This window comes from Pseudanabaenaceae cyanobacterium SKYG29, assembly GCA_025055675.1.
Lineage (GTDB): Bacteria > Cyanobacteriota > Cyanobacteriia > Pseudanabaenales > Pseudanabaenaceae > M5B4.
In genome coordinates this window covers 344,636-400,754 of record JANWWT010000001.1, presented here as the reverse complement: position 1 = coordinate 400,754, position 56,119 = coordinate 344,636, and the positions used below count along the sequence as shown (strand labels likewise).

General features: G+C 49.4%; 60 protein-coding genes and 1 tRNA gene (2 of these 61 cut by a window edge). 29 read left to right on the top strand and 32 right to left on the bottom strand.

Translation table 11 applies throughout. The annotated features are described in order from the left end of the window. A protein-coding gene (mtnP, locus tag NZM01_01930) for an S-methyl-5'-thioadenosine phosphorylase (protein ID MCS6958793.1) crosses the window boundary here: on the top strand, positions 1-252 show its final stretch. 621 nt of this gene lie to the left of the window's left edge; only the last 252 of its 873 coding nucleotides appear in the window; its start codon lies beyond the left edge, outside the window; its stop codon occupies positions 250-252. Here mtnP and lpxA read toward each other — a convergent pair. Both lpxA and fabZ read right to left on the bottom strand, forming a co-directional pair. Then, positions 231-1,016 carry an acyl-ACP--UDP-N-acetylglucosamine O-acyltransferase gene (lpxA, locus tag NZM01_01925; GenBank protein ID MCS6958792.1) on the bottom strand — a complete coding sequence of 262 codons (786 nt, stop codon included), beginning with the start codon at positions 1,014-1,016 and terminating at the stop codon, positions 231-233. The genes mtnP and lpxA overlap by 22 nt on opposite strands. 8 nt (positions 1,017-1,024) lie before the next feature. Continuing rightward, positions 1,025-1,468 (bottom strand): 3-hydroxyacyl-ACP dehydratase FabZ, encoded by a 444-nt coding sequence (fabZ, locus tag NZM01_01920; GenBank protein ID MCS6958791.1) that lies wholly within the window; start codon positions 1,466-1,468, stop codon positions 1,025-1,027. A 209-nt stretch (positions 1,469-1,677) separates the two neighbouring features. Between fabZ and NZM01_01915 the strand changes: the two genes are divergently transcribed. Further along, the gene (locus NZM01_01915; GenBank protein MCS6958790.1) at positions 1,678-2,307 is read left to right on the top strand and encodes an alpha/beta fold hydrolase; all 630 of its coding nucleotides are present in this window, start codon (positions 1,678-1,680) and stop codon (positions 2,305-2,307) included. A gap of 1 nt (position 2,308) precedes the next feature. On the opposite strand, the gene cobA is transcribed toward NZM01_01915, so the two are convergent. The 3 genes from cobA to NZM01_01900 are packed head-to-tail and all read right to left on the bottom strand — an operon-like array spanning position 2,309 to position 6,448. Further along, the gene (gene cobA / locus NZM01_01910) at positions 2,309-3,805 is read right to left on the bottom strand and encodes a uroporphyrinogen-III C-methyltransferase (GenBank protein MCS6958789.1); all 1,497 of its coding nucleotides are present in this window, start codon (positions 3,803-3,805) and stop codon (positions 2,309-2,311) included. Continuing rightward, positions 3,802-5,856: a polyphosphate kinase 1 gene (gene ppk1 / locus NZM01_01905; GenBank protein ID MCS6958788.1), complete on the bottom strand. Its 2,055-nt coding sequence runs from the start codon at positions 5,854-5,856 to the stop codon at positions 3,802-3,804. The genes cobA and ppk1 overlap by 4 nt, the downstream gene beginning before the upstream one ends. Before the next feature lie 49 nt (positions 5,857-5,905). Next, positions 5,906-6,448, bottom strand: a complete 543-nt coding sequence (locus NZM01_01900; protein ID MCS6958787.1) for a DUF2854 domain-containing protein — start codon at positions 6,446-6,448, stop codon at positions 5,906-5,908. A gap of 85 nt (positions 6,449-6,533) precedes the next feature. Between NZM01_01900 and NZM01_01895 the strand changes: the two genes are divergently transcribed. From NZM01_01895 to NZM01_01875, 5 genes are all read left to right on the top strand, one after another. Further along, positions 6,534-7,829 (top strand): ABC transporter substrate-binding protein, encoded by a 1,296-nt coding sequence (locus NZM01_01895; protein MCS6958786.1) that lies wholly within the window; start codon positions 6,534-6,536, stop codon positions 7,827-7,829. Positions 7,830-7,859: 30 nt separating this feature from the next. Next, entirely contained in the window at positions 7,860-8,246 is a 387-nt protein-coding gene (locus NZM01_01890; GenBank protein ID MCS6958785.1) for a hypothetical protein, read from the top strand. Further along, on the top strand, positions 8,224-9,111 hold the full coding sequence (rsmH, locus tag NZM01_01885) for a 16S rRNA (cytosine(1402)-N(4))-methyltransferase RsmH (GenBank protein ID MCS6958784.1): 888 nt from the start codon (positions 8,224-8,226) through the stop codon (positions 9,109-9,111). The genes NZM01_01890 and rsmH overlap by 23 nt, the downstream gene beginning before the upstream one ends. Further along, positions 9,108-9,545 (top strand): transcriptional repressor, encoded by a 438-nt coding sequence (locus NZM01_01880; GenBank protein MCS6958783.1) that lies wholly within the window; start codon positions 9,108-9,110, stop codon positions 9,543-9,545. Before rsmH ends, NZM01_01880 begins: the two co-directional genes overlap by 4 nt. A 158-nt stretch (positions 9,546-9,703) precedes the next feature. Beyond that, a complete protein-coding gene (locus NZM01_01875) occupies positions 9,704-10,501 on the top strand; it encodes a SpoIID/LytB domain-containing protein (protein ID MCS6958782.1) in 798 nt (265 codons plus the stop codon). On the opposite strand, the gene NZM01_01870 is transcribed toward NZM01_01875, so the two are convergent. Beyond that, complete coding sequence (locus tag NZM01_01870) at positions 10,491-10,742, bottom strand: hypothetical protein (protein ID MCS6958781.1); 252 nt, start codon at positions 10,740-10,742, stop codon at positions 10,491-10,493. The genes NZM01_01875 and NZM01_01870 overlap by 11 nt on opposite strands. 176 nt (positions 10,743-10,918) lie before the next feature. Here NZM01_01870 and NZM01_01865 point away from each other — a divergent pair, with 176 nt between their 5' ends. The 6 genes from NZM01_01865 to NZM01_01840 all read left to right on the top strand — a co-directional run bounded on the left by NZM01_01865 (position 10,919) and on the right by NZM01_01840 (position 18,145). Beyond that, complete coding sequence (locus NZM01_01865; GenBank protein MCS6958780.1) at positions 10,919-12,139, top strand: hypothetical protein; 1,221 nt, start codon at positions 10,919-10,921, stop codon at positions 12,137-12,139. A gap of 36 nt (positions 12,140-12,175) precedes the next feature. Then, entirely contained in the window at positions 12,176-13,978 is a 1,803-nt protein-coding gene (locus tag NZM01_01860; GenBank protein ID MCS6958779.1) for a DUF2779 domain-containing protein, read from the top strand. A 65-nt stretch (positions 13,979-14,043) separates the two neighbouring features. Beyond that, a complete protein-coding gene (locus NZM01_01855; GenBank protein ID MCS6958778.1) occupies positions 14,044-14,751 on the top strand; it encodes a phosphoribosylaminoimidazolesuccinocarboxamide synthase in 708 nt (235 codons plus the stop codon). Between the two features lie 11 nt (positions 14,752-14,762). Then, positions 14,763-16,664, top strand: coding sequence for a BamA/TamA family outer membrane protein (locus tag NZM01_01850; protein ID MCS6958777.1), 1,902 nt, complete (start codon positions 14,763-14,765; stop codon positions 16,662-16,664). A gap of 43 nt (positions 16,665-16,707) precedes the next feature. Next, entirely contained in the window at positions 16,708-17,640 is a 933-nt protein-coding gene (locus NZM01_01845) for an aldo/keto reductase (protein MCS6958776.1), read from the top strand. Continuing rightward, positions 17,594-18,145 carry a YbjN domain-containing protein gene (locus NZM01_01840; GenBank protein ID MCS6958775.1) on the top strand — a complete coding sequence of 184 codons (552 nt, stop codon included), beginning with the start codon at positions 17,594-17,596 and terminating at the stop codon, positions 18,143-18,145. The genes NZM01_01845 and NZM01_01840 overlap by 47 nt, the downstream gene beginning before the upstream one ends. On the opposite strand, the gene NZM01_01835 is transcribed toward NZM01_01840, so the two are convergent. After that, on the bottom strand, positions 18,128-18,793 hold the full coding sequence (locus tag NZM01_01835; GenBank protein ID MCS6958774.1) for a hypothetical protein: 666 nt from the start codon (positions 18,791-18,793) through the stop codon (positions 18,128-18,130). The genes NZM01_01840 and NZM01_01835 overlap by 18 nt on opposite strands. Before the next feature lie 22 nt (positions 18,794-18,815). Between NZM01_01835 and NZM01_01830 the strand changes: the two genes are divergently transcribed. Next, complete coding sequence (locus NZM01_01830; GenBank protein MCS6958773.1) at positions 18,816-20,924, top strand: ATP-dependent helicase; 2,109 nt, start codon at positions 18,816-18,818, stop codon at positions 20,922-20,924. Here NZM01_01830 and NZM01_01825 read toward each other — a convergent pair. The 4 genes from NZM01_01825 to NZM01_01810 form a co-directional block, all read right to left on the bottom strand. Next, positions 20,868-23,075 carry a PAS domain S-box protein gene (locus NZM01_01825; protein ID MCS6958772.1) on the bottom strand — a complete coding sequence of 736 codons (2,208 nt, stop codon included), beginning with the start codon at positions 23,073-23,075 and terminating at the stop codon, positions 20,868-20,870. The genes NZM01_01830 and NZM01_01825 overlap by 57 nt on opposite strands. 77 nt (positions 23,076-23,152) lie before the next feature. After that, positions 23,153-23,683, bottom strand: a complete 531-nt coding sequence (locus NZM01_01820) for a hypothetical protein (GenBank protein MCS6958771.1) — start codon at positions 23,681-23,683, stop codon at positions 23,153-23,155. Between the two features lie 83 nt (positions 23,684-23,766). After that, positions 23,767-24,423: a YdcF family protein gene (locus NZM01_01815; protein ID MCS6958770.1), complete on the bottom strand. Its 657-nt coding sequence runs from the start codon at positions 24,421-24,423 to the stop codon at positions 23,767-23,769. Positions 24,424-24,434: 11 nt separating this feature from the next. Further along, a complete protein-coding gene (locus tag NZM01_01810; GenBank protein MCS6958769.1) occupies positions 24,435-25,076 on the bottom strand; it encodes an L-threonylcarbamoyladenylate synthase in 642 nt (213 codons plus the stop codon). A 149-nt stretch (positions 25,077-25,225) separates the two neighbouring features. Here NZM01_01810 and NZM01_01805 point away from each other — a divergent pair, with 149 nt between their 5' ends. Next, complete coding sequence (locus tag NZM01_01805) at positions 25,226-26,569, top strand: DUF697 domain-containing protein (protein MCS6958768.1); 1,344 nt, start codon at positions 25,226-25,228, stop codon at positions 26,567-26,569. Here NZM01_01805 and NZM01_01800 read toward each other — a convergent pair. From NZM01_01800 to NZM01_01780, 5 genes are read right to left on the bottom strand one after another with little or no spacing between them, the layout of a single operon-like run. Continuing rightward, positions 26,543-26,683 carry a photosystem II reaction center protein Ycf12 gene (locus tag NZM01_01800; GenBank protein ID MCS6958767.1) on the bottom strand — a complete coding sequence of 47 codons (141 nt, stop codon included), beginning with the start codon at positions 26,681-26,683 and terminating at the stop codon, positions 26,543-26,545. The two genes, NZM01_01805 and NZM01_01800, sit on opposite strands and share 27 nt — an antisense overlap. Positions 26,684-26,725: 42 nt before the next feature. Next, positions 26,726-27,157, bottom strand: coding sequence for an SH3 domain-containing protein (locus NZM01_01795; GenBank protein ID MCS6958766.1), 432 nt, complete (start codon positions 27,155-27,157; stop codon positions 26,726-26,728). 33 nt (positions 27,158-27,190) lie between these two features. Beyond that, complete coding sequence (locus NZM01_01790; protein ID MCS6958765.1) at positions 27,191-27,973, bottom strand: MBL fold metallo-hydrolase; 783 nt, start codon at positions 27,971-27,973, stop codon at positions 27,191-27,193. A 5-nt stretch (positions 27,974-27,978) separates the two neighbouring features. Beyond that, entirely contained in the window at positions 27,979-28,482 is a 504-nt protein-coding gene (locus NZM01_01785; protein MCS6958764.1) for a DNA recombination-mediator protein A, read from the bottom strand. 28 nt (positions 28,483-28,510) lie between these two features. Continuing rightward, positions 28,511-29,347, bottom strand: a complete 837-nt coding sequence (locus NZM01_01780; GenBank protein ID MCS6958763.1) for a diguanylate cyclase — start codon at positions 29,345-29,347, stop codon at positions 28,511-28,513. A gap of 154 nt (positions 29,348-29,501) precedes the next feature. Between NZM01_01780 and NZM01_01775 the strand changes: the two genes are divergently transcribed. Then, a tRNA-Leu gene (locus NZM01_01775) sits at positions 29,502-29,581 on the top strand. A gap of 30 nt (positions 29,582-29,611) precedes the next feature. Here the strand turns inward: NZM01_01775 and NZM01_01770 are convergent. From NZM01_01770 to NZM01_01760, 3 genes are read right to left on the bottom strand one after another with little or no spacing between them, the layout of a single operon-like run. Then, positions 29,612-30,559: a slipin family protein gene (locus NZM01_01770; GenBank protein ID MCS6958762.1), complete on the bottom strand. Its 948-nt coding sequence runs from the start codon at positions 30,557-30,559 to the stop codon at positions 29,612-29,614. A 38-nt stretch (positions 30,560-30,597) separates the two neighbouring features. Next, positions 30,598-30,885 (bottom strand): hypothetical protein, encoded by a 288-nt coding sequence (locus tag NZM01_01765; protein MCS6958761.1) that lies wholly within the window; start codon positions 30,883-30,885, stop codon positions 30,598-30,600. A gap of 35 nt (positions 30,886-30,920) precedes the next feature. After that, positions 30,921-31,220: a 30S ribosomal protein PSRP-3 gene (locus tag NZM01_01760; protein ID MCS6958760.1), complete on the bottom strand. Its 300-nt coding sequence runs from the start codon at positions 31,218-31,220 to the stop codon at positions 30,921-30,923. Positions 31,221-31,260: 40 nt separating this feature from the next. Here NZM01_01760 and NZM01_01755 point away from each other — a divergent pair, with 40 nt between their 5' ends. Continuing rightward, positions 31,261-31,959 carry a TIGR01548 family HAD-type hydrolase gene (locus NZM01_01755; protein MCS6958759.1) on the top strand — a complete coding sequence of 233 codons (699 nt, stop codon included), beginning with the start codon at positions 31,261-31,263 and terminating at the stop codon, positions 31,957-31,959. Here the strand turns inward: NZM01_01755 and NZM01_01750 are convergent. The 4 genes from NZM01_01750 to NZM01_01735 form a co-directional block, all read right to left on the bottom strand. Beyond that, positions 31,948-32,385, bottom strand: coding sequence for a tetratricopeptide repeat protein (locus NZM01_01750; GenBank protein ID MCS6958758.1), 438 nt, complete (start codon positions 32,383-32,385; stop codon positions 31,948-31,950). The genes NZM01_01755 and NZM01_01750 overlap by 12 nt on opposite strands. Beyond that, positions 32,382-33,401 (bottom strand): UDP-3-O-(3-hydroxymyristoyl)glucosamine N-acyltransferase, encoded by a 1,020-nt coding sequence (gene lpxD, locus NZM01_01745; GenBank protein MCS6958757.1) that lies wholly within the window; start codon positions 33,399-33,401, stop codon positions 32,382-32,384. The genes NZM01_01750 and lpxD overlap by 4 nt, the downstream gene beginning before the upstream one ends. 101 nt (positions 33,402-33,502) lie before the next feature. Beyond that, positions 33,503-34,027, bottom strand: coding sequence for a DUF4330 domain-containing protein (locus tag NZM01_01740; protein MCS6958756.1), 525 nt, complete (start codon positions 34,025-34,027; stop codon positions 33,503-33,505). After that, on the bottom strand, positions 34,024-37,194 hold the full coding sequence (locus NZM01_01735; protein ID MCS6958755.1) for a SpoIIE family protein phosphatase: 3,171 nt from the start codon (positions 37,192-37,194) through the stop codon (positions 34,024-34,026). The genes NZM01_01740 and NZM01_01735 overlap by 4 nt, the downstream gene beginning before the upstream one ends. 89 nt (positions 37,195-37,283) lie before the next feature. Here NZM01_01735 and rpsN point away from each other — a divergent pair, with 89 nt between their 5' ends. Beyond that, a complete protein-coding gene (gene rpsN, locus NZM01_01730) occupies positions 37,284-37,589 on the top strand; it encodes a 30S ribosomal protein S14 (GenBank protein ID MCS6958754.1) in 306 nt (101 codons plus the stop codon). Here the strand turns inward: rpsN and NZM01_01725 are convergent. Next, the gene (locus NZM01_01725) at positions 37,573-38,670 is read right to left on the bottom strand and encodes a glycosyl transferase (GenBank protein MCS6958753.1); all 1,098 of its coding nucleotides are present in this window, start codon (positions 38,668-38,670) and stop codon (positions 37,573-37,575) included. The two genes, rpsN and NZM01_01725, sit on opposite strands and share 17 nt — an antisense overlap. Before the next feature lie 81 nt (positions 38,671-38,751). Between NZM01_01725 and NZM01_01720 the strand changes: the two genes are divergently transcribed. The 4 genes from NZM01_01720 to pheA are packed head-to-tail and all read left to right on the top strand — an operon-like array spanning position 38,752 to position 42,786. Continuing rightward, positions 38,752-39,858, top strand: coding sequence for an exonuclease SbcCD subunit D (locus NZM01_01720; protein ID MCS6958752.1), 1,107 nt, complete (start codon positions 38,752-38,754; stop codon positions 39,856-39,858). A gap of 44 nt (positions 39,859-39,902) precedes the next feature. After that, complete coding sequence (locus NZM01_01715) at positions 39,903-40,682, top strand: DUF1350 family protein (protein MCS6958751.1); 780 nt, start codon at positions 39,903-39,905, stop codon at positions 40,680-40,682. Between the two features lie 6 nt (positions 40,683-40,688). After that, positions 40,689-41,963, top strand: a complete 1,275-nt coding sequence (locus tag NZM01_01710; GenBank protein MCS6958750.1) for a hypothetical protein — start codon at positions 40,689-40,691, stop codon at positions 41,961-41,963. Then, the gene (gene pheA, locus NZM01_01705) at positions 41,956-42,786 is read left to right on the top strand and encodes a prephenate dehydratase (protein MCS6958749.1); all 831 of its coding nucleotides are present in this window, start codon (positions 41,956-41,958) and stop codon (positions 42,784-42,786) included. The genes NZM01_01710 and pheA overlap by 8 nt, the downstream gene beginning before the upstream one ends. 56 nt (positions 42,787-42,842) lie before the next feature. On the opposite strand, the gene NZM01_01700 is transcribed toward pheA, so the two are convergent. Then, a complete protein-coding gene (locus tag NZM01_01700; protein MCS6958748.1) occupies positions 42,843-43,016 on the bottom strand; it encodes a hypothetical protein in 174 nt (57 codons plus the stop codon). 160 nt (positions 43,017-43,176) lie between these two features. Here NZM01_01700 and NZM01_01695 point away from each other — a divergent pair, with 160 nt between their 5' ends. The 3 genes from NZM01_01695 to NZM01_01685 are packed head-to-tail and all read left to right on the top strand — an operon-like array spanning position 43,177 to position 45,700. Beyond that, positions 43,177-44,628, top strand: a complete 1,452-nt coding sequence (locus NZM01_01695) for a UDP-N-acetylmuramoyl-L-alanyl-D-glutamate--2,6-diaminopimelate ligase (protein MCS6958747.1) — start codon at positions 43,177-43,179, stop codon at positions 44,626-44,628. Beyond that, the gene (locus NZM01_01690; protein ID MCS6958746.1) at positions 44,625-45,260 is read left to right on the top strand and encodes a CbiX/SirB N-terminal domain-containing protein; all 636 of its coding nucleotides are present in this window, start codon (positions 44,625-44,627) and stop codon (positions 45,258-45,260) included. The genes NZM01_01695 and NZM01_01690 overlap by 4 nt, the downstream gene beginning before the upstream one ends. A 17-nt stretch (positions 45,261-45,277) precedes the next feature. Next, positions 45,278-45,700 carry a SufE family protein gene (locus tag NZM01_01685; GenBank protein MCS6958745.1) on the top strand — a complete coding sequence of 141 codons (423 nt, stop codon included), beginning with the start codon at positions 45,278-45,280 and terminating at the stop codon, positions 45,698-45,700. Positions 45,701-45,713: 13 nt separating this feature from the next. Here NZM01_01685 and NZM01_01680 read toward each other — a convergent pair whose 3' ends face one another. Genes NZM01_01680 through NZM01_01670 form a run of 3 tightly spaced genes read right to left on the bottom strand, consistent with a single transcriptional unit; the run spans position 45,714 to position 49,601 of the window. After that, positions 45,714-47,513, bottom strand: coding sequence for a penicillin-binding protein 2 (locus tag NZM01_01680; protein ID MCS6958744.1), 1,800 nt, complete (start codon positions 47,511-47,513; stop codon positions 45,714-45,716). After that, entirely contained in the window at positions 47,506-48,864 is a 1,359-nt protein-coding gene (gene murD / locus NZM01_01675) for a UDP-N-acetylmuramoyl-L-alanine--D-glutamate ligase (GenBank protein ID MCS6958743.1), read from the bottom strand. Before murD ends, NZM01_01680 begins: the two co-directional genes overlap by 8 nt. Before the next feature lie 2 nt (positions 48,865-48,866). Beyond that, complete coding sequence (locus NZM01_01670; protein MCS6958742.1) at positions 48,867-49,601, bottom strand: SIMPL domain-containing protein; 735 nt, start codon at positions 49,599-49,601, stop codon at positions 48,867-48,869. Positions 49,602-49,660: 59 nt separating this feature from the next. On the opposite strand from NZM01_01670, the gene glmU reads away from it, so the two are divergent. Together glmU and NZM01_01660 are read left to right on the top strand one after the other, a co-directional pair. Then, positions 49,661-51,037, top strand: coding sequence for a bifunctional UDP-N-acetylglucosamine diphosphorylase/glucosamine-1-phosphate N-acetyltransferase GlmU (glmU, locus tag NZM01_01665; protein MCS6958741.1), 1,377 nt, complete (start codon positions 49,661-49,663; stop codon positions 51,035-51,037). A gap of 38 nt (positions 51,038-51,075) precedes the next feature. Continuing rightward, positions 51,076-51,891 (top strand): pentapeptide repeat-containing protein, encoded by an 816-nt coding sequence (locus tag NZM01_01660; GenBank protein ID MCS6958740.1) that lies wholly within the window; start codon positions 51,076-51,078, stop codon positions 51,889-51,891. Here NZM01_01660 and NZM01_01655 read toward each other — a convergent pair whose 3' ends face one another. After that, entirely contained in the window at positions 51,892-52,224 is a 333-nt protein-coding gene (locus NZM01_01655; protein ID MCS6958739.1) for a hypothetical protein, read from the bottom strand. It lies immediately after the preceding gene. 83 nt (positions 52,225-52,307) lie between these two features. Here NZM01_01655 and ruvC point away from each other — a divergent pair, with 83 nt between their 5' ends. Beyond that, entirely contained in the window at positions 52,308-52,793 is a 486-nt protein-coding gene (gene ruvC / locus NZM01_01650; protein MCS6958738.1) for a crossover junction endodeoxyribonuclease RuvC, read from the top strand. On the opposite strand, the gene NZM01_01645 is transcribed toward ruvC, so the two are convergent. Then, positions 52,765-53,082, bottom strand: coding sequence for a hypothetical protein (locus NZM01_01645; GenBank protein MCS6958737.1), 318 nt, complete (start codon positions 53,080-53,082; stop codon positions 52,765-52,767). The two genes, ruvC and NZM01_01645, sit on opposite strands and share 29 nt — an antisense overlap. A 31-nt stretch (positions 53,083-53,113) precedes the next feature. Between NZM01_01645 and mrdA the strand changes: the two genes are divergently transcribed. Next, positions 53,114-54,868: a penicillin-binding protein 2 gene (mrdA, locus tag NZM01_01640; GenBank protein ID MCS6958736.1), complete on the top strand. Its 1,755-nt coding sequence runs from the start codon at positions 53,114-53,116 to the stop codon at positions 54,866-54,868. Positions 54,869-55,173: 305 nt separating this feature from the next. On the opposite strand, the gene NZM01_01635 is transcribed toward mrdA, so the two are convergent. Further along, positions 55,174-55,494, bottom strand: coding sequence for a hypothetical protein (locus tag NZM01_01635; protein ID MCS6958735.1), 321 nt, complete (start codon positions 55,492-55,494; stop codon positions 55,174-55,176). 129 nt (positions 55,495-55,623) lie between these two features. Continuing rightward, on the bottom strand, positions 55,624-56,119 hold the 3' portion of the coding sequence (locus NZM01_01630; GenBank protein MCS6958734.1) for an orange carotenoid-binding protein. The gene runs 464 nt beyond the window's last position; only the last 496 of its 960 coding nucleotides appear in the window; its start codon lies beyond the right edge, outside the window; it ends in the stop codon at positions 55,624-55,626.

Genomic DNA, 56,119 nt, shown 5'->3' with positions numbered 1-56,119 from the left:
GATTATGACTGCTGGCATCCTGACCACGCGGCGGTCACAGTGGAGATGGTGGTGGCTAACCTCCAACAGAACGCGGAAACTGCTCGCCAAGTCATACGTCAGGCTGTAGCCATGATCACAGCTAATCCCCCTGTCTCCCCCGCCCATAGCGCCCTCAAGCAAGCGATTCTGACTGACCTTAGGCAAGTACCCCCTGAGCGGTTGCAGGCATTGGCACCTATATTGCGCCCCTATTTGCCAGGGATAGGGTGACGACGACCGGGTGCGGTAGAAGAGGCTAGGAGAAAATCGTAGAGATGACGCACGTAAGGATTGGCAGAGGCAGCTAACTTACTGAGAGCTTCCTGTAAAGTTAACCCCTGGCGATACAGAATGCGAAAGGCATTTTTGATCTCCCCGATCGTTTCAGCATCTACACCAGCCCGTTCCAACCCAATGCGGTTAATTGCCCGCACGCGCGAAGGATTGCCCTCTACCGTCATAAAGGGGGGGACATCCCGTTCAATGCGACTCATACCCCCTACCATCGCCAACTGACCGATATGGACAAACTGGTGGACACCTAGTACACCGCTGACCCGTGCCCGACTTTCAATCAGGACATGCCCGGAGAGCGCCACTGAATTAGCAATCACTACTCGGTCTTGGATAGTGCAGTTATGCCCCACATGTACATAAGCCATGAGGAGATTGTGATTACCAATGACTGTCCTCTCGCCCGCAAAGGTAGCACGATTGATGGTTACATACTCCCGAATCAGATTGTCATCTCCGATCGTGACTTGTGTGAGGGCACCGTCATACTTGAGGTCTTGGGGTTCCGTGCCAATCACAGCTCCCGTAAAAATTTTGTTGCGGGCACCAATTTCTGTCCATCCATCAATTACCACATGAGTACCGATGCGGGTATTTTCCCCAATTTTGACGTACTCCCCAATCACGGAGTAGGCACCGATTTGCACCGATGGATGGATTTCTGCACCAGGATGGACTACTGCCGTGGGATGGATCAGCATAGTAAAAATTACATTGCCACTAGGGAGAACATTAACTCACCTTCGCACACAAGTTGTCCATCTACTTCCGCCTTCGTTTGCATTTTACCAAAGCGTTTCTGTTTGACCACCAGCAGCTCTGCCGTCATAATCAGTTGATCCCCAGGGAGGACGGGACGACGAAACCTGACTCCATCAATCCCCGCAAACAGGGATAACTGTCCCTCTGCCCCCGGCATTTGGGTCAGCACTACTCCCCCCACTTGCGCCATTGCCTCTACAATCAAGACCCCTGGCATAATTGGACGGTTGGGGAAATGCCCCTGGAAAAACGGCTCGTTAATTGTCACATTTTTCAACCCCACCGCCGATCGTCCTGGTTCATAGGCAATGATGCGATCTACCAGTAAAAAGGGATAACGATGGGGCAAGATTTTTTGAATTGCTTCTACGTCTAAAACTGGATTCGTCATGGTATCGCCAACAACTAAGGTTTAGTTGTAGCACAATTTGTTACCCATAGAACAATATTTGCTGAACCTAGGCTGGATGGGGTAATCAACTTCTCACTGATTCTGATTTTGTTGTGTTACCCAAGGCTCATCTAAAATCAATCGGTGGTAATTGATGAGAGGATTGCTATCTTTAGTATAACTATGGATAATAAACCGCTGGTTGCAGTATGGTGCACTACATTTATTTACATGGCTTTGGGTCGAGCGCCCAGTCCCACAAGGCTAGTTATCTCACCGATCGGTTTCAGGAACGGGGCTTAAATTTACTCACCCCTGATCTAAATTTAGGGGATTTCACCACAATTACTCTATCTAAACAACTGGCATTTTTGCAGGCTAACTATGGTGACACTCCCTGTTATGTCATGGGTTCTAGTTTGGGGGGATTGCTAGCCACACTGTGGGCAAGTCGGGCAACAAATGTCAAGAGTTTGATTCTCCTAGCGCCTGCTTTTCGGTTTGGGGAATGTCTGCAGCAGATGCTGGGGAATGAGGAGATGGCAAATTGGCGTAGCAGGGGGAGGCGTAACTTTTATCACTATGGATTAGGACGGGAGCTGCCCCTCCACTATGAATTTTTTGTCGATGCCTGCCAACAGGAGGAAAATAGTCTCCAGCGGGAATTGCCGATTTTAATTATTCACGGCAAATATGACGATGTGGTTTTGCCCCAAAGGAGTATGGAATTTGCTCAGGGTCGCCCCAGCGTGACAGTACGTTTGGTGGCAGATGACCATAGTTTGGCTAATGTCTTGGACTATATCTGGGCGGAGACGCAAAACTTCTGGCAGCTTTAACCTAATAGCGAAAGTACTCAACGATCGCTGCTTGCAGCCCTGCCAACGTGAATTCCTGGGCTTCTATGTCGACTCTCTGAAAGATGTCTTGACAGGTGCGGGAGGTTTGGCTACCAATGGAGGCAATTTTGGCATTTTCTAACCAGCTCTGCCAAGTGGCACGATCGGTCACGCCATCCAGTAGCTGGGCAAAGTGTAAAACTGTTTTAGAGCTAGCAAAGGTAATGACATCGATCGTTCTGCTGGCAATTGCTTGTACAACTGCAGTAGGAATAGTCTGGGGACAGATAGACTCATAGGCGGGGACACTGTCTACTGTTGCCCCTTTGGCAGTTAGCTGGGTAATCAGGACATCCCTGCCCCCTGATTCAACGCGGGGAAAGAGAATATTTTGTCCCCTTACGTCCGGAAAAACTGCCACTAAACTGTCAGCGACAAAATTGGGCGGCACCAAGTCAGCAACCACCCCATAGGTTTGCAGCATTTCCTTTGTCTTTTTGCCCACTACAGCTATCTTGAGATGATGTAAGGCGCGAACATCTTTGTTCTGGAGGAACAGACGACTAAAAAAGGACTCAATCCCATTAGCGGACGTGAGAATTAACCAGTGATAGCGTTCAATTTCCCCGATCGCTCGATCGAGGGCTTCCCAACTGGAAGGGGGGGTGATCTCCAGCGTCGGCATCTCCAGGACATAAGCCCCCAGTTTCTCAAGACCCTGCACAAATTCAGAGGACTGCCCAGCCGCACGGGTGACTAATATTTTTTTGTGGGCTAGAGGCAAGGAGGGGGTGAAAAACGATCGGTCTGTGACCAGCTCCCCAATCACAATTACCGCCGGCGACAGATCAACATCTGCTGGCAAAGTTAAATCCCTCAATGTACCCGTCCACACCTGCTGCTGCCAACTACCCGCCCTGTGAATAACAGCTATGGGGGTCTCTGCGGGACGATAGGCTTGCAACCGCGCCCGCATGACATCTAAAAATCTGGTACCCATTAAGATAACCAAAGTGGGTATCTCTGCCAATGCCTGCCAAGGTAAACGATCGGGGTCATGGCCCGTAGCCACAACAAAACAGGGAGAACGATCGGTCTCAGTCAAGGGAATCCCCGCTAAAAGAGGTGAGACAAGGGCACTAGAAACACCTGGTATTACTGTCCAACCAATACCCGCTGCCTGCAAGGCTCTGATTTCTTGGCTAGCTCTGCCGAACACCCAGGGGTCGCCATTTTTCAACCGCACTACTGTTTTGCCGTTTTGCGCCAGCTCGACTAGCAGTTGATTAATTTCATCCTGGGTAGCACTCGGTTTGCCACCCCGTTTGCCCACTGTCTGCCATGTACAGGTAGGGGGGACTAAAGATTTCACACTCTCATCGACTAAATCATCAGCCAGAACAACTTCTGCCTCCCCCAACAACTCTTTTGCTCTGACAGTCAGATTACCGACACCGCCGACCCCCGCTCCCACTATGTAAACAAAACCACTGTTCATTCGTCAAAAAAGTTAGGTCTTGCCATCAACATAAATTGCACTTGGGAAGCCCGTTCTGGCTCACCCGCCGCGGGATGGCGTTGAATGTATTTGCCATCGGGTTGTAAATCCCATGCCTGACGATTGTCCGCCAAGGTTGTATCAATGATCTGCTTCAACTCCGCCTGAATTTGGGGGTCAAGAACAGGGGTCACCACTTCTACTCTGGCATCTAGGTTGCGCGGCATCCAGTCGGCACTGCCAATATAAAGTTCTGGATTGCCACCATTGCCAAAATAAAAGATGCGGGAGTGCTCCAAAAAGCGCCCAATAATACTCACCACCCGAATTGTCTCACTGAGACCTGGTACCCCTGGACGCAAGCAACAAATACCCCTGACAACCAAATCAATTTCTACCCCCGCCTGGGCAGCATCGTAGAGATGATCAATTACTTGCGGGTCAACCAAGGCATTCATCTTGGCAATAATGCGTCCTCCTTTGCCGAACTGCTTCTCCCGATCGATTAATTGGAGAAATCTCTGCCGCATAGTGACAGGAGCTACTAGGATTCTGCGGTATTCCCGCTGTCTGGAGTAACCTGTTAAATAATTGAACAAGTCAGTGAGGTCCGCCGCTAGCTCTTCATTGCAGGTGAGAATGCCTAGGTCACTGTAAAACCTAGCGGTGCGGGGGTTATAGTTACCTGTGCCAATGTGACAATAACGCACAATTTCATTCCCCTCTTTGCGCACCACCATTGCTGTTTTCGTGTGAGTTTTTAGATACTTAATGCCATAGACTACATGCACTCCTGTATCTTCCAGTTTCTTTGCCCAGGCAATATTATTGGCTTCATCAAAGCGGGCTTTTAATTCGACTAATACTGCTACTTGCTTGCCGTTTTCTGCCGCTCTGATTAAAGCATGCACAATGGGTGAATCCCCCGATGTCCGATATAGAGTCTGTTTAATTGCCAGAACTTGGGGGTCATCGGCCGCTTCTTCGATCAAGCGTTGCACTGTAGTAGTAAAAGACTGATAGGGATGGTGAACCAGTAAATCCCCCCCTTTGATCACATCAAAAATACTGATGTCCTTCTGTTTCAGACGGGGATGACTGCTAGTGCGCCAGGGCTTGTCTTTCAAATGGGGTAAGGGGAGATGGGTCAAATCCATTAAACTGCCTAGACCAACCAGACCATTGATGTCGTAAATGTCTTCTTCCCCTAGACTCAGTTGTTCTTGCAGACGTTTGCGTGTGGCAAGGGGAGCCCGATCGGAGATTTCTAACCTTGTGACCGGTCCAAATTTTTGTTTGCGCAGTTCTTCTTTCAAAGCGGAGATGAGGTCATCGGCTTCGTCTTCCTGAATGTCTAGTTCAGCATCTCTGGTAATGCGAAAGGGATGGTATTCCAAGACTGTCATGCCAGGGAAAAGGGTGTGTAGGTGGGCACCAATCACCTCCTCCAGGGGAATAAAAGCGTAGGTGTCAGGTTTAGGGTGGGGCAGGGGGACAAAACGGGGCAAGACGGTGGGAACCTTGACACGGGCGGCGTAGCGATTACCAGTATCATCCGCTATTTCCACCGCCAGGTTTAAGCTCAAATTGGAAATGTAGGGGAAAGGATGTCCAGGGTCACTAGGGTCGATGGCTAGGGGGGTCAACACAGGAAAGACTTGTTTCTCATAGTATTCTGTTAAAGCTATTTGATTCTCTTTGTCTAAACCCTTGTAGTCGAAAATAAAGATTCCCTCTGCTTCTAGGGCAGGGCGGAGTGTGTGTTCAAAGAAATCCTGTTGTTTTTGCACTAGCGGTACCAACGCTGCTCGAATCGCTTGCAGCTGCTGCCTAGGGGTTAAACCGTCATCGGTACGCGTATCCAGACATTGCGCAATTGCTCGCTTGACATTTGCTACCCGCACCATGAAAAATTCGTCCAGGTTGCTACTAAAAATAGCGACAAACTTTACCCGTTCCAGCAGGGGGGTACGGGGGTCAATCCCTTCGCATAGTACCCGATCGTTAAAGGCTAGCCAGCTCAATTCACGATTAAAATAGCGTTGCTCCATCCCTGTTCCCCTAACCCGCCATTATGCATGATAGTAGAGAGGGGTACCGTTAAGTTACAACCAAGGCAACATCGATCGTGTGTTCAGCGGGGCTAGTGATTTCTGCTACTACCCCTGGACCGAAAAATCTACTAATTTTGTCCTGCCTTGCTTGCCATGCCCCTAGGTCAAAATGGGGAGAACTAAAGCGCAAAACAAGGGCATATTTGCCCCCCCGATCGGTTTCGTAGATGCCCACCAATAGGGGACGTTCTCTGTCATTAGGGGAGAGTTGGAGCCGTTGCAATGCCTCCAGGAGGTGGGCCTCTGTGCCGTAGCGATAGCGGGTGACATCAGCATACAATTGCTTGAGGGTAGGAGTTGCCTGGGATTGTCGTAATTGTAGTACTGCTGGTGTAGTGGGAATAACAAGGGGTACTGGTTTTAGTTCTGCTGCTTTGAGTGCTGCGCCCCCCAAAAACAGAGGAATGCCGTAGAAAAAACCGACTAAATTCAAGGTCGGATTATTGGTGGCATAGGCAACTACACCCACCAGAGTCAAGACTGCTCCTCCGATCAACCCCCACTTGCCTAGGGAAACCTTGCCTAACATACTTCTGTTTTCTCTGTGCCCTCGTCTTCCATTTTGACAGAAACCTGTGTCACAATAACACCGAAGAGAATCTATCGTGGCAGATATGACATTAGGACGCTGGCTGACTCAATTCCTGTTAGTGCTACTAGCTGGGTTGACCACGATCGGTGTGGTAGCCTGTGACCGCCTAGCCAAAGCCCCCACAACGGGGGGGAGTAGTCCCAGTGGGCAAGCTCAAGCTCTCAAAGTAGGAGTATTGCTGCCTATAACAGGTGACCTATCAGCCTTTGGCGAACCAATGGTGAAAGCAATCGAGATGGCAGTGGAAACAGCTAATGGCTGTGGCGGGGTGCTGGGGCAACCAGTCCAACTAGTCAAAGAAGATGACCGTACCTCGGAAACAGCGGGGGCAGAGGCAATGAATAAGTTAGCCACGATCGACAAAGTAGGGGCAGTAGTGGGAGCCTTTGGCAGTGGCATTTCCAGTGCGGCGTTGGCAGTGGCTGTACCCAACCAGGTGGTAATGGTTTCCCCTGCTAGTACCAGTACTGTATTTACCGAGCGGGCACAAAAGGGAGAATTCCAGGACTTTTGGAATCGCACCGCTCCCCCTGACACCTACCAAGCCGCCGCCCTCGCTAAACTTGCCTACAATAAAGGCTTTCGTAAAGTCAGCACTATTGTCATCAACAACGACTACGGCGTGAGTTTTGAAAAAGTCTTCGTGGAGACCTTCAAATCCCTAGGGGGGGAAATCCTCAACGAACAAGACCCCAGTCGCTATGACCCCAAAGCTACTACATTTGAAGCAGAAGTGCGGAAAGCCTTTGGCAATAAACCTGAGGCAGTAGCAGCTGCTCTTTACCCCGATACTGGTGCGGCGGTCCTAAAATCTGCCTATGAATTGGGATTATTAGAGGGAGTGCAACTGCTTCTAACCGATGGGGTACAGACAGAAGCCTTTCCCAAAGCAGTGGGGACAAAACCCGATGGCAAGATGATCATTGCCGGTGCCCTTGGGACTGTTCCCGGTGCCGATGGCAAGGGCTTAGAGCAGTTCCAGAAAGACTACGAGGCGAAGTACAACCAACCGATCGGTGCCTTTGTGCCCCATGCCTACGATGCCACCACCTTGATTTTGCTGGGGGCAGAGGCGGCCAAGTCTAACCAGGGAGCACAAATCAAAACTAAAATTCGCGAGGTAGCTGCTCCCCCAGGGGCAGAGGTAACCAATATCTGTGAAGCCCTCCAGCGGGTACGGGAAGGGCAAGATATTAACTACCAAGGGGTAAGTGGTAACGTCGACCTAGATAGCAATGGGGATGTGCAAGGTGCCTATGATGTCTGGACAGTGGAGCCTGATGGCAAAATCAAGATAGTTGACCGCATTTCCGCGTAAACTTTTAAGTATGAAGAAATAGAGAAGTTTATGGGACTGGAACTGCGGGAAGCTCCTCCCCAGGAAGTAGCTATGTATGCCCCCTACGTGCGGGATGTGAATCGCCGTGCCCAACTGCCCTTTGCCTTGGGGTTGTACAGAGCTGGGGAGTTAGTAGGGGAACGCATGATTGAGGGGGGGCCAAGTGTACCGTTTGTGGCAACTTGGCGAGTGGCTAACACTCCCTTGGACTTTACATTGTGTAAGTTCATCTTCGACAACCAGCCTGAACTCAGCTATGAACTACAGATGGTCAACAACGAATTCGTCAGCTATCTCATCGACGTTGTCAACCTCTACAGGGAGAAACAGCTGATCGACTTCCCTACTATCTTCTACAGCAAGCTCTTCCGCATTGAGCTGTCCAAACCAGAATAGTTACCATGTGCCCGTCCTAGCCCTAGAGGTGTTGGCGGGACTTAACCTACAGGCAGGGGGCAGCTACCTAGACTGCACGGTAGGTGGGGGAGGGCACAGTGCGCTGATCTTGGCACACCAGGACACTACTGTAACTGCCATCGATCGGGACGCAGCGGCTATAGAATTTGCGCAAACCCGCCTGCAGGAATTTGGGGAGCGGGTGCACTTCTGGCGGGGCAATTTCTGTGAATTCGTTCCCCCCCATCGCTTTCACGGCATCGTTGCTGATTTAGGGGTGAGTTCTGCTCAGTTGGATAGCCCCGATCGGGGTTTTAGTTTTCGCCACACTGCCCCCCTGGATATGCGTATGGACCAGAGCCAGGCATTAACGGCAGCGGATATTGTCAATACCTACTCAGAAACCGCCCTAGCGGATTTAATTTTTACCTGGGGAGAAGAACGCTTTAGCCGTGCTATTGCCAAGGGGATAGTCCAAGCCCGACCCTTGTACACCACAACGGAACTAGCAGAAGTAATTAGCCGATCGGTACCCCCCTTTTACCGCCGTGGGCGTATCCACTGTGCTACCCGTACGTTCCAAGCTCTGCGGCTGGCGGTCAATCGGGAGCTGGAATCTCTGCATGCTTGGTTACAAGTCGTACCTGATTGGTTAGAACCTGGGGGTAGACTGGTAATTATCAGCTTCCATTCCCTGGAAGACCGCCTGGTGAAAACCGCCTACAAAAACGACCCCCGCTTAGTAATGGTGCACAAAAAACCGATCGTGCCTACTCCCCAGGAAATTGCTCAGAACCCCCGAGCCCGCTCTGCTAAATTGCGGATCGCGGAAAGAAGCAGGCTAGTTGGCAACTTTGGTCTATGACATCTCCCCAGCAAATCACCAAGAAGCAGACCCTCATCCTCAACCTTCTCCAGCAACTGCAGGAAGCAGTCTCTGCCCAGGAACTCCATCGGCGGTTGAAAGACCAAGGCTATGGTATGGGTTTGGCGACCGTCTATCGGGGGCTAGAAGCCCTCAAACAGCAGGGAGCTATTAAAGCGATTATTACCCCCACCGGCGAGACAGTTTACAGCGCCCTAGTCCTCGATCGCCATCACCTCTACTGCCTTAGTTGTGGGCATTCCTTCCCCATTGAAACCTGTCCCCTCGAAGCACTCAATATCCAACTGCCAGCTACCTATAAGTTTCACATCTACTACCACAGCCTGGATTTTTACGGCATCTGTGACAATTGTTGGCAGAAAAAGCACCTAGACCAAGGTCAGGCAACAGAGTCAGTTAATTTCCAGAAATAGCCAGGAATTTAAGGATATTTTCCCCTAAACCTAGACAAACACCCCCCGATCGGACTATTCTCTTACAGGATTCGGCAACTAAGCCAGTATTCCCTCCCCTCTGGGGCAAACAAAGGGGAAAGTGAAGCAGTAATAAGATGTACTGGTGTGAGTGAAATATGGTAAAAACAACGATTCGATCGGTACTCCTAGCGCTCCTGCTAACTGTGGTATCTAGGGTGTCCCCTGTATTTGCCAGTGTAATGTTACGGGTACTAGTCCATGAAGAACCAGGAGAAGAAATCAAGGTAGCCGTCAGTCAACCGGGGCGGCTAGAAGTAGGTGGGCAAGTTACTCCCCTTAGCCCCGGACAGTGGTACGCTATTCCCGCTTTTCCCCCCGCCCGCATCACCACCAGCAACAATGGGCTGATTCAAATTCAAGACACCCTCTACCCTGGGGAAATCCAAATTAGCCAGTGGCGGAACCAAACGATCGCTGTCAATGTCTTGCCCCTGGAGGAATACTTGCGCAGTGTTGTCCCCAGTGAAATGCCTGCTAGTTGGCACTTAGATGCACTCATGGCTCAGGCAGTAGCTGCCCGCAGCTATGCTATCAACACGCAAAAGCAGCGCAAGTGGGGCAATGCTCCCTATGACTTGGTCAGTGACACCAGGGACCAAGTTTACAAAGGCTTCTATCGCTTTGACCCCCAAACAGGACTGACTAAGCCTGTTATCCATCCCCGCAGTGACCAGGCTGTGGCTGCCACGGAGGGCTATATCCTCAGCCCCGAATTCAAAGGCTACTATCGTGCCAGACTAAAACGGGAGTGGATTAGCTGGGGCAATGGCTATATGCCAATTGCCGACGGGCAACACCTAGACCAGGAAATGAGTAACCAGATGGCAAAACGGGGCTGGAACTGGCTACAGATTCTCGGCTGGTGGTATCGCACGCGCCCAATTAAGTATTAATCGCAGCAAATTTACGATCGCGGCTGAGCTGGTGTACCGACACCCGTTTTAGCCCCAACTTGTCTTCTAGTTCCTGCAGGTAGTCTACTCCCTCCCCTGCCTGCTCGCGGCGATCGAGTTCGTCCAAAAGCTCTAGGATTTCTTTATCCAGTCCAGGCTTACCTATGAATAGATGCATAAGGGTTTCACTGCAGTCATCGTCGGGGTAGATCGGGACGTAGTAGATATAGGGAGTCTCCATAGCTTTACCTTTGCCGAGTGTATTCTATCTTACTAGTTAGATAGGCAGGTGCGGTGTCAGAAATGATCCTGAACAAATCTTTTACTGGCATAAGAGGACAGATTTCTGGCGACAGACCTACCATAAACGAACTGACTGCGTTATAACATAGTCACGCTATCCGCGAGGAACAATCCATGCCCCCCCTGTTTGCTTTTGTTGCTTGTCGGGATTTTTACATTAGCTGTGAGCGTAACTACAATCCCAGCCTAGAGGGGAAACCCGTGGTCTTGCTTGATGAAAATGAATGCATCCAAGCCCTGTCACCAGAAGCCAGGCAATTGGGGCTGCAGCGGGGTGTGCCTTTGTTTCTCTATGCCGATCGGGTGCGCCACCAGGGGGTGGTAGTGTATCATGTCAACGAACTCCTCTGCCAGGACATGATGCAGCGGCTGCAGGAGATGCTGAAAAATTTTGGTGACCCCATTGCAGTCTGGGCACCTGGTCGTCTATTTATAGAACTGTTTGACCCTGTAGATTATCGGCGGGGCGACAAAGTCACTTGGATAGCGGAACAGCTGCTGGCAACGGTGAAAGTGGGGACAGGTATGTATGCCCATGTGGGAATTGCCCCTACTAGGACTCTAGCTCAACTAGCAGCGTGTTTGGGGTTCAAAGACTTTAGCAATCGCCAGCTACAGGAAGAGATGTTGCCCCGCTTAGGAGTGGGGAGTGTGTGGGGGATCAGTCCCACCTACAAGGAATTCCTCAGGGCAGTGGGGATTCGCACAGCTTTCGACCTACGGGAGGCTGACGACAAGGTAGTGCGCCAGGTCATGGGAGTAGTAGGTCTGCGTCTAGCTTTGGAACTACGTAACATCTCCTGTCTGGAGGAGCGGGATTTTCCTGCTCTGGTGCCTGAAATCCTCAGTTGGCGCAGATTTGCCCAACCAATTACCAGTCTGAGTCAGTTGCAGGAAACGATCGGTCTGACTGTCTCCCTGATGGCGCAGCAGTTGCAAGCCCAAAAGTTAGTGGCGCGGTTAATGGCAATTTCCCTCTACCCCAGTACCCAGCGGCAAAACCTGACCACCACTTTGCTCAAATTGCCTGTACCCCTCAACACTCCCCAGGAATTAGTCAATCAAGCTCAGCAGGGGTTGCGCGATGCCTTTACCGAGGCAGATAGCTATAACCAGTTGCGAGTTGTCTGCTCAGGCCTGAGTTCCACCCTACCACCTACGGCAGCCGTCCGCCAGTCGGAATCCACCATGCGGCGCATGGACAGTCTCAATCAACGGATGGGTACCAGTGCAGTGGAGATTGCAGAAGCGGGTATGCAACGGTTGCAACAATCTCGGTTGAGTCGTCGCATCAATTTGCCTTTTTCTACCCAAAAGAAGGTGGCAGAGGGGTGACACTATGATACGGGTAGTGTAGTCAACTACAGTCCTATGGCAGGTTTCACAACCCCTTTGCTCTCCGAATATGACTATAAATTAGCCCGCTCTTGTCTGACTAAGCTGTATTACAGAAAGCATAATTACCCCACAAATAATAGCTTTACTGCCTACGATCGTTGTCTCACCGACGGGGTGTTTATGATTTATGCCCTTGCTCAAGTGTATCTGCAGCCCCTGTTGGCGGTGGAATGTGGCAGTTCTCTGGAGCTGGGGACACAGTTGACGCTTGACCTATTGCAGGCACCCCAGGTGACTTTGTGGGAACCAGTGTTGGTGGCAGGGGGCAAGGCAGCCCGTCCTTTTGTCCTGCGTAAATCCCACCAGGTCTATGAGTTAATCTATGTGGCAACCAAGGGGGGCAAGGTGTTACGCCATCCCAAAAGCCAGAAAATTCAGAGTGAGTGGCTTTCTCCTTTGCTCTCCCTGGCTTTTCAACAGCTGATTTTGGCGGAACTAGTACCAGCGGGACAGATAAAGTGTTCTTTATTACTCCCCGATCGGGATTTTGTTGCCCAGGGGGACAACTATCACTGGGGATTTCGTCTGTATCGGCAACCCAGGGGAGAGGTTTTATCCCGCTTTAGTGGCGTAAGGCTAGACATAGCAGCGGGACACCGCATACCCCTACAGAAATTTTTTACCTTGGTGGATGTCACGGCGGAAGTAGCAGAAGTGAGAACAGAAATACAACCAGAAGTCAATCGCCTCCTGCATCTGTTAGCCGAGGGACTCCCCAAACCGATCGTGCCTCTGGACAAACACTGTAAGGACTGTGAATTCAAGGTGGAGGGGGTGGGGGGGAAAGATGGCTTTCGCGAATGCTGGGGGGAACTAGCCCAGACCAAGCATCATATCTTTGATTTTTACCACGGTACGCGGTTGCACAACGGCAGTAAAACGATCGTGCGCCATTTGGTGGAACAAGGACAAGCCAGTATGTTTGCCGTTCCCCTAGAAGCCTTGGCGGAGAACTTTCACGGACAGCGGCAACGAATCCAACTGCATTACACTGCCCACAATCAAGAGTGGCTCTCCCCTGACATCCTGCCAATTCTGGCAAGTTTTACCTATCCCCTCCGCTTTATCGATTTTGAGACTGCCCGCCTTGCCCTCCCTCCCTGCCGTGGGCTAAGTCCCTACACGATCGTGGCGTTTCAGTGGAGTTGTCACACGATTCCTGCTCCAGGTGCGCCACCCCAACATCAGAGTTGGCTTTCTTTGGAGAAAGACTTCCCTAACTGGGAGTTTGCCCGTACTCTCAAGGAGTACCTAGGGGATGGGGGCACTGTCTTGACCTGGGGGATGCATGAGTACACCGTCCTCAAGGAGATTGCCAATCAGATGGAGCGCACTAATCATCCCGATCGCTGCACCAGAGACTGGCTTATCCATCTCCCCCCCCTCGTTGACCTCCATGCCCTGACTCTCAAGTACTACTTTCATCCCCGCATGGGGGGACGCACCTCCCTCAAACGCGTGTTTCCCGCTATCTGGCAGACTAACCCCTACCTCCACAGTCTTTCCTGGCTGCAGGAGTACGTCAAAGACACCATCGCTAACCCCTATGCCCAACTCGATCGGTACCAGTTACTCGATCGGGAAGTTGTGATTCAAGAGGGCATGGAAGCAGCCCTTGCCTACCATGAATTTCACTACGGCAGCGCTAAAGGCAATCCTCTGTGGGGCAAGTTACTAGAACAATACTGTCGCTTGGACACAATGGCAATGGTTGTAGTGTGGTGGCACTGGAGCTACCTTAGCCGCCAACTGTCAATCCCACCTGTGGGCAAGTAAACTAGCCATAGGCAATTGTTTCTGCTGTTCTATGCTATGGTGAAATCGCCCAGAAAAATGCCACCATGGAAGAAGTTCTATACGAAGGCAAAGCCAAAATTCTTTACAGGACAGACAATCCCTCTGTCTTATTAGTGCATTTTAAGGATGAAGCAACAGCATTTAACGCCCAGAAAAAAGGCATCATCCCCCACAAAGGCGAATATAACTGCACGATCGCTAGCCACATCCTCCAATATTTACAACAGCAAGGTATCCCTAATCACTTTATTCGCCAAGTTGCCCCTGCCCAGATGTTGGTGCAAGCGGTGAAAATTTTGCCTTTGGAAGTGGTAGTGCGCAATATTGCTGCTGGTAGTCTATGTAAACGCTTGGGGATAGAGCAGGGGCGGCTGTTAGCTAAACCAGTGGTGGAATTTTACTACAAAAACGATGACCTCGGTGACCCTCTCCTCAACGAAGACCATATTGCGCTGTTACAGTTGGCGACTCCTGACCAAGTAGAACTGCTGCGCAATCAAGCACTGGCAATTAACGATCGGTTGCAACCTTTCTTTCGGCAGCGCCGTCTGAAACTGGTGGATTTCAAGTTGGAGTTTGGGATAAATGGACAAGGTGCGCTAATATTGGCAGATGAGATCAGCCCCGATACCTGTCGCCTGTGGGACTGGGAAACCGATCGGGTGTTAGACAAAGACCGGTTTAGACAAGATTTAGGGAGTGAAAGCGCTGCCTACGCTGAAGTTCTCCGTCGCGTTATGGAATCTACCTGACCTTTATTGCTATGCGTTCTCTGATTGTTTTGTTACCTGCGTTGTGGTGTGTTTCTCCCTGCCTGCCCCTGCGGGCCCAAACCAATGGGGAAGCTAGAATCCAAGTTGTGGAAGTAGTGGTGGTGGATGGGGCAGGGAAGAGCCTCCCCCCAGAGCTGGAAAAGGCTGCCTATGCTGCCATCGCCATCAGACCAGGGGCAGTTATCACCCGATCGGACATCGAAAAAGCTGCTAACGCCGTCTTTGGTACAGGTTTTTTTGTCAACGTGCAAGCGCAGCCGGAGAACACACCCCTGGGCATTCGCCTGAAATTTATAGCCCAACCGAACCCGCCCCTGAAAGCAATCCTCACTGAGAACACTCAGGTTTTAGACAGGGGTCTCAAGGATAGCCAGGGTAAACTACAGACAAAAGAGCAGATTATTCAGAGCTTGTTTGGCGAACAGTTGAACAAAACAATCAATCTTTTAAGTTTACAGGAATCCGTTAAAGCCCTAGAAAAACTCTACCAAGACAACGGTTTTGTCCTAGCCCAAGTGGCAGATATCCGATCAGCACCCGATGGCACTATTACATTGGTGTTGGCAGAGGGGGTAATAGAACAAATTAGAGTGGGGTTTCTCAATGAAGAAGGCAAGACAGAAGACAAGGAAGGCAAACCCATCCGCGGTAATACCAGAGAATTCATCATCACCAGGGAACTGACTACCAAGCCGGGGGACGTCCTCAACCGCAACACGATCCAAGCTGACCTGCAGCGAGTGTTTGGTTTAGGGATTTTTGAAGATGTCAATGTCAATCTCAATCCTGGCACTGACCCCAAGCAGGTGATCGTCAATGTCAATGTGCGGGAGCGGAGTACAGGGTCAATTTCCCTGGCAGCAGGGTTGAGTTCGGCAACGGGTCTCTTTGGCGGTGTCAGTTTTCAGCAGACCAACTTTGGTGGCAACAACCAAAAAGTCGGTTTCGATGCCCAGGTGGGGGAACGGGAACTGTTGTTTGACCTCAGTTTTACTGACCCCTGGATAGGGGGAGACCCCTTTCGGACTTCTTTTAGTGCCAACATTTTCAGCCGTCGTCTGTTTAGCTATATTTTTGACAACCCCCCGACCGCCCCTGTGGGTATTGGTGTAGGGGAAAACAAACAGGAAACACCGCGGGAGAATCGCCTAGGCGCAGGTTTTAGTTTCTCCCGTCCCCTGGGGGATGGCAACAGTGGCTCGATCGGTTTACGGTTTGAGCAGGTGCGCCTTTCCGATGTACCAGGGGGGACAGTGGCAAGGGATGGGTTAGGGAATCCCCTGAGTTTCAGCGGCACCGGTGAAGACAGTTTAGCTGTGGCCCAGTTAGCCTATGCCACCGATCGGCGGGACGACCCTTTACAGCCTACGAGCGGTTCGCTTTTGCGGGTAGCGACGGAACAGGCCCTGGTATTTGGGGGTAACAGTGCTCTTTTCAATCGGCTGCGCGCTAGTTACAGTTTTTATGTTCCCGTCCAGTTCGTCAATTTTACCCCTGGTCCCCAGGCCCTTGCCTTCAACATTCAAGGGGGAACAATCATCGGGGAATTTCCGCCCTACGAAGCCTTTAGAATTGGCGGCACCAACTCCGTACGCGGTTACGACGAAGGCAGAATTGGCAGTGGTAAGAGCTTTGCCCTCCTCTCCGCTGAATACCGCTTTCCCATCTTTTCTATCCTCAACGGGGTCATATTTGCTGACTACGGCACAGATTTAGGCACAGGCAACCAGGTTTTGGGCAGTCCCGCCATTGTGCGGGGTAAACCAGGCAGCGGCTTTGGCTATGGCGGCGGTATTCGTATCCGCTCCCCCTTGGGCGCTATTCGCATCGACTACGGCATTGCGGAGGACGGCAATACGCAAATCAGCTTCGGCATTGGGGAAAAATTCTAGGAGAAAATGCTACAGTAAAGCCTAGAGCAGACAGGGGGGAGAGATGCAGACAGTCACGATCGGTTCTGACACTATACCCGCTTTGGGGGTAGGTACCTGGCAGTGGGGGGACAATTTGTTTTGGACCTATGGCAAGGACTATGGTGCTCCCCAGGTGAAGACAGCCTTCGATAGTGCTGTGGCAGCGGGACTGACCTTTTTTGATACAGCGGAAATCTACGGTAATGGGGAGTCGGAGCGGCTGTTAGGGGAATTTGCCAAGAAGACCAATCGTTCCCTGTTTATTGCCACCAAGTATTTTCCCTTTCCCTGGCGCTTTGGGACTGATGTGATTGACAAAGCGATCGATAACAGTCTGGCCCGTCTGCAGGTGAAATGTATAGACCTCTATCAAATTCACTGGCCCTTCCACTTCCTCATCCCGGAGAAAACACTCCTCCAAGTTCTGGCAAAGGCAGTTAAGCAGGGCAAGATCAAGTACCTAGGAGTCAGCAACTACTCTGCTAGTCAGATGCGCGCTGCTCACAAAATTTTGGCAGATTTGGGCATTCCTCTGGTCAGTAACCAAGTCAATTATTCTCTGTTGGTGCGCAAAATAGAAAGTAATGGGGTGTTGGATACAGCGCAAGAACTGGGCATCAAAATAGTTGCCTACAGTCCCCTTGCCCAAGGACTACTGACATGCAAATACAAAAACACTAATCCTCCCAAAGGAGCAAGGCAATTGGATGGTCGTTTTGGTCCCAAGGGTCTTGATCAACTCCAACCTCTATTTCGTCTGCTGCAAGATATTGCCAAACAACAGGGTCGTACCCCTGCCCAAGTCGCCCTCAATTGGGTGATCCGCAAAGGGGCAATTCCCATTCCGGGGGCAAAAAACGGTGACCAAGCTTCCCAAAACGCTGGTGCCCTGGGCTGGGAGCTTACGGATGTCGAGATGGCGCAACTCGATCGGGCGACCCGCAGCTACTTGTAGTATATTAACCCTGGAAGAGTTCTCCAGCAAATTTATGACCACAATGACAGCTCAAGAGACGGAAGAACTGCTAGAGCAAGTAGAGGAGACGGTGAGTCACAGAGACACGATCGAGACCGTCATTGCCAGCATGGCAGAAGAGGGGACGGCAATGGTCAATCAAGCCAAAACAGGTTGGAAGTTTCGCTATGGCACAGTAGATGTAGCGGTGAGCATGACTGGGGAAGACCCCACTGATACTTTTACAGTTGTGGCAACAGTGATGTCCCTGCCGGTACAAAATGAGCCAGAACTGTTCCGCTACCTGCTAGAGAAAAACGCTACGGACACCTTTGAAGCCCGCTTTGCCATTGAAGCCGACCAAGTCATTGTGGTTAGTTCTCGATCGGTGGAAGACCTGTCGGCAGCGGAAATCTCCCGCATCATTACGATCGTAGCCACCATTGCTGATGAATACGACGAGGAGTTAAAAGAGAAATTTCCCCCCTTAAATCCGTCTGCCTAGGAAGTCGGGAGCAGTGACGATGGGGGGTGTTTCGCTATAACTACCAGCCCAACGGCGATACAACCAATCTCCCAAGGCATGATAGGCATAATCCTGGTTATAGACAGCAGCAAGACTGCGAATAGACATCAGGTGGCTGTTTTGGGAGATATATTTTTTAAGTAGCAGCATCGCCCATTCTGTAACATAGGGAGCCATCAAAAAACAGTAAAAGCCAAAGGCTAAAGGCGAATTGTGCAAGCGACGAAAAGCAATACCACTACTTTGTCCCTGTTCTGCCAGGGAGTGGGCAAGTTGCAGAGAACGAGCAAAACTTTCCTGGGCGGAGGGCAACTGTTGACAGAGATGATTAATCAGAGTACGGGGAGACAACTTATTACTGCAAGCCAGGGCAATCGAGTGAGCAACCACTAGAGGTTCGGGGGTAGTAAACAATCCCTGCAACATCTGAGGTTCTTGGTGCCAATACAACCCACTGGCAATTGCCATCAGACTATTTTCCGCCACCTGTTTACCTTCCACCAAGCGTGTGAGCATCTCTAGGGCTTGCTTTTCATCTAAATTGGGCATCTCTTGAAAAATTGCCCCAAAAGCCGCACAAAAAGATTGATAAACCGATCGGATATTTGCTTTAATCTGAAGAGTCATAGGCAGAGAGAACAGCCAGACCTTGATTCTATCACCTGATTTTAAGCTCAGACCAAGCCAAGCGGAAGTACTAACCTACCGAGGGGGGAAGATGGGTATTGCCGCTGTGCCAGGGGCTGGGAAAACCACCATCATTCAATGTTTAGTCATCAAACTAATTCAAGCAGACGGTGTAGCCCCCGATCGGATTGGTGTAGGTACCTACATGCGTTCTGCCCAGAGTTATCTAGCTAGTAAATTTGCCGACTATGGCAGGGTAAGGGTATTCACACTTCATTCTTTGTCTTTGCAGATTCTGCAAGAGTTGTATCCAGGGGGTTTTAGCTTCAACATCCTGGAGAACTATCAAAAAGACAAAATGATCACTGAATTAGTAGAAACATGGTTAGAACTAAACAGAAATATCTGGCAAAGTTGGCAAATGCTGGAACAGGAAAAAAAAGAAGAGAAGCTAAAAGGGGAGTTGGTCAAAGCTACAGCTAGTATCATTAGCAAAGCCAAGCAAAGATGTCTCAGCCCTTATCAAATCATTGCTTCTCCTGGGTCGCCCTTGGCAGCAGCTGTGGAATTATACGATCGTTATCAGCGCAACTTAGAAGACCAGCACTTGATTGACTATGATGACATGGTAGTGAAAGCTGTAGAATTGTTGACAGAGAACAAATACATCCGTCAAGTTACACAAAATTGGTTTGATTATTTACTGGAAGACGAAGCCCAAGACAGTTCCCCTTTACAAGCAGAAATGTTAGAGATTTTGAGTGCCCGATCGGGGAATTTAATCAAAGTCGGTGACCCCAATCAATGTATTACGAGTACTTTTACCAACTCTGACCCCCGTTTATTCCGTAGTTTTTGTCAGGAATATCAACGCCACACTCTCAACGAAGCCAGCCGCAGTAGTCAAAAGATTATTGATCTAGCCAACTATTTAGTTGATTGGACAAACAGTGACTATAGTCCCCCTGAACTGCAAGCCGCCCTCACACCACAGCATATTAAACCCGCTGGCAATAATCCGCCCAACACTCAATCCCAAGTTCACTTTGTTAGAGTGCAGGGTGACCTAGAAACAGAAATAGATGAGATTACCGATCGGGCAATCCAAGCTCTCCAAGACCGAGCTGGACATAGCATTGCCATTTTAGTTCTCTCTAATGAAGAGGGGAACAATGTAATAGAAGTTTTACGACGCAAGGGTATCCAGCCCAATGATTTACTACGCTACAATCGGGCGGCTAAGCAGTGGTTTACAACCATTTTTCACATCACCAAATTTCTCGCCTCACCGACGGACATCACATTTCTCCTAGATGTATTAGTTAGCGTTTTAACTAGAAAAAACATTAGTCAAGCCCAAATTGATTTAATCACCAAGCGGATTGGCAATTACCATCCTGAAGATTTGCTCTATCCTATGGGGGGAGATTCTGTATTTCTCCCAACAATTGCAGGACTAGACCAAGAAGTAGGAGAGGAAGCCATCATTATTTTGGAACTACTGCGGCAGTGGCTAGAACAGGCAAGTCTGCCTTGGAGTGATGTACTTAGATTGATTATCCAACAGTTAAAGCCATCCCCTGATGACTTATACTTGGGTAATTACTTAATCGCCCAATTAGAGAAATGCTTTGCCCCCAAATTATTAATAGATTGGGGAGATTTAAGTTACGAAATAAGTTTAGTTACTGAACGTCATCTCAACAATATGCCCAAAGAAATACAAAACTACAAACCCGAAGCGGGCACAATTACAGTGGTTACTGTCCACCGCGCCAAAGGCTTGGAGTGGGATGAAGTATTTTTAATAAACTGCAGCGCCTATCAATTTCCCGTCTTTGTTGGGGATAGGAATAGCACATTTGATTTAGAGAAGGAGATGCTCTACCAGTGGCAGCAAGTGGAAAATCAGCAGACTAAAGAAGACTTTGATGCAGTTGTCTGGCAAGAATTGGTAGAAGAAAGAGCAAGATTGTTGTATGTGGCAATCACAAGGGCAAAAAAACATCTCACTTTATCCCTGGCCACTAACCGCTACGGCAAAGAACAAATGTCATCGGTCTTGTTTGATCAGTTAGAGGAATTTACGCTCAAAGGGAATCGTGAAATAAAAAGTGCTACCCACACCTAATGTACTCTCTACCCAAATACGACCGTTGTGATGCTCTACAATCGTTTTACATATTGCCAAGCCCAAACCTGTCCCCCCTTTGTCTCGCCGATCGGAACTATCTACCTGTTGAAACTTATTAAAAATTTTGTTGATGTACTCAGGGGGAATACCGCGACCATTGTCAGCGACACTAAACAGAGCTTTGTCTTCCTGGTGACTGACAGATACAACTACCTTGCCCTGGGGTGGCGAAAACTTAATCGCGTTACTTAGCAAATTGGTCAAGACCCTGACTATACCATCAGCAGAGGCAGTGATGTCCAAAGCAACTGTTTTTTGCTCTATTGTGATGTCGTTTTGTTTGGCGAGCGGTTGCAGGAGAGTGACAGCTTCATGGACTAGGTCTTGCACATTGCAGACCGCAAAGTCTAAGATTTGCCTACCTGATTCTAACCTCTCTAAATCTAGGATGTCATTCACTAAAGCTAATAAGCGCTGGGAATTCTGGTAGGCTACTTTTACCATTTCTTGTAACCGATCGAATCGCCTGTGATATACACCCGCTGCCACTAATTCTAAAGCACCCTGAATCGCAGTTAAAGGAGTACGAATTTCATGACTAACAATACCAATAAACTCATCTTTCATCCGATCGAGTTCATACCTTTCTGTTATATCCCTAGCAGCTGCATAGATCAAATCATCACAGGCAATGGCACACCATTCCAGATAGCGATAACCTCCATCTTTAGTGCGACAACGATTAACAAAACCATTGACAGTCCCACCCCTTGTCAGCGATCTGCACACGCTGATTGTTACGTCTATATCATCAGGATGAAGGAAATTGATGTATCTCCTACCTTCTAATTCCCCTAAACTGAAACCTAAGGTTTTCTCCCATTGTAAATTTAGTCTGAGCATTGTCCCCTCGTAGTCGACAATACACAGTAGGTCAGGTGTAACAGCAAAGAAACGATCGAGTTCTTCTACTTTACTTTGTAACTGGGCTTGAGTTTGTTTTAACTCCGTAATTTCAATGATCACACCGTACCAAGCTATATCCCCATTGGGGCGTTTGATGGGGCGGGAACTAGCCTGTAACCACTTAATATTGCCAGAGGGAGTGATAATCCGCCATTGGCAGCAAAATGGAGCCTCTGTTTGCAAGCTTTTCTGTACTGCTGCCTGATAATTAGCTATGTCTTCAGGATGAATTATTTTAATTACCACAGAAGCATCAGCATATATTGCAGAGATAGGAATTTCCAAGATAGTTTCGTGGGCAGTGCCAACATGCTCAAATTCGTAGTGACCATCAGATTTCATCACAAAAATATAAAGCGCGGCGGGGGAAATATCAGAAATTGCTAATAGTCTTGCCTCACTTTCTTTGAGTGCTTCTGCTAGTAACTGCCGATCGGTTATGTCTATAACAAAGCCCTCGGTCGTCATATTGCCGTCAGCATCAAAAGTTACAGTAGCTTTGCTACTAACCCATTTTAGTTGACCTTGGGGAGTAATTAGGCGGTGGTCAAATTTAAGCAGGGGCAATTTCTCTCGTATTACTTTGGCTATTTCTTCTTTTACCTTCGCCACATCATCAGGATGCACTAAACTCCAGGCTAACTGCGGATTTGCCAATACTTGTTCTGGGTCAAACCCAAATAGTTCCCTAGCTTGCCGACTCATGTAGTCAAATCTTTCTGTTCCATCTGCACCCAGGAAATATTGATAGACAACCCCTGGTAAGTTTTCTGTCAGTTGGCGATATTTCTGCTCACTTTGCCTGAGGCTATTCTCTAGTTGTTTGCGATCGGTGATGTCGGAAGCTACACCAATTACACATTCCTGCCCATTGATAGTAGTAACCTGTGCTGATAACAAGACTGTTTTGTTAGTTCCTGAACCTGTCTGCCAGCTGACCTCCAGATTTTTTACTTGTCTTTCATTAGTCAAACAGCTGTGTAGCTTGTAAAAATCATTAGTGTTACACCACAAACTAATATCACGGCAGGTTTTGCCAATTATATCCTCTAACTCTCTTTCAATTAAATTACAAAAGCTCTGATTGGCATCCAAACAACGTCCTTCCTCAAAAGTCGCAATCCAAGCAGGTTGGGGGCTGTCACGAAAAATTGTAGCGAATTTAGACTCTGAGGTTTGCAGATGGGACTGTGTAGCTCGCAGTTTCTCTTGTTCCTGTTCGTATTGTTTAATGACAAAATAATTGTTACAGAAAGTTACTATACTTGCAAATATAAAAGAAAAAAAGTATCACTGGCTTGAGCAAATTCTGTTGGATAAGGAATAATAAATTCAGGGTGTGCAATCCTAATGAAACCCGTGGCTGTCACTAACATGAGGACGAAAATTAGAGCAATCCACCTCGGTCTGGCAATTACAGTCAAATATTGAATAGTAGTTAAGCTGACTGCAAATACAGGTCCTTTTGTTCCGTCATTGACACACCAGATCATTGGCATCAGTATAAACAGAGACATTATTTGCACCACCAACAGCCCTTGATGTGGTCGTTGCTGCCGACAGAGGTAGTATAAAATTGCAAATATCAGGGTTATAGGAACAATAAATACGGCAGTAAGAAGGTTCAACCCTATAAGACGATCAGAAAAAAGAGCAAGCAAACAAAAGATAATTCCTACTAGGGTATTGAAGTTTAGTATTCGTTGTTCTAGCGACAGTTGAGCATCACCTAGGAACAGTCTGGTTATTTTTGCCCAGGGAAGGCTGAGGTTGACAGACAGAACATTCATGATGTTGATACTTGTTCAGCAATAAAATCTTAACATATGCCAGTTATATCTTTTGTAAACTTGAAATGGCTTGAAAGTTAATGTCATTTAATTCCTTCAAATTTACCCAGAAATCTGGGCTTGGCATGGGTAATGTGTATCTGCCACAGGGCTTTGATAGTCGCCATAGTCTCACGCAATTGGTAGTAATTTAAGGTCGATCGGTTATATCTCAATTCATCATTCGTCCCTAGTCCCTGTGCTCTGATTCCCAGTTGTTGACAGGTGTAAACCGCACGGGGTAAATGGAAGGACTGACTCAATAAAATGGCTGCTTCTACACCAAAAATAACACGGGCACGGTAACAGGTATCATAGGTGGAAAAGCCAGCATAATCTAGAGTAATTGCGCTGGCAGGTATGCCCCGATCGATGGCATAGCGTTGCATATTGGTTACTTCATCGTAGTCACTACTACCGTTGTCCCCACTCATCAAGATTTTTTGAATTTTACCCTGTTGGTAGAGAGCAATGGCTTGGTCTAACCGATCGGCAAGCATGGGGGTTGGTGTGCCATCGGCGTAAACTCCTGCCCCAAATACAATTCCTACCCTAGTTGGTTCGACGGCATCTATCTGCGTGTGGCGCAATTTTTGCGTGACAAAATTGACATACCAAGCGGGTGCAAATAACAGTAAACCGATCGAGATCACGATACCCATGGCACCGTACCAAAGCCGTTTTCCCTGTCCCACAATCACTAACTCTCCCCCTAGTCAATTTTTAGGGCTAGATGGCTGACATCCCCTAATCCTGCCCGTATCAGTATAGGTTCTTCTCCACTTAAGTCAATAATGGAAGAGGTTTCGTACTGTAAATCTAAACCATCGTCAACAATTAAATCTACCATTTTGTCAAAGTAATCAAATAATTCTGCCTTACTCAAATAAGTGGGATAGACCTCATCTTGTCGCCAGTTAGCAGAGGTGGAGATAATAGGATTGCCCAGGGTTTGTAAGAGAGCTTGACAGATTTTATGGTCGGGAACGCGAATACCCGTTGTCTTCCGTTTGGGATTCATCACCATTTTCGGTACCAGTTTAGTAGCAGGCAGAATAAAGGTGTAGGGTCCAGGGATCAAGCTCTTCATGAACCGATAGGCTTTGTCTGTTACGACAGCGTAATGGGCAATGTTGGATAAAGAGGAACAGAGAAAAGTCAAGGGCTTGTCGCTGGATAGTTGTTTGATCTGTTTGACTCTGGTCACCCCCTCTTTAGAGTGTAAATCACAACCAATGCCATAAACTGTGTCCGTGGGGTAGAGCATAACCGCTCCCTGACGCAATTGTTGACAAATCTGCTCGATCGTTCTTGGTTGGGGATTTTGCGGGTGTAGTGCCAAAATGGTTGCCATAAATAAGGGGAGACTGGTTGCCAAATTTAAGTATATGCCCACTTCTCCGTATTATTTTGCTAAATGTTACTGGGGGTTTGAGAAATTACTATTGTAGATGTTGCGACAGAGATGACCTAAAATAGGGCATTATGCGTAGCAATAACCGAATGAAGGCAAATTGGCAACTCTACGGTATAGCTAGTTTAGGAGTGTTAGTTCTCCTGGGGCAGACGGGCAATTTTTTCCAGAGCTGGCAATTAGTGGCAGGTTTGATGGTATTAGCTGTGCTGCTACTGCTGTGGCGACGACCGCCCCAAACACCTATAGTTCCCCCCACCCGTGCCGAAATTAGACAGGAATTAAGAAATGTAGAAACGGTCATCACAAAAATCCGCTCTCTATCCCTACAAAAACAATTGCAATTACAGGCAAGTAAGTTGGAGAGCCAAATTGACGATTATGCCACCTTCACGATCGGGGTCTATGGTGCTAAGGGAGTCGGTAAAACTGCCCTCATTAACTCCCTCAAAGGTCTGGTCAAACCACCTAATGTGCGTGAACCGCGCAAGTTGATTTTGCTAGAAAGCAGAGATTTAAGTACTCTGCCAGCCACGGACTTAATCCTATTTGTCATTGATGGTATTTTGAAAGCCTCGGAGTATCGGGAATTGCTAGAACTGCATAAACAGCAAAAGCGGGTGGTGCTAATTCTCAACAAGTCTGACACTTTTTTACCCAGCGAAATTGACATCATTAAATCGGATATTGGCGAACACACAGTTAACTTTTTAGCACCCCAGGATATTCTCGTTTGTGCCAGTGCTCCCAGTCCCATCAAAGTTAAACAGCCTGACGGTAAACAATGGTTAGAAACGGTACCTCCAGATGTCAAAGCAGTAAAACAACGCCTAGAACAAATCCTGGCAACGGAATGGGATAGCCTGCAGGTGCAAAATCTCAAACATCAGGTGGAACAGTTGCACCACCAAGCCCACCAAACGCTCTGTCAGGACTACCGTCGCGACGGGGAAAAGATCATCCAAAAATACCAGTGGATTACAGGGGCAACGGTCTTTGCCAATCCCCTCTCTGGTCTCGATCTGCTGGCTAATGCGGCTATCAATGTGCAAATGTTGCTGGAGTTGAGTCAAGCCTACGATCGTCCCATTACCATTACAGAAGCCAAGGAAATGGCAGCCATCCTAGCCCAGGCGATGCTCAAACTGGGGATTGTGGAGTTAGTGACATCCACGATCGGCAATATGATCAAATTCAACACCCTCACTTTTGCCCTGGGTGGTTCACTCCAAGCTTTTACTGCTGCCTATTTGACGAGGGTGGGGGGTATTAGCTTTATGAAGTACATTGAACAGGAGTTACCCCCCGTTACCAATCCGCCCCAGCCCCTAGAAGTACTCTGTCAGGAGACCTACCGTGATATGGGCAGCCAACCTCTGATTCGCGCCTTTCTCCAGGAAGCCAGCCTACAAATCGCCACCCCGAAAGGCTAGGACGGCGATCACAATGGGACCTGCCAGCATAATCAAGGCTACGCAGAGTAATTGAAAGATGAGGTCAAAGGGGATTCCCGCTAGAGCATCAGTCAAGTTATTCAAAATGTCCATATTTTTCCCTTAGTTAGATGTTAAAACTATACCGCTATGGTATCAGAAAACCCGATCGATATTTGCCGATCGCACCCAACCGGTTGCCCCTGTACTGTCATCGCGGATTTTTAGCCATTCCCCGTCTTCTGTCTCCTCTAGGATGGAGATTTCGGCATTAAAGGGCACACCACTACTCCCCCCACTTTCACTAGAGGGGGATTCCCTTAGGACTAAGCCAATGTCGGGCACCACTTTGCCTTTACCGATCGCTGGTACTTCTGGCTTCTCCTCTTCCACTTTTGGTGCAGTGGTGGGTGGCGGGCTAACAGCTTGGGGCGGGGGAGGGGTCTTGGCTTTAGCAGCACTGGGAAATTCAGGACGGGGGGGGGGTTGGGTATAGGGTTGGATTAAGCGCCAAAGATTGAATCCCAGGGTGAGCACTACACCCAAGACAAATAGCAAACCAACGTTCCCGCGAAATGTACCGCTCATAGGCACGCGCTCAAGCTACCTTGTTGTACCACATTATGGGCGTTTAGGCGGGGTAGTTCTCTGGAGAGGAGCAGGGGTTTCCGCAAAGACAACAATTTGCAGTGTCTGGGGTAGTTGGGCGACCGTCCAACTGGCGGTGTTGCTATTCAAGCGCTTGACCACATCGGGGGGGAACAAACTGAGAAAGTCGGACAAAGGTTGCAGGTCACAGGCAGCAGCATCAGCTTTGGCAGGACGATAGTGGACAGGAATTACTATCCTGGGATTGAGACTGGTAATAGCACTCTTAGCTTCTTCGGGGTTGTAAGCTTTAGCTCCCCCCCCCACAGGCACAATAGCCACGTCAGGACGACCCATCAAGATGCGCTCCTCTACTAAAAACGGGGCTGCCGCTCCCCCCAAGTGTAGGATATTAATACCCCCCTGTTGCCACCGCCACGCCACATTAACACCAAACCGCCTGCCCTCAGAACGATCGTGAGCCATGCGAATCCCCTGGAATGTCATCCCCAGTAAATTGTAGGAGCCGGGTTGAGAGAGAATAGGCGTAGCCTCGGGGACATTCGCCACAAAACCTTCGTCTAGGAGAGCAGAACTAACCAAGACCAAATCTGCCGCTGGTTTGGGTGTGGGACGACCAGCATTACAGCCCACTGACTTAAAGGGATGGGTAAAAATCCGCCGTTTGCCATCTTGGAACAAAAAACTCATGTGCCCCAACCAGGTGACGGTAAGGGGTGCTGCCGCCGCGATCGGGGATAACAGGAGGCTCATGCCCAGTCCTACCCCTGCATGGATAAAATATCGGCGTTGCATAAAGGCTAGTCGAAATAAAAGAGCGTGACGACTTTACGCTGTTCTTCTGCCTCTTGGCAAGTACGGAGGAGGGTATGGCTATCATGGAAGGCAAAACAGATCAGCTGCTGGCACTTCATAATAATTTCTTGATTACAGAGAGCACTGGCTTCCCCCAAACTGAGGTGATTATTTTCGGCGTGCTCAATTAGATGAATTACATTTGCCAGTTGTTCCTGGGAGTCTGGGGATTGTTTAGACAAACTCTGGGGTAAAATCACTGTCAGCAAGTTAGGGTCAGCCCGCAATACCCCCCGAATTACCGCAAAATTGGTGCCTGTCGAACCAGAAGTGATAATACGATTGCCTGCTAAAGCCAGGGCATAGCTCAATAGCTCTATTAGATTCTGATGGGTAATAGGCACATGACGAGACCCTAGGATCGCAATCCGTTTTGACCCCTGCTGTTGGATCATCGCCAGTTCTTGTAAAAATTCGTCTACTTTCGGTAAGTCGATCGACTTGGTCAAGGGGACTCTTCCTGTAACGAGGCGCACATTATCTTATCTTACACCGATCGGTCAAATCTTGCACAGCATACCGATTGCGTCCCAATTCCTTGGCTCGGTAGAGCATGGTATCAGCAACTTGGATCAAGTGAGGTAGGACGACTTGGGAATGGGGCACGATCGTGGCGATACCAAGACTGAGGGTGACGATATTAGCAACGGGGGAGTAGGCATGGGGGATGGCTAACTCCTGGATGACCCTGAGAATGCGCTCGGCAATCATAACAGCTTGATAGGCATCGGTATTGGGGAGAATAATGCCAAACTCTTCACCGCCATAGCGACAGACCATATCAGAACCACTGCGCACCACGGAACTAAGGGCATGGGCAATTTTTTTCAGACATTCATCCCCTTGGGGGTGACCGTAATGGTCGTTGTAGGGCTTGAAAAAATCCACATCACAGAGAATGAGGGAGAGGGGAGAAATCTTTACCTGCATTAGCTCCCACTGTTGGTAGAGGTAGGTATCAAAGCGACGGCGATTGCCAATCATTGTCAGCGCATCGGTTTCCGCCAGGAGAGTGACCATTGCCATTTCCTGTCGCCATTGGTCATCGATCGCATCCCCATGGGCAACTAGAGTTTCCAAAATAATCATCAAGTCCTGTTTTTCCTTTTCACGGTCCCGTGCTACCTTTTTGAGATAGAGCTCCATCTGGTGGCGCCGCTGAATTTCATCTCGCAGCTGCTTATTAGCTTCAATCAGTTGGGCTTCTACTGCGTCTCCATGCTCGACTGCTACTTGGAGAGCTGCTTCCAAGTCTGCTTTCTGTTCCTCCAGTTCCTTGATCCTTTGTTTTAGTTCCTCCACCTGGTCAGACATGGGGAATTAGAACAGCTCCTTGCCTTAATCTTAACTAACCTTTGCTGGGGGCAAGGGAAAATTTTTTCGCTCGTCTACAGTAAAGGAATTGGTAGGAACAAACTTGTTGTTGGGATGAGGGTGGTTGCACTATAATTAAAAATACTTTGTAGTTGCGGTCATGGCGGAATTGGTAGACGCGCTACTTTGAGGTGGTAGTGGGCAACCGTGGGAGTTCGAGTCTCCCTGACCGCATAGGCTTGGAAATGGAGAAGGAGAGAAGGCCTATTTGTCTGAACTGCTCAGTTGATTAGTTTGCAGGCTTTTCAGTACACTGCCTAGCTCCATAGGGAAGAGAATCACGGTGTTGGAGGGACTACTAGCAAGACCGTCTATTGTCTGTAAAGTACGTAGCTCTAGGGCAATGGGATTATCCCGCATCAGCTGTGCTGCCTCAGCAAGGTTCTGGGCAGCTAACCGATCGCCCTCTGCCTTGGTGATTGTAGCCCGTTTTTCCCGCTCTGCGGAAGCCTGCCGCGCCATTACCTTTTTCAACTCCTCCGGCAAATCGAAGTCCTGCAGCTGCACAGAGTCGATGTCAATACCCCAATTCCTCACTTTCTCTCCCACAATTGAGGCAATTTGCTCCTGTACTTTTTCCCTTTCCGAGAGCAATTCATCGAGGGTAGAAGCACCGACTACATCTCTCAAAGCCGCTTGTGCATACTGAGCTGTAGCAAAGCGATAATTCTGTACCTTGGTCACCGCCAGACCAGCGTTTTTTACCACTAGGAAAAGAGCACTATCCACTACCACAGGTACATTATCACGGGTAATGGCTCTTTGTTTGGGGATGTTAATCACCTGTACCCGCGTATCAACGAAACGTACACTTTCTATGACGGGTACAACGTAGAAGATTCCTGAACCACGTATTTCGGAAAACTTGCCTAGAGTCAAGATGACAGCTTTTTCCCACTCCGCTGCTACCCTCACCCCCCTGACTATCTGACCCCAAATAGTACTAGCAATGACTGCTCCTACCAAATGGGGCACCCTCTTTCCCCACTGTGCAGGGTTGGTCCCTCCCAATATCAGAAACAAAATTAAGGTGGGTATCCAAAACAGGATGTTCCTGATAGGACCGCCTAGGAAGATATGTTCTACGCCTGGAGTAGCATAGACTTTGCTTATATCTCTATCTTCCGGCTTTAGCTCCTCCTTACCTTCCATCTCCTTCCTCTCCCTCCCCGCTTAAATAAAATCGTATACTACGTGAGGTCTTCCTGCCAACCGCAAGCTTCGCAGCGCCAATGGAGGGGAGGGAGCTTACGCCGTGAAAAGGGTCTGTTACACTCAGGGCATCTGCCAGTGAAGAGGGGGTGCCAATCAAATTCCTGGAGAATGCTGTACTGGTTAATGTCCTCTGGTTCCCAAAGGTCTGAGCTTTCAAAGTCGGGGCAGGTAGGAGCATCTACCCCATCGGGATGGAGGGCACATACCAGAAAGTGGCTGTGGGAATAGAAGCGACAACGATCGCAGTCTTTTATCTTAGCCATGGCAAGACAGTGGTCACCTCCCTTGCCATAATAACCTAGGAGCTGCCTGTAAATATTACGTCAGGGAATTTTTGTTGCGCCTCCGACATGGGTTTGCCCTTGCCTTCTTCTTGCCAGTAATTGATGACCTCTGTGGCTTTGTTGAGAATCATAATGCGGTCTTCATCGCTAATCCATTTCTTCGATTTGATTTCCTCATTGAGCTGCTCCCAGGCATCGTCACGGGGCCAGAAGAAATATTTGGTCAGGGGGCTATTCCCCTTGCCCACAATCTGGTCTACTGCCAGGGCAACATTGTCTTCCAGCCACAGAACTTTTAGCACAAGTTGGGTCAAACTGGTCTATCCTCCAATAGTTGCAGTTCTTTAATTTACCATGATTTCACAGCAAAGTTGTGCTCTAGTCTTAGATATTGATGGCGTAATTAGGGATGTGAGCCAGTCCTATCGCCGTGCCATTGCTGATACGGTGGAACATTTTAGCGGTAGGCGACCGACGATGGGGGAAATCGATCGCTTGAAGCAGGAAGGGCTGTGGAATAACGACTGGCGGGCTTCCCAGGAACTGATCCGCCGCTTTGCGCCCCAGGTAGAGGTGGAGTACCAGCAGATTGTCAGTTTCTTCCAGGCTCGCTATCGGGGGCAAAATTGGGATGGCTACATTCAACAGGAACCGCTGCTAGTCGATCGGCAGTTTTTTCAAGGGCTAGAGGCACAGGGAATTCCCTGGGGTTTTTTTAGCGGCGCCACGCGGGCTTCAGCATTGTTTGTATTACGGCGCTTGGGACTGGATAATCCCCTCTTAGTAGCAATGGAAGATGCCCCTGGCAAACCTGACCCCACGGGCTTGATCCAGATTGCTGAAAAGCTCGATCGCTCCCACGTCCTCTATGTGGGGGATACGGTGGCGGATATGTTGACGGTCTGCCAAGCCAGAGAGCGGGATCAGAGTCGTACCTACAAGGCAATTGGGGTGATTCCCCCCCATGTCACGGAGGAAGTGGCCTATGGGGAAGTGTTGCGGCAGAGGGGAGCCGATCGGGTGCTCAGGCGGTTAGTGGACTTAACCTTCTAATACCCACTTGCGCACTTTTTCTAAGGCTTCCCAGTTGGGACGGCGGCGGGCTCCTTCGGCAAAGTTCTCTTCAATCTCACTGCGCAGGTCACTGAGTAACATTAGCCAGTTTTGGGCGGCTTCCACCTGTTCCCGTACTCCTTTCTGCCCTGTCTCTAGGAGTGCAATGGCTAAATTGATGCGGGCTTGGGGGTCTTCGGGGCTGAGTTTGACTGCTTGCTTAGCAGCTTTGACTGCTTCCTGGGCTTGGTTATTCAATAGATAGAGCCAAGCGAGACAAGTCCACCCACTGGCAACTTTGGGCTGGCGATCGGTAATTTCTTTGTAGAGGGGGATCAAACTGGCAGCATCTTCCCCCGCTTTGTAGCGCTCTAGTCCCTGCTGGAATAAGTCTTCCGCCACCTTGAGATTAGGCTCGTTAGTCATAGTTTTGCTTGCAGTTGTTTGATTATTTTATAAAGTTCCGGCAGACGACGGAATAGTACGGTGGCACGGAAGAAGTCTTTGCTGGCAAAGGCAGGATAACCCATCAACTCAGACTTGGGGGGTACATCTTCTGCCACACCAGACTGGGCAGCAATTACTGATTGATCGCCAATGTGTACATGGTTGGTCACTCCCACCTGCCCCGCTAACACGACGTTGCGCCCTAGTTTTACGCCCCCTGCTAGCCCCACTTGCCCTGCTAGGAGGGAGTTCTCCCCAATGCTACAGCCATGCCCTATCTGCACCAAGTTGTCAATCTTTGTCCCCCTGCCAATGCGGGTCACTCCCAGGGCAGCCCGATCGATACAGCTATGGCACCCAATCTCTACCCCATCCTCAATTACTACCTGCCCTACCTGGGGCATTTTCCACCAGGTGCCGTCGGGCTGGGGCACAAAGCCAAATCCCTCATCCCCTATGACTACCCCACTGTGCAGAATGCAATCAGACCCAATTACGGTGTTACTGTGAATAGCACACTGGCTGTGAATGACTGTCCGATCCCCTATAGCCACATTGTCATAAATAGTAACGTGGGGATAAATTTGCACGTCGTTGCCGATCGTGACTCCGTCGCCGATCACTGTGTATGCTCCGATCGCTACTCCTGCTCCCACCTGCACTCCCTTGCCTAGAACTGCGGTGGGATGAATACCTGCTGCTAAACGCTGGGGAGGATGAAACAATGCCATCGCCTTGGCAAAAACCAGACGGGGATTGGGGACACACACGTGGGGAATCTGCCGCTCCTGGGCAATTTTTCGGGCTGCCGCTTCCTGGGGGAGAATCAGTGCCCCCGCCTGGGTGATTTGCAATTGGGGGTAAAAACGTTTGTTTTCTAAAAAGGCGAGTTCCGTGGGCTGTGCCTGCTCTAGGGTGTTGACTCCCCTGAGTTCTAGGTCAGGGGTATCGCCAATCTCTATGCCCAAGGTTTGTAAAATCTCATGGAAACGCATGGCAAAACTTAACCTCAACAATTGTTTGACTTTGGTTTGGCGGACGGACTGAGTTCATCGAAGGCAAGCTCTGGTTCGACAAGCTCACCAGGTGGGGATTTTTAGCGATTAAGGATGTGGATGCCCATCACACTACCACGAATGGAATAGCGTGCCCCCTCAATCTCGATCGGTGTGCCAATTTTGACCTTTTCCCCTGCCAAAACTACCTCTTCCCCTGTCACTTGGGCATTCCCCGCCAGCGTAATGGCAAAGTCCCGCACATAGGTATCAGCAAGACGGGGGTCTTCTACTGTCACCACTGTGCCATCGAGTTTGGGGACAGGAATCTTGGGAATCAACACTTCTACTTTTGTGATGTCAACCTTGCCCCGCTCCTGGTTGCGAATGAGAATGCTGGTCTTTTCCCCTGGCTGCAGCAGCCGATCGGGTTCCTTCACGGTCAAGCCCCTGACCATAATCTCAATCTCCACCGGTTTGCTGACTGCCGTAGCCACCTGGGCAACAGAATAGCCGCTTTTACTGGGGACAACTAATAATCCTGCCAGCACTCCCAGGATAAGCAGCACTGCCCCAATGTCCAGAATGCTCACCTTACCAAACAGTCTGCCCTGCTGGTCGATCATTTGGTATTCTCCCCCTTGAGATATTTGAAGAACCAACTACAGCCCCCTAAACAGGTGCGGCGGTCCTGCTCAGAAACATAGCCGTTAGTGCGTAAATATTCCTGTAGCCAAGTACAGCCCCGCGTTAGTAAGTTTTCCAGGTCTAAATTCCACATAATTACCCGCAAATCCGCACTGGCAGAAATCAGGGTCTTGCCATTGGGACTGAAGCACACCCCCCGCACTGGTCCCTGGTGCCCCGTAAACGATCGCAGCAGTGTCCCATCAATACTCCAAAACTGTACGAGGTGGTCGTCCCCCGCAGAAGCTAGGGTTGTACCATCAGGGTGAAAAGCCACTTGATGCACTTCTGCACTGTGCCCGTTGAGGGTTTTGATCAGTTTGCCTTCTAGGGTCCAAAGCTTCACACTCTGATCGGCACTGCCAGAGGCAATCATTTTGCCATCAGGACTAAAGGCTACTGTCAAAATTTCCGCACTGTGGGCTTCAAAGACGCGCTCAACCTTGCCGTTCCAATTCCAAATAACAATGTTGCGGTCTTTGCCCCCTGATGCTAGCTTTGTCCCCTCAGGATTAAAGGTGATGGTATAGACATCTCCCAAGTGCTCCTGCAAGGTGTCTAGACAATCTCCCCGCAAGTCCCACAGCCGAATCGTACCATCTGCCGAACAGGATGCTATCACTTGCCCGTCGGGACGAAATGCCACTTGATGGACTTCCTCGCGATGCCGCGTCATGGTCAGCAACAAACGACCCGATCGGGTTTCCCACAACCGTACACTGTTATCAGCACAACCCGTTAGAATCATGCGCCCATCGGGGCTAAAGCAGACACTGGTCACCCGATCGTTGTGGTGATCCTTGATGCGATAGACGGGTTTGCCGGAAGCAATCCACACCTGTACTTGGCGGTCACGGCTACCGGCAGCAATGATTTTCCCATCAGGACTGACAGCACAACAGTTAATAGCTTCCTCTGGACCCGTAAGGGTCTTTAGGGGTGTGCCCAGAAAATTCCACAGCTTCACTGTTGTATCCCGACTGCCGGAGATGAGGATTTTGCCATTCGGACTAAAGGCTACAGTCTGGACTACGTCCCCGTGCCCGCTTAAAGTTTTGAGCAAATTGCCCCGCAAGTCCCAGAGTTTGACTGTCCGATCGGCACTGCCACTAGCTATAATTTCACCATCTGGACTAAAGGCCACGCCCCACACCTTGTCCTTGTGTCCCTCAAAGGTTTGAATCAACATCCCCTCCGTATTCCACAGCCGCACCGTGCGATCCCGCCCCACCGATGCCAATGCCTGTCCCTTGGGGTCAAAGGCTAAATCCTCGACAAAACTCTCGTGCCCCTTTAGCACCTGCACAATCGCCCCCTCCCGATTCCAAAGCACGATCGTGCGGTCGGCACTGCCGGAGGCAATCACCTTGCCGTTGGGGCTAAAGGCAACACAGCTCACCCACTTACTATGCCCATTACGCAGGGTTTTCAATAGGGTGCCGTCCGTCTTCCACAGTTTGACCGTGTTATCTTCACTGGCGGTAGCCACAATTTCCCCATCGGGGCTAAAGCGCACATCCATTACAGGTCCATCGTGTCCCTTGAGGACAACAAAACCCTCCTGGCGGTATAACCCCCTCTCTGCATCGAGAAACCACAACCTGGCAGTATTGTCGCGGCTAGCGGAAGCTAGAATTCTTTGGTCAGGGCTAAAGTCGGCACTGGTGACCCAGTTGTTGTGCCCTGTTAGAACCTGGCGCAGACTACCGTCGGTATTCCACACCCGAATCGTCCGATCGCTACTAGCGGAAACTATACTGCTACCATCCGCACTAAAGCGCACCTTGTTCACCCAGTAACCATGTCCCTCCAGGCGGTTGGTTTCATGAATGCCGTAGACTACTTGCTCTAGGGTGACGATCGTTTGCATCTTCACCTTATCCTCCAGCTTGGAAGCCAGTTCATCCCCTAGCTGTACCGACAGGCGTTTGAGCTGCACACCCGCAATCACACTGGCAATGAGGGCTTCAATTTGATTGTTAGAAAGGTAGAGAGTTTCTGCCGACTTAGTCAAGGCAATGATGCGCTCTCGCAGTTCTCCCAGCTCTGCCGCGATACGGTGTTGTCGTTCTGCCTCCAGACTACGGGCAAGTTCCTGGGCAAGTTTTTCCAATTGGTCTGCGGCTTCTGCCCGTTTCTGTGCCTCTACTAGGAGCTGGGCTTGCAGTTGCTCCCGCTCATTGACCCTTTGACTAGCCTCTAAAAATTCTCGCTCCGATTGAGTTAGTTCTCGTCCCTCTGCCCATTCCAGAGCTTCCTGCAGCCTGATTCCCCGCAGCAGACAGGATGCATCTTTTTCTTCTGAGCGCAACCATGCCTGAAATGCCTCCTGGTAGGGACAGTCCCGCAGTTGGCTAGGCTTTACCTTTTTGATTAACTTAATCACCACAATAGAAACATCATCGTCGGGGACACTCCGCCCTGAAAATTCATCTAGTTCCTGCTTGAGGCTGTGTAAAATACCTTGGGCTGGTAAATGGGCCGATCGGGCTAAAGCCTGTGCCAGGGCATAATCCCCAAACTCCTCCCCCCTAATGTTAATCTGCTCTGACAGTCCATCACTAAAAAAAACTACTACATCCCCTGGTTCTAACGATCGGGTAGTGACCTTAAATGTGGCTTGGTCATAGCGTCCTAGGGCAGTAGCAGGATTGACAATTTCTTCACAGCGTTGTTTTTTAGCATAGTAGAGTATGGGACCAGGAATGCCAGCATTGCTGACCCGCAGTTCGTAGGTACTCAAGTCCAGCACCCCATAGGCAAGGGCAATTGCATCTCCTGTCGGTGTTTCACATAGCAATTTATTGAGAGTCGTCAGTAATTGCACCGGATTGTGGAGTTTGCCCTGCTGCGCCAAGACATCCAGTTGTCCCTTGAACAAAGCCGCGTGAATTGCTCCTGCTACTGACTTGCCTGAGGAATCGGCGATTGCTACCCCTAAAAGACCTGGTTGCTCTAGGAACTGATAATAGTCCCCCCCTAGGTCCACAGCTGTCCATACATCAGCGGCAATCTCCAAGCCTGGATAGCTAGGAATATGTTGGGGTAAGAGACTCCGCTGGAGCAGTCTGCCACTGGATATATCGACATTATCTGTGTAGACCATAGCAACCTGTAAATATACTCTCCTAGTATAGTTTGATTTATCTTGCCCAGTTAAGCTATGATGGAGTCTCCCTAATTTACGACAAGTGTATGGCGAAAAAAAGTATGCTCGAGCGCGAGAAGAAGCGCCAAAAGCTAGTGGCAAAATACGCTGCCAAGCGGGAAGCCCTCAAGGAACGGATGATGACTGAGGAACTGACGCAAGCAGAACTGCTAAATTTACATCGGCAACTACAACGCCTTCCCCGCAATAGCAGTCCCACCCGTCTACGCAACCGCTGCCGCCTCACGGGTAGACCCCGTGCCTACTACCGCGATTTTGGTCTCTGTCGCAATATGCTCCGTGAGATGGCACACCAGGGCTTACTGCCAGGCGTAGTTAAATCCAGTTGGTAACCCCCCCACAGAAATAGGTCACGATTTTTTGCGCAATTGTCCATTCTCCCCCTCCAGCAGGCGGGTCGGTTAACCGGGGGGGTGTAAAATGACTACATAAAAATTCCCACTTACCGTGATAAAAATCCTCTGGCTCAATAATGTGATGACGCATATAATTCCGCACCCCTGCCAGCAGATATTTACCTTCCGCAAAATCTGAACGAGTCAAACAGACAATTCCCCGCTGCAAACGACAGGCTTCGGCTATGGTGCTGTAACCTGGTTTGGTAATTACAACATCGCAGATGGGCATAATATCTACAGGTCTAATATTACGTCCCGCCAGGACTAGGAGATTAGCTAAATTGGGCGCTGCTTGGTCAAAGGTGATAAATTGTAAGTCAGGATAATTCATCACATTGTCATAGGGAATTGCCTGTAATCCTAGACCGCCAAAGCTAATTAATACTGCCAAACGATCGGGTGATAACTGCAATTTTTCATAGATTTCTGCGGGACTGAATTTAGGTGTTCCCCCTGTTAAACCTACATCTATTCTATTGCGAAAGACGGGCATTGCTTCACAAAAAGGTTGGCGCAGGAGTAAATCCACTTGGCGATATAAATCCTGTATCCACTCTACTATTTCCTGGAAATCTGGTAATTCTGCCACCCAGTCTTGATAAATTAAATCCCAGCCAAAATTAGAACTGAGCCAGCAGGGGATACCTACCGATCGGGCAATAGCTATAGCCAGAGGCGGTATATCGGCAAATACTAAATTGATGCCTTGGGATTGAATATAGGCTGCCTCCTGGGCGACTAATTCCTGTTGTTGTGTCAACAACTCTTTTAACTTCGCTAAAGTTGCTGTTTTATCCATTTGTAAGCCATCCCTTTGGACTACCCCCACATCTAACCTGACTGGTCGATAGTGGTAGGGTTGCGTGACATAGGAATCAATCAACCATTGGGGGCTAGTGGTGACGATTGTGACGGGTAAGTCGGGTAAAAAATGTTGCACAGCGGCTACTATTGAACAAGTGCGGGTAGTGTGACCAAACCCATGTCCAGAGATGGCTACATATAGACCAGTCATAATTTCTCCTAGCTAAACATTGACAAATAATCATAGCTGGTAGATGCTACAATCTCCAAAGTGAGGGAATAAAGATTGGTCATGCGTTTAGTCCATCTTGCCGACTTACATTTGGGGTTTCGTAGCTATAGTCGAACGACAAGTAAAGGCATCAATCAAAGGGAAGCAGACGTGTTCCGCGCCTTCAAACAAGCTCTGACCAAAATTATAGAATTAGCCCCCGATTTAGTGTTAGTTGCGGGGGATGTATTTCACACCAATCGTCCTCCTAATTTAACTTTGGTGCAAACCCACAGGCTGTGGCAGAATTTTGCCCACACAACAGGTATAGAAACTATTATTATTGCGGGTAATCATGACTCCGTCAAAACAAAAGATAATGCCTGCATTTTAGAACTATTCGCTTTAATTCCTGGCATCACAGTTGTATGGCAACAGCCCGAAGTGATCATTAATGCCACTGGGGATATTCGGGTTGCCTGTTTACCCCACAATGCCCTGGCAGAGGTGGATAAATTGGACTTACGACCCGATCGGGATTTTCGGTTTAATGTTTTGCTGTTGCACGGCACGATCGATAAACATTGGGAAAATGACTATGGTGGCGCTGCGGTTCCCAGGGAGTTACTAGAAAAAGATTGGGACTATGTTGCCTGTGGGCATTTCCACAGTTTTCACCACATCGATCGGTTTATCTACTACGCCGGAGCAATTGAGCGCACAAGCAATGACATTTGGCAAGAGGCAGGGGAAGAGAAGGGGTTTATTGAGTTTGATTTAGAGCACAAAAAAGTTTTTTTTCACCCCTTGGAGACGAGGAAAACAATTGATCTGCCCATCATTGATGCCCAGGGTAAAACGATCGAGGAGATTGATAATTTAATAGCTGATCATGTTCGCCAGACAGATATTACTGATGCCCTGGTGCGGCAACGGGTGATTAATTTACCCCGTTCTAACCAAAATCAATTAAACTACCGACAAATTCGGCAATTTCAACAACAAGCTCTACATTACTTATTTGTCACTACACCGCCGCCACTATCCAAGGGAGAGGAATCCAGCTCTCTACCCCAGGGGGGACTGTACCAGGAAGCACGGCAGTTTTTAACAACCCGTCCCCTCAGTCCTGATATTCCCCGTGCTGATTTTGTCCGTAAAGGGTTAGAATACTTGCAAAAAGTTTAGTTTCGTTAAGCTAACATAACAATATAGTTTAGTGGCTAGCGCTAATGAACTGGGCAGCGATCGGTAACAATTGGGTGTTAGTGCCACGGCGGGTGAAGGGAGTGGTGCATTTTTTAGGGGGTGCATTTCTAGCAGCAGCTCCCCCTATTAGTTACAATCGCCTGTTGGTAAAATTGGCACAGTCAGGTTATCTAGTAGTAGCTACACCGTTTTTGAATAATTCCTTTGATCACTACCAAATTGCCCGCGATGTCTATACAGAATTTGCGGCTGCCCAAGCCCAATTAGGCTTTGATGCCCTGCCTATTTTTGGTATCGGCCACAGTATGGGCTGTAAAATTCACCTTATCATTAATTGCCAATTCCAGCCCGATCGCTCAGGTAACATCTTCATTGCCTACAACAATTACAGTGCTAAACAATCGATTCCTTTCTTTCGGGAGCTAGGACAGAGTTTGCCGGAACTAGCAGAAGCAGAATTTAGCCCTTCCCCCGCTGCCTTGAATAGCTTAGTTGCCGAGCGTTACGCTGTGAAACACAACTTGTTAGTGAAGTTCTGGGATGATGATATTGATGAAATTCCCGTTTTAGCAGACATTTTGCGCTACAAATTTGCTGACACAGTCAAAGTAGAGACTCTGCCAGGGAATCATTTAACTTCTATGGGGGTAGAGGTCAATTGGAAAGTAGGGAAAAACTTCAGTCCCCTTGATGCCATTGCCCAATGGCTGAAACAGGAAACCTATCGCCATAGTGAAATGTTAGAGAAAGTGTTACTGAATTGGCTGTCCCGCATTAGACTATTAGCAAGGACTGTCACCTAGGTATCTATGGATTTTTCCTGGGGCAAAAAGCTGAGTCGTCGGTTACAACAATGGTACCAAAGTAGACCAGCCAAGGCGATTGAGGATGCCTACAGAGCGGCGTTGCAAATTCAACAGTTGGAAATGGAATACTTTCGGGGAGAACCGATTCGTGATGATGGCACCTATGGCAGTGGCACTTATACAGTTATTCAAGCACAATTACAAAAGTATCTCAATGTAATTCGGATAAAATTGTGGGAGTACAAGCTAGTTAACTTGGCTCCCGGTAACTGGCAACAGAATGTTTTACTGGGGGAAAAGGCAGACAGTGCTCCAACAATCTTGGCGAAGTTAGAACTAATTGATAAATATTTGGAGCGCTACGGTAACCAAACTACTAGAACAGAAGTGTCTGCAGTAGTAGGGGAAAACTCTACAGCAGTTAAACCTTCACCAATTAAGCGACAAATTTTTAATCAAGGTCGTGAGAGGGCGACTAGTATTGTGCCTGATTCCCTAGTGTTTACCTTCAAACAAATTGCCGGTCTTCTATCGGGGAGTGCCTCTCAGTTTGAACAGGAAGTTGTGGACGAGATAGAACAAACCCGTCGCCGTACCTTTATTGCCATTCGTTTTTTTGTCAGTCTAATTGCCCTAGCCATTGTAGTCCAATGGGGCAGTAAAACTCTGATTTACTCTCCCCTCGTCGATCGGTGGTATCAACCCCAAACCGTAGCAATCAAATTCCAAGACCACTTCAAAACCGAAGCCCTAGAAGAATTCCGATCGGTGCAAGAAGAAATTGAATTAGAATCTTTGGTAGCAGCATTGCAGGGAAAACCAATCGATCGGGACACGCAGGAAGAGAAATTAAAAAAAGCAGCAGAAAAGTTAGTTATTGATTATAACTACAGGAGCATAGAGGGCATCAAAAATCTGTTGGCGGATTTGACCAGTGCGGCGGTGGTGTATGGGATCATTATATTTGGCAGGCGGGAAGTGAGAATTGTCAAGGAATTTATTTATGAAACCCTAGCGGGGTTGAGTGATAGTGCCAAAGCCTTTTTAATTATTGTGAGTACCGATACATTTGTGGGGTATCACTCTAGCGATGGGTGGGATGCCCTGATTAAAGTTTTGTTTCACCATTTTGGCTTGCCGGAAAACGTGATATTGACAGATATTTTTATTGCTACCGTTCCTGTATTCTTGGATGCTCTGTTTAAGTTTTGGATTTTCCAATACCTACGGCGGGCTTCTCCTCCCACTTCTGCTATTTATCGAGAAATGAATGACTAAGTTAGCTTTTTTAGGACCAGCGGGTACCTGGTCAGAAACTGTTGCTCTTATCTATCAGGAACTACACCCTGAATCAGATTGGCAATTGTGTCCCCACACAACAATTCCCCAGGTCTTAAAAAGTGTAGCAATTGGGGAATGCTCCCTAGCAATTGTGCCTGTCGAAAATTCCGTGGAAGGCAGTGTTACTACTACTTTAGATGGCATGTGGCAGTGGGAAGAACTACAAATCCACCAAGCAATTATTCTGCCTATCCGCCATGCCCTTATTAGTTGTGCAACTACAATACAAAACGTGCAGGTAGTTTACTCCCACCGCCAAGCGCTCTCCCAGTGTGAACAGTGGCTGGAACAGCATTTAGCCCACGCCCACCGCATTGCTACCCACTCCACCACAGATATGTTGCCCCAGGTGCAGCAGGACGCCAAGGTTGCTGTAATTGCCTCCCCTCGCGCTGCTAGTCTCCATAATTTGCCTGTGCTAGCTTGCCCTATCAATGACTACGGGGATAATTGCACCTGTTTTTGGGTCTTGGCAAGGGAGCCTAGCCCTCATCCTGGCAAGAAAACTTCTTTGGCGTTTAGTGTCCTCGATCGTCCTGGTAGTTTGGTGGCGGCTCTGGAATTGTTTGCCCTCCAGGGGATAAATCTCAGTCGCATTGAGTCCCGTCCGTCTAAACGGGGGTTGGGGGAGTACATCTTTTTTGTAGATGTAGAGGCCAGTCTGCAGGATAGGGGAATGCAAATCACGCTTAAGGCTCTGCAAAAGATCACAGAAACTCTCAAAGTGTTTGGTAGCTACGACATCATACAAGTGCAGTAAACAAAAAAAGAGATGCCTGCAGTTAGACATCTCTCCTCCATGCTGTAGAAGTTCTTTTACTCGAAGAACAAAGCATCGATGACCAGGGCAACTACAGTGGCAAAGATAGTAACAGCAATCCCAACCAAGAGAGGCTGTCCGCGACTGACACTAATAGCAGCTACTGTACCCGCCCCAATAGCAGCAGTAACAGCGGCAACAACTGGGTCTTTGGTAGTGTTTCTGTACATAAAGTTTTACTAAAATCAAGTTTTGTATAATTGCTGTGCCTACTTTAGTCCAAAAGGGGGAGTTTGCCCGCTTTTCTCAATATTTCGTTAGATAGAGGCGTATTTTTTTAACACTTGTTCATAAATCAGCTATGATGATGCAATTAACTTAGCCAAGATTATGTTGCTGTCCCAATTACTACAAACGATCGGGCTGGCGTGCCGCCAAGAAGCAGAGGTCACTGGTTTGGCTACGGATTCCCGTCGCTGTCAGCGGGGTGATTTATTTATCGGTATGCCTGGGGCAAAGGTGGACGGGGGGGAGTTTGCGCTGCAGGCAATAGAGCAGGGAGCAGTAGCCGCTGTAGTGGGAGAGAAGATAGGGATTGAGCACGATCGGGTTTACAAAGTTGCGGATGTGGCAGTTGCCTGCGGTCAGTTAGCCAACTGTTTTTATGATTATCCCAGTCGCCAATTGCGGCTAGTGGGGGTAACGGGTACAAATGGCAAAACGACAACCACTCATATCATTGAATTTCTGGCTCAGTCGCAGTTTCACACAGCTTTGTTAGGGACTCTTTACAATCGTTGGCAAGGGCAGCAGGAAACGGCTAATCTCACCACGGCTTTTGCTGTTGATCTACAAAAAAACCTAAGACGGGCATTAGATAGCGGCGTAAATTTGGCAATCATGGAAGTGAGTTCCCATGCTCTCGATCAGAGGCGGGTGTGGGGCTGTCGGTTTCACAGGGCGGTGTTTACCAATTTAAGCCAAGACCACCTGGACTATCACGGCACCCTGGAGAATTATTTTGCGGCTAAATCCCTGCTCTTTCACAGTAATTATCTGGACGGTACAGCAGTTATAAACAAAGATGACCCCTATGGTCAAAAATTACTGACCATGACCAAGGACACACTGACCTACAGTTTACAAGACCCTGGGGCTGATTGCTACACCACAGATTTAACTTTTAGTCCTACGGGTGTGGTGGCAACCTTGCATTCCCCCTGGGGAGTAGTACAGTTCCGATCGAGTTTGCTGGGCAAATTCAATGTGATGAATGCCATCGCTGCTGTAGCTGTGGCTTTGAGTTTGGGGATTAGCAAGGAAGAGATTGCGGAGAGGTTACCTGCTTTTCAAACGGTGCCAGGACGACTGGAAAAAGTACAAATTGGGCCAGGGCAGGATATAACCGTTGTTGTGGATTATGCCCATACCCCCGATGGTTTGGAGAAGGTGTTGACAGCTATGCGTCCTTTTACCCAGGGGAAGTTAATTGCTGTGTTTGGTTGTGGTGGCGACCGCGATCGGACGAAACGACCATTGATGGGGGAAATTGCCGCCAGACTTGCCGATCGGGTGTTTGTCACCTCCGATAACCCCCGTACAGAAGACCCCCAGCGCATTCTCCAAGATATTCGAGCAGGCATTACCGCTGACTACCATGTGCAATACCAAATCGATCGGCGGCAAGCTATCATGGAAGCGATTCTCACTGCCCAAGCGGGGGATACGGTAGTGATAGCTGGGAAAGGTCATGAGGATTACCAAATTATTGGTACGACCAAGTATCCCTTTGATGACCGTGTGGAAGCCCGAAAAGCTCTAGCCCAGCGCTTGGGAATATGATTGCCTATTTTGTCATTACCCATGGCAGTAGTTCCCCCCGCTCGGTGGTGTGGCGACAGGAAGTGGAACGATGTCTGCAGTCTCTGTGTCCCCAGGTAATAGTTGGTGGTGGTTGTTTAGAAGGGCAGCCCGAAACTCTACAAGAACAAATGCTGCAGTTTGCGGCGGGCGTATCTTCCCAGACTAAAATTATTGCCATTCCTCTGTTTTTGTTACGGGGTGTGCATACTCAAATTGACATCCCCGCCCAGATACCCAATGATCCCCAATCCATGCAGCTTGCGAGGCGCTGGCTACTGACACCATTATTGGGGGAACATCCAGGCATGGTAGACCTATTGGCTCGGCAATTCCCACCCCAGGGAAAGAGGGTTCTACTCTGTCACGGCAGCAAGTATCCTGGTGCTACCACGATCGTCAGTCACCTAGCCCACAAACTCCATGCCCAACTGCTGACCCTGGCTGACCCTCTACCCCCTGGTGCCTGGGTTTTGCCCTATTTCCTGGAGGGAAGCTATGCCCTAAATAAAATCCCCAGGGACGGTATAACTCTTTTGCCTAGTCCCTTCACCCCCCCAGTGGTGGCTAAGCTAGCGCAGGAACTAGCGGCATCGATCGTACAATATTCTTAGTAAATCTACTTAGTCCCATGACTACAGCTGCTTTACCTCCAACATTGGCGAAACTAGTCGATCGGTTCAAATCTCTGTCCGATCCCAAAGCCCGCTATGAACAGTTGATTCTCTACGGCAAGAAATTGCCTCCCTTTGATCCTGCCCTCAAAATTCCCGCCAATCGAGTTAATGGCTGTGTTTCTAACGTTTATTTAACTGCTGCTCTGCAGGATGGCAAGGTAATTTTTAGCGGGGACTCCGATGCCCTAATTAGTAAAGGATTTTTGGGTTTTCTAGCCGCAGGCATGAATGGTCTTGACCCCCAGACTATCCTGGCTTTGTCCCCTGATTTTGTGAAAGAATTGGGTTTGTCTGTCAGTTTAACTCCTTCCCGTGCCAATGGCTTTATTAATGTTTTTCACACAATGCAGAAAAAGACAATGGAGTTGTTATCCTAGAGCGGGAATCTAGCTAATCTGCCCTAGTGTTTTGATTTGGCGTTTGAGGGGAGGCTTTCTGCAATAACTCTTCAGGGTGGGAGGGGGGAATTTTGTCGGCAGCAATCAAGTCTGCAATTACGCCCTTGACGATCGGTGCAGCCACCGTGGAACCAAAGGCATCATCACCTAGAGGTTCATCGATCACAGCCATCACCACATAGCGAGGGGCAGTGGTAGGGAAAATCCCTACAAAGCTGGTAATTTTGGCATTAGCATAACCCCCCCGTTCATCGGCTTTTTGCGCTGTCCCTGTCTTACCCCCTAACCGATAGCCAGGAATGCGCGCCGCTTGCCCTGTACCCTTTTCTACCACCGCTTCCATCATCTTTAGGACTTGCACAGTTGTTGTAGGGGAAAGGACTTGACGGGGTTCAGGCAGGGGGTAACGATACAATAACTCTCCCTCTTCGTTAAAAAGCCCTTTGACTACATGGGGGGTGAGAATTTTACCGCCACTAGCGAGAATACCATGCAATTGCAACATCTGAATTGGTGTGAGGGAAAAGCCCTGCCCAAAGGCTGTAGTAGCGGCTTCAATGCGATAGGTGGTAAATTGTGCCTGACTTTTTAGCTCTCCCGCTGGCTCCGAGGGCAAGTCAATCCCTGAGGGTTGCCCTAAGCCCAGTCGTTGCAACCAACTGTAGTACACCGCTGGGGGCATCTGTTCCATGATGTGCACCATCCCCACGTTACTCGATCGTTCCAGAATCTGACTGATGGTGAGAACCCCCACTGGTCCCTTGCTCTCAAAGTCAAAGTTGGCGACGGGCCAGCCATCGATCGTGAGCATTCCTTCATCGTAGAAAGTGCTGTCAGGTTGTATGTATCCCCCTTCCAGGGCAATGGCGATATTGATGGGTTTGAAGGTGGAACCTGGTTCGTAGAGGTCAGTTACCGCCCAGTTTTTGAACACTTCCGGTCTTTGGGCATAGTCAAAGTAGCGGTTGGGGTCGAAGGTGGGTTCTGTGACCAGGGCCCGCATCTCCCCCGTTTGGGCATCCATGACCAGGACTGTCCCCCGCTTGGCATTGTACTTGGCAATTGCCGCTTTCAGCAGTTGGCGGGCTACCCGCTGCGTGCGCTGATCGATCGTCAGTTGTAAGAAAGTCCGCTCATTAAACAGCACCTGTCGTTTTACCGATTGGGGGATGATCCGCCCCAAGCCGTCTCGGCGCACCTGATAGCGTTCTAGGTTAGTGGTCAGCCATCGATCGTAAGCCATCTCCACCCCTGCCCTGCCTCTGTGATCGATGAGATTGACATAGCCCACCACCTCCGCCGCCAAATCCTGTTGGGGATAGTAGCGCCGCCGTTCCATCATCAGTTCCACCCCATCTAGTCCCAGGGCACGAATACCTCTAGCGGTCTCTTCCGTCAGTCCATCCACCAGTTTGACACTACCCCGATCGGGGATTGCCTGGGCAAGGGTGGCGGTATCTTTGGTCAGGAAGGGCGCTAGGGCACTAGCTATGGCTGATTTTGGCTGTCGTAAGAGATGACCATGGACAAATAGGACGTAGGCAGGACGATCGACGGCTAGGACTTGCTGATGGCGATCGACGATCGTGGGGCGGGGGACAAAGGGTTGAATATAGGAGATTTGTTGGGTTTGGGCACGCTGTCGCAAGGTCTCACTCTGATGCACCTGCAGATAGAATAGACGGGCAAACAATCCCCCTGTCGCCAACATGAGCAGCAACCAGACTCCCATGAGCCGATCGCTGCGCACAGTCCGTAACCACTCGCGGGCACGTAAGCCAGCTTTAGTCATGTTCTAACCCCTGCACTAACCGCCGAAAGTGATCACCCCTGACTTCAAAGTTGGGATATTGGTCAAAGCTAGCACAGGCGGGGGAAAACAATACAGTTTTTATGCCTAGGGTCGGTACCAATCCAGCAGCCACCGCCACCGCCCGATCGAGGGTTGCCACCACCTCCCACTGTGTAAATCCCTGTTCTGTCAACAGCTGGCTAAACAATTCTGCTGCTGAGCCAATCAGCAAAACTCTCGCCACTTTATCTTTGATCAACCGCAGCCAAGGTTGGGGATTGCCTGCCTTTGCTTCCCCACCCGCAACTAGTAATACAGGCGCATCTACTGCCTTGAGTCCCGTTTCCGCCGCATCATAGTTGGTAGCCTTGCTGTCATTGATCCACAGCACTCCTTGATAGTTGGCAACTACCTCTAGCCGGTGGGGCATACCCCGAAAATTAGCTACCGCCTGCTCGATCGCCGCCGCCTCAATCCCTGCCAACCTAGCTGTGCCCACTGCCAGGAGGAGATTTTGTAAATTGTGCTGCCCCAAGAGTCGCCAAGACCGAAGGGAGAGAACCGGCTGACCCCGAAAATACACCCTCTCCCCTGCAATACAAACATCAGCGGCATTGCTGTCGGTCGGCGAGGCTCCCGAGGCGGTGGAAACCCAAACTGCTTGGGGGAATTGCTGCCTTTGTTGTTGGAGGTAGGGGTCATCGCCATTGAGGACTTGCTGTCGCGATTGGTGCAACAACTGGGCTTTGATTTGGCTATAGCGCTCGATCGTGCCGTGACGACTGAGGTGATCGGGAGTGAATGTAGTCCAGACACCAATTTGGGGGCACACACTAGGGGCTGCTTCAATTTGATAGCTACTCAGTTCCGCAATCACCCAAGCGGGGGGTGTAAGAGCCACCTGACAGATGGGCAGCCCAATATTGCCACAGGCGGGGGCATAGTAACCTGCAGTCTGAAAGATAGCACTGATCAGGGCGGTGGTAGTACTTTTGCCGTTTGTTCCCGTAATCCCTACCCAGGGTACATGACTGAGATACTGCCAACCTAACTCTACTTCCCCGATCGTGTTAATACCCTCTGCTCTCGCTGCTCTTAGAAGGGGGTGGTCCCAGGCAATCCCCGGGCTCACTATCACTATTTGGGGTGACCAAGCCACCAAATCTGCTGGAGTAAAATCCTGACCTAGGTATACCTCTATGCCAAGCTTGCTCAGTTGTTGTTGCCGATCGGTCAATTCCCCACCCTGATTGTGGTCATAGACCCGCACTTGCCATCCCTTGTGCTGTAATAGGCAGGCACTAGCTAATCCCGACTTGCCCAAGCCCCATACAATTGCCTTTTTGTCCATGCCTATTCCACACTAAAGGTGATTGCCACAACAGCAGTAATGTCCTTATCAATTGTGGAAGTATCGTAACTGCCCATATTGCTGACTTCCGTGGAAAAACGGCGAGTAATTTGGAAGACATCCGTTTCCGCTGCCCTAATAGCCCCCGGTCGTCTACCTGTGACCTTGAGGATAGCTTCTGCTCTCCGTTTAGCATCCTCAGTAGCTGCCGCCAACATCTCCACCCGCAGGTCACTGAGTTTAGTGTAAACATATTCAGGGGCTTCCGAGCTAAAGGGGACACCCTCGCTGATCAATTCCCCACTGGTTTGTACCAACCTGGTGATACCATCAACATCACTACTGCTGACAGTAAAACTTTGAGTCAAGCGGTAGGACTGCACCTTACCCGTGGAAACGCCGTTAATGGTTTCATAAATCGTCTCTGTATTCACCGCACTTAAGCTGACAGCCTCACTTGGAATCCCTTGACTGCCTAGATAAAATAACACTCGATCGCTATAGCTCTTCAACTCTTGGTAGGCAGAACGCAAGGTGGGCTGCTGGGCAGTGACACTACTGCGCCACACCACATAATCAGAGCGAATGGGACGTTTAGCCGAACCAATTACCGTTAGGACATCCTGTGACCTGAGGCGGGTAATCGCCACTCCTGCGATCGTGCTTGCCACCACTACTGATGCCCCCAGGACTGCCATCCCCGCAAATAATTGGGGAAAGTTCGGATTTTTTTCCATAGAAATTTGGGCATTTGTTTGCATAATTATACAGGTCTGCCCACAGTCAGGAGAAGTCTATGTTGGCAATTGCCATTCTTGCCGCCGGTAAGGGTACGCGCATGAAATCAAACATTCCCAAAGTGCTCCATCCTCTGGCCGGCAAGACCCTACTAGAGCGAGTTTTAACAATTGGTAGGTCGTTGCAACCCGATCGTCAACTAGTCATCGTTGGCTATGGCAGTGACCAGGTACGGGCAGCCTTGCCTGACCCCCAGATTGAGTTTGTAGAGCAACGGGAACAACTGGGGACGGGACATGCCATCCAGCAACTCCTCCCCCATTTACAGTCTTTTACAGGTGACCTAGTGGTATTGACTGGGGATAGTCCGCTCCTACGCCAAGAGACGGTGCAACAGCTGTTGCGGGTACATAGGGAGCGCCAGGCAGATGCGACGGTATTGACAGCATTTCTCCCTGATCCCAAGGGCTATGGACGGGTGTTTTGTGACGCAGAGAATCGCATTGAGTGCATCATTGAAGACCGCGACTGTACCAATGCCCAACGCCAAAATCGGCGCGTCAACGCCGGTGTCTATTGTTTTAATTGGCAAATTCTCACCCAAGCACTGCCCAAATTGACCACTAACAACGACCAGAAGGAATACTATCTCACAGAGGTTTTTCACTACATGCCCGCGGTCTATGCCCTAGATGTGGAGGACTATGAAGAAAGTCTAGGAATTAATGACCGCCAACAACTCGCCTATGCCTACGAGGTACTGCAGAAGCGCCTGCGTCAGAAGTGGATGGAAGCAGGGGTCACCATGCTCTGTCCCGAGACTATTACGATCGAAGATGATGTGCAATTAGAAGCCAATGTCACGATCGAACCCCATACCCATCTGCGGGGTAAAACCTACATCGGGGCTGATACTATTGTTGGTCCCAATTCATTGATCCAAAACAGTCACATCGGGCACAACTGTGAAGTCCGTTATTCCGTGGTAATGGAAAGCACGATCGGGGATAACTGTCGCGTTGGTCCTTTTGCCCACATTCGCGGTTACTCCCAGGTAGGCGCTCACTGTCGCATTGGCAACTTTGTCGAACTGAAACACACCACTACAGGTCACCACACTAATGCAGCCCATTTGAGCTATCTCGGTGATGCCACGATCGGTTCCCAGGTCAACATTGGGGCAGGCACGATCACTGCTAACTATGATGGTTTTGCCAAACATCCCACAGTCATGGGCGATCGGGTGAAGACAGGCTGCCACAGTGTGCTTATTGCTCCCGTCCAAGTGGCGGACAACACTACAATTGCCGCTGGTACAGTAGTCGATCAAGATGTTCCCCCCAACTCCCTGGTAATTGGCAGAGTGCGGGCAGAGATTAAAGCCGACTACTACGACTGTGAGGGGCGTAAGCGGGCAACAAATGCTGTCAAGTAATCGTCCTGTGGTAAGGTGAAAAAAACTGAGGAGAGGCTATGGCAAAAGGTTGGACACTGTTGACCCTAGTGGCATTACCCCTGGCAGTGGGAGCAGAAAATCTGCAGCACCTCAATCAACTGCTCACGACGCGGCAATGTCAAAGATGCGACCTCACCCGATCGGGTTTAGTACAAAGTGACCTCAGCCGTATTGACGCGACTGGCAGTGACCTCACGGATGCCAATCTTGCTAGGAGTAACCTACGGGGAGCAAACCTGCAAAGGGCTAACCTCAGCCGTGCTTCTCTGTTCGGTGCCGATTTAACTGGGGCAGACCTACGGGGGGCGAATCTTACCCAAACGGATTTGGGGGGCGCTAATTTGACTGGAGCAAACCTAGAGGGAGCGATTTTTGCCCAGACTGACCTGCGGCAAGCCATTCTCACTGGTGCTAACTTGACGGGCGTGGATTTGCGCAATGCCTATGTGCGGGGAGCCGTTGATATTCCCCTCTATGCCCTCAAAGCAGAGGAATTTTACATCTGGGGTATGGAAGAAGGACGCAGGCAGAACCCCAAAGGAGCGATCGAGAATTTCAATCGTGCGATCACCCTTGATCCCAAATTTGCCCCCGCCTACATGGGCAGAGCACTAGCGAAACAGTCTTTACGGGATTTAGCCGGTGCCCTAGAGGATGCCAAACAAGCGGAAATTCTGTTTCAAGGGCAAAACAATCCGGAGGGAGCAAAACTAGCACAACAACTGGCTTTCACCATACAAAACCCACCCCAAGAAATTAAACCAGAAAATCATCCCCTCAGTGGTCTGTTTACTTCCCTAGGTTCTATTTTGTTACCGTTCCTCATGCGTTAGTTATTCTCCTAGTAATTTCCCAATTGCCTTAGTAAATAAAGGCGAATCTACTAGTTTTAAGATAATGGGAGTCAAAACAGCCACAATGGCAGCGGTGGTAATCACAGTGCGCGTAAAAACTAAGGTATCTTTGCTCAGTTGGAAAAAGCGTTCATCCCATCGCTTCACTTCTGTATCTAAACGATCGGAGAGACTTTTAATATCCCCTCTCACTTCAGACTTGAAAGCCTCTATATCCGCTCTGACCTCAGACTTGAAAGCTTCTATATCCGCCCTCACTTCAGTTTTGAATTCTGCCAGCGCCCTGAGAATTTTTTCAGTATCTTCTGTCATAACTCTTCCCCTTATTTGCTCAATCTTACCACAGGAGCTGAACACTTGTTAAACTGTTTCCGACCATGGTTGATCAATTACCCATGAAAATATTGGGCTTAGACCCTGGTATTGCTACTACGGGATTTGGCTTGATTGCCATAGAAAATAACTCTACACCCCATTTACTGGACTATGGCATTATTCAGACCGATAAAGATTTAACGATTGGCGATCGTTTAGCGGTTCTCTACACTGATGTACAGGCATTATTAGCGCAAACACAACCTGGGATGGTAAGCATGGAAAAATTATTTTTCTACCGCATGGGGAACCTGATTCCCATTGCCCAAGCGAGAGGTGTAATATTATTGGCTTTAGCGCAAAGGGGGATTACCCCCCAAGAATATTCTCCCCCCCAAGTCAAATTAGCTCTCACAGGGGCAGGACAAGCAAGTAAAACAGAAGTGCAAGCAGCAGTAGTACGAGAACTCCACCTCGATCGGATTCCCCGTCCCGATGACTGTGCTGATGCCCTTGCCATTGCTTTAACTTGTTACTTCAACAACCAGCACATCTTTGCAGCATGACACCAATGACAATCCCCAGTCCTGTAAACCGCACAACTAGCCAAAACACTTCCTTGAGGGCACCCCAGTTAAATAAACGGCTTTCAATCTCAATTTCGATGGCAGCAATCCGATCGGTTATCTCTTTAATCTCTGCCTTCAACTGGGGAGACAAACTAGTTAATCTTTGTTCTAGTTCTTCCTGCTCCTGCTCTCCTGCCATGACCGTAGCCAGGCGGGTTTTAACTGCTGCCAGTTCTGCTTCCACCTGCCTTAGTTGTTGCTGCAAATCGTCCCAGTCGTGTTTCACGCTAAGCTGAATCTATAGGACATATTTTAGTATGGCATCTTTCACCAAAATCGCCACTGACCAAGAGCGTACAGTTGGTAGGGGAGCGCGGGCTTACGTGTTCCTGGGTGTCATGGTTGTGCTACTGTGGGGAGCGATCGGTGGTCGTTTAGTCTATTTGCAACTCATTACTGGCAGCTACAACCGTCAACTGGCGGAAAACAATCGTATTCGTTTGATTCCCAAGCCACCGGAACGAGGCAGAATCTATGACCGCCATAGTCGTATCCTAGCTACTAATCGCCTTGCTTACGCCATCTATGCCTGGCCTATTGCCCAAACCGAACTCCAGTGGCAGCCAATCATTGAAAAATTGGCACAAGTGACAGGTATGCCCAGCAGGGAAATTCGCCAAAAAATTGCCCAGGCAGGCTATCAATCCCCTAACTTGGTGAAAATTGCTAGTAATATTAGCCCCCGTCTCATTACCTACCTGGCAGAACACAGCAGTGAATTTCCGGGTATCCAAGTGGAACCGGAGGCTGTGCGCTATTATCCCAATGGGGATGTGGCTGCCCATGTCTTGGGCTACACGGGGGAAATCACGGATTCGGAGTTAGCTAAGCGACAGGACAAGGGCTATCGCCTAGGGGATATAGTTGGCAAGATGGGGGCAGAGTTTGCTTTTGAGGAGAAGTTGCGTGGTAGCTGGGGCGGGCAACAAGTAGAAGTGGACAGTATGGAGCGAGTCATCCAGGTACTGGGACAAAAACCACCGATTCCCGGCGGCTCCATCCAATTGACGATCGACTTGGAGTTACAGAAGGCAGCAGAACGGGCACTGGGTTATGGCAGGGGAGCAGCCGTAGTCCTCAACCCCCACAATGGTGAAATTCTAGCAATGGTCAGCCGTCCTAGCTTTGACCCCAATGTTTTCTCCACTCCCATTTCCCAGGCTACCTGGGAGCGCCTCAATTCCGAAGATAAACCCTTTGTCAACCGCGCGTTGCAGGGCTTTCCGCCTGCCAGCACTTTCAAAATTATCACGACCATTGCGGGCTTAGAATCGGGCAAATTTACGCCTGCTTCCCTCCTACCCACTTACCCCTACTTGGATTTGGGGGGATTGCTGTTTTGGGACCACAACCAAGCGGGGTTTGGCACGATCGGTTTTGCGGAAGCCCTCGCCTACAGCAGCAATACGTTTTTTGCCCAGGTGGGGATGACAATTGGCATAGAAGAGTTAGTCAAGTGGTGCCAGCGCCTGGGGTTAGGGGAGCCTTCAGGGATAGAGTTAGCGCGGGAGGAAGCGGAGGGACTATTGCCCACACCCCAGTGGAAATGGGAACTACTGCGGGAACCTTGGTACATAGGGGATACGGTTAACCTATCCATTGGTCAAGGGGATTTACAGGCAACCGTACTCCAAATGGCAGTGGTGACTGCAGCAATTGCTAACGGGGGCTACCGAGTCCGTCCTCACCTGTTGCTAGATAAAACTACACCCCCCCACAAACAACCCATCGGTCTGCAACCTACTACGATCGAGGTAGTCAGGCGGGGACTAGAAGCAGTTACTACCTTTGGGACAGGCGCGGGTTTAAGTACAGTCATACCCTTTGCGGGCAAATCCGGCACAGCAGAAGACCCACCCCGTCCTACCCATGCTTGGTTTACAGCCTATGCCCCTGTGGCTAATCCCCAGATCGTCGTGACTGTGTTTGTGGAAAATGCAGGCAAAGGGGGGAGTGCCGTAGCAGGACCGATCGTGGCAGAAATTATTAATGCCTACGCCCAGAGACAGTAGTGCCACAGCATCAGATGCCCAGAAGCCCCCACGGTTGAGGAGTGCTAACCTGCTCCCCTACAAGCATTACTCCTCTGTCAATGGGGACAAAATGTTGCCTGACTATTGGCACCCTGAAATTTACGTCAGGAATATCAACCCCATTGCTACCTCTTACTGGATAGCAGCCAGCAGCCTTTATTCGCTTGTCCCTGAACACCTGGTGGGCAGTCTCAGAGGGCTAATGATTTTAACCCCAATAGAAGTGGGGGCAATAGATACCCCCAGAAGAACAGTGGTTTATCTGCAGGCAGATGTTGGTAGCTCTACATCCGCGTCAGGGCAGCAATTTTTGCCAATTTATCCGACTGCAACCCCTCTAACTCCTCTAGGGACAGCCAACCGTCCTTAATCAGATTGGCAAACACAAACATCAAGGAGGGATAATCATAGTCATACTTGCCATCAATCTCGTGGCGGCGGGCACTTAAAAAATCATGTAAGCGCCAAATGTCTTGGATGTTACTAACAGATTTTGCCATCTCCCGCACCAGGTCGGTGAGGGCAGTAATTTCTCTGTTATAAGCCCGTTGAAACGCTTGCTGGGCAATGTGTTGCTCCTGTACCGTCCAGTCCATAACTAGCATAGTTAAACCAAGCATCAAAAGGTAGATATATGATTAACTATTATGTAACATTAGTTTTACAAATGGAAGAGTGGGGCAAAAAAAAGTCCCCTGGGGGGGACACATCCTTTAAGCTGGCTAGATGACTCTCTAGCGAGCTAGATTTAGCAATTCCTGGGGTGATGCCAACAGGTCAATGGCGACAAAGAAGATTTTGTTTTGCGGTGTGAGCAGGAAGCGCCAGGCAATGTTCATCCCCACTTTCGCCCCAAACCAGGGGGTCTGGACTTTTCCCGTTACTTTAATCTGGGTAAACCCATCCTCGGCAGGTTCCTCAACACCACGCTCCGGCATCAACCGCAGATTCTGGCACTCCTGCCTAAAAAAGCGATAGATGGCATCCTTCCCCACGATCGGTCTTTGGAAGGGGGGTTGCAGGGCACCATCGGGGGCAAACAGTTCAATGAGGGCATCGAAGTCGTTGGCATTGAGGTTATTCATGTAGTCAAAGATGGTCTGATTCGTCACACCCTCGATCGTTACAGAAGTGCGCTGGGATTTTTCAGTGGGGGGAACGAAGGGTTCGGTCACCGGTTGATATTCCCCTAGTTTGTTCGGGTCATACCCCATACCCACAACAGCATTA

Excerpts from the sequence above, each read along its gene's own strand:
- lpxA (MCS6958792.1), bottom strand. The coding sequence starts at position 1,016 with ATGCTGATCCATCCCACGGCAGTAGTCCATCCTGGTGCAGAAATCCAT.
- fabZ (MCS6958791.1), bottom strand. The coding sequence starts at position 1,468 with ATGACGAATCCAGTTTTAGACGTAGAAGCAATTCAAAAAATCTTGCCC.
- NZM01_01915 (MCS6958790.1), top strand. The coding sequence starts at position 1,678 with ATGGTGCACTACATTTATTTACATGGCTTTGGGTCGAGCGCCCAGTCC.
- cobA (MCS6958789.1), bottom strand. The coding sequence starts at position 3,805 with ATGAACAGTGGTTTTGTTTACATAGTGGGAGCGGGGGTCGGCGGTGTC.
- ppk1 (MCS6958788.1), bottom strand. The coding sequence starts at position 5,856 with ATGGAGCAACGCTATTTTAATCGTGAATTGAGCTGGCTAGCCTTTAAC.
- NZM01_01900 (MCS6958787.1), bottom strand. The coding sequence starts at position 6,448 with ATGTTAGGCAAGGTTTCCCTAGGCAAGTGGGGGTTGATCGGAGGAGCA.
- NZM01_01895 (MCS6958786.1), top strand. The coding sequence starts at position 6,534 with ATGACATTAGGACGCTGGCTGACTCAATTCCTGTTAGTGCTACTAGCT.
- NZM01_01890 (MCS6958785.1), top strand. The coding sequence starts at position 7,860 with ATGGGACTGGAACTGCGGGAAGCTCCTCCCCAGGAAGTAGCTATGTAT.
- NZM01_01880 (MCS6958783.1), top strand. The coding sequence starts at position 9,108 with ATGACATCTCCCCAGCAAATCACCAAGAAGCAGACCCTCATCCTCAAC.
- NZM01_01875 (MCS6958782.1), top strand. The coding sequence starts at position 9,704 with ATGGTAAAAACAACGATTCGATCGGTACTCCTAGCGCTCCTGCTAACT.
- NZM01_01870 (MCS6958781.1), bottom strand. The coding sequence starts at position 10,742 with ATGGAGACTCCCTATATCTACTACGTCCCGATCTACCCCGACGATGAC.
- NZM01_01865 (MCS6958780.1), top strand. The coding sequence starts at position 10,919 with ATGCCCCCCCTGTTTGCTTTTGTTGCTTGTCGGGATTTTTACATTAGC.
- NZM01_01860 (MCS6958779.1), top strand. The coding sequence starts at position 12,176 with ATGGCAGGTTTCACAACCCCTTTGCTCTCCGAATATGACTATAAATTA.
- NZM01_01855 (MCS6958778.1), top strand. The coding sequence starts at position 14,044 with ATGGAAGAAGTTCTATACGAAGGCAAAGCCAAAATTCTTTACAGGACA.
- NZM01_01850 (MCS6958777.1), top strand. The coding sequence starts at position 14,763 with ATGCGTTCTCTGATTGTTTTGTTACCTGCGTTGTGGTGTGTTTCTCCC.
- NZM01_01845 (MCS6958776.1), top strand. The coding sequence starts at position 16,708 with ATGCAGACAGTCACGATCGGTTCTGACACTATACCCGCTTTGGGGGTA.
- NZM01_01840 (MCS6958775.1), top strand. The coding sequence starts at position 17,594 with ATGTCGAGATGGCGCAACTCGATCGGGCGACCCGCAGCTACTTGTAGT.
- NZM01_01835 (MCS6958774.1), bottom strand. The coding sequence starts at position 18,793 with ATGACTCTTCAGATTAAAGCAAATATCCGATCGGTTTATCAATCTTTT.
- NZM01_01820 (MCS6958771.1), bottom strand. The coding sequence starts at position 23,683 with ATGAATGTTCTGTCTGTCAACCTCAGCCTTCCCTGGGCAAAAATAACC.
- NZM01_01810 (MCS6958769.1), bottom strand. The coding sequence starts at position 25,076 with ATGGCAACCATTTTGGCACTACACCCGCAAAATCCCCAACCAAGAACG.
- NZM01_01805 (MCS6958768.1), top strand. The coding sequence starts at position 25,226 with ATGAAGGCAAATTGGCAACTCTACGGTATAGCTAGTTTAGGAGTGTTA.
- NZM01_01800 (MCS6958767.1), bottom strand. The coding sequence starts at position 26,683 with ATGGACATTTTGAATAACTTGACTGATGCTCTAGCGGGAATCCCCTTT.
- NZM01_01795 (MCS6958766.1), bottom strand. The coding sequence starts at position 27,157 with ATGAGCGGTACATTTCGCGGGAACGTTGGTTTGCTATTTGTCTTGGGT.
- NZM01_01790 (MCS6958765.1), bottom strand. The coding sequence starts at position 27,973 with ATGCAACGCCGATATTTTATCCATGCAGGGGTAGGACTGGGCATGAGC.
- NZM01_01780 (MCS6958763.1), bottom strand. The coding sequence starts at position 29,347 with ATGTCTGACCAGGTGGAGGAACTAAAACAAAGGATCAAGGAACTGGAG.
- NZM01_01770 (MCS6958762.1), bottom strand. The coding sequence starts at position 30,559 with ATGGAAGGTAAGGAGGAGCTAAAGCCGGAAGATAGAGATATAAGCAAA.
- NZM01_01765 (MCS6958761.1), bottom strand. The coding sequence starts at position 30,885 with ATGGCTAAGATAAAAGACTGCGATCGTTGTCGCTTCTATTCCCACAGC.
- NZM01_01755 (MCS6958759.1), top strand. The coding sequence starts at position 31,261 with ATGATTTCACAGCAAAGTTGTGCTCTAGTCTTAGATATTGATGGCGTA.
- NZM01_01750 (MCS6958758.1), bottom strand. The coding sequence starts at position 32,385 with ATGACTAACGAGCCTAATCTCAAGGTGGCGGAAGACTTATTCCAGCAG.
- lpxD (MCS6958757.1), bottom strand. The coding sequence starts at position 33,401 with ATGCGTTTCCATGAGATTTTACAAACCTTGGGCATAGAGATTGGCGAT.
- NZM01_01740 (MCS6958756.1), bottom strand. The coding sequence starts at position 34,027 with ATGATCGACCAGCAGGGCAGACTGTTTGGTAAGGTGAGCATTCTGGAC.
- NZM01_01735 (MCS6958755.1), bottom strand. The coding sequence starts at position 37,194 with ATGGTCTACACAGATAATGTCGATATATCCAGTGGCAGACTGCTCCAG.
- rpsN (MCS6958754.1), top strand. The coding sequence starts at position 37,284 with ATGGCGAAAAAAAGTATGCTCGAGCGCGAGAAGAAGCGCCAAAAGCTA.
- NZM01_01725 (MCS6958753.1), bottom strand. The coding sequence starts at position 38,670 with ATGACTGGTCTATATGTAGCCATCTCTGGACATGGGTTTGGTCACACT.
- NZM01_01720 (MCS6958752.1), top strand. The coding sequence starts at position 38,752 with ATGCGTTTAGTCCATCTTGCCGACTTACATTTGGGGTTTCGTAGCTAT.
- NZM01_01715 (MCS6958751.1), top strand. The coding sequence starts at position 39,903 with ATGAACTGGGCAGCGATCGGTAACAATTGGGTGTTAGTGCCACGGCGG.
- NZM01_01710 (MCS6958750.1), top strand. The coding sequence starts at position 40,689 with ATGGATTTTTCCTGGGGCAAAAAGCTGAGTCGTCGGTTACAACAATGG.
- pheA (MCS6958749.1), top strand. The coding sequence starts at position 41,956 with ATGACTAAGTTAGCTTTTTTAGGACCAGCGGGTACCTGGTCAGAAACT.
- NZM01_01700 (MCS6958748.1), bottom strand. The coding sequence starts at position 43,016 with ATGTACAGAAACACTACCAAAGACCCAGTTGTTGCCGCTGTTACTGCT.
- NZM01_01695 (MCS6958747.1), top strand. The coding sequence starts at position 43,177 with ATGTTGCTGTCCCAATTACTACAAACGATCGGGCTGGCGTGCCGCCAA.
- NZM01_01690 (MCS6958746.1), top strand. The coding sequence starts at position 44,625 with ATGATTGCCTATTTTGTCATTACCCATGGCAGTAGTTCCCCCCGCTCG.
- NZM01_01685 (MCS6958745.1), top strand. The coding sequence starts at position 45,278 with ATGACTACAGCTGCTTTACCTCCAACATTGGCGAAACTAGTCGATCGG.
- NZM01_01680 (MCS6958744.1), bottom strand. The coding sequence starts at position 47,513 with ATGACTAAAGCTGGCTTACGTGCCCGCGAGTGGTTACGGACTGTGCGC.
- murD (MCS6958743.1), bottom strand. The coding sequence starts at position 48,864 with ATGGACAAAAAGGCAATTGTATGGGGCTTGGGCAAGTCGGGATTAGCT.
- NZM01_01670 (MCS6958742.1), bottom strand. The coding sequence starts at position 49,601 with ATGGAAAAAAATCCGAACTTTCCCCAATTATTTGCGGGGATGGCAGTC.
- glmU (MCS6958741.1), top strand. The coding sequence starts at position 49,661 with ATGTTGGCAATTGCCATTCTTGCCGCCGGTAAGGGTACGCGCATGAAA.
- NZM01_01660 (MCS6958740.1), top strand. The coding sequence starts at position 51,076 with ATGGCAAAAGGTTGGACACTGTTGACCCTAGTGGCATTACCCCTGGCA.
- NZM01_01655 (MCS6958739.1), bottom strand. The coding sequence starts at position 52,224 with ATGACAGAAGATACTGAAAAAATTCTCAGGGCGCTGGCAGAATTCAAA.
- ruvC (MCS6958738.1), top strand. The coding sequence starts at position 52,308 with ATGAAAATATTGGGCTTAGACCCTGGTATTGCTACTACGGGATTTGGC.
- mrdA (MCS6958736.1), top strand. The coding sequence starts at position 53,114 with ATGGCATCTTTCACCAAAATCGCCACTGACCAAGAGCGTACAGTTGGT.
- NZM01_01635 (MCS6958735.1), bottom strand. The coding sequence starts at position 55,494 with ATGCTAGTTATGGACTGGACGGTACAGGAGCAACACATTGCCCAGCAA.